This is a genomic window from Nocardia sp. NPDC004415 (assembly GCF_053602435.1).
Genome location: NZ_JBSGDP010000005.1, coordinates 112836 through 158011, shown reverse-complemented (window position 1 = coordinate 158011; position 45176 = coordinate 112836). Strand labels below are relative to the sequence as shown.

The 45176-nt window shown below is 71.9% G+C and carries 42 protein-coding genes; 20 read left to right on the top strand and 22 right to left on the bottom strand.

Annotated elements, in window-relative coordinates:
* Positions 1-2: 2 nt before the first annotated feature.
* On the bottom strand, positions 3-1040 hold the full coding sequence (locus ACWEMY_RS04320; protein ID WP_452388832.1) for an LLM class F420-dependent oxidoreductase: 1038 nt from the start codon (positions 1038-1040) through the stop codon (positions 3-5).
* 151 nt (positions 1041-1191) lie between these two features.
* On the opposite strand from ACWEMY_RS04320, the gene ACWEMY_RS04315 reads away from it, so the two are divergent.
* Positions 1192-1851: a cyclodeaminase/cyclohydrolase family protein gene (locus ACWEMY_RS04315; RefSeq protein WP_452388831.1), complete on the top strand. Its 660-nt coding sequence runs from the start codon at positions 1192-1194 to the stop codon at positions 1849-1851.
* 2 nt (positions 1852-1853) lie between these two features.
* Here ACWEMY_RS04315 and ACWEMY_RS04310 read toward each other — a convergent pair whose 3' ends face one another.
* Positions 1854-2735, bottom strand: a complete 882-nt coding sequence (locus ACWEMY_RS04310) for an NADP-dependent oxidoreductase (RefSeq protein ID WP_452388830.1) — start codon at positions 2733-2735, stop codon at positions 1854-1856.
* 75 nt (positions 2736-2810) lie between these two features.
* On the opposite strand from ACWEMY_RS04310, the gene ACWEMY_RS04305 reads away from it, so the two are divergent.
* From ACWEMY_RS04305 to ACWEMY_RS04295, 3 genes are all read left to right on the top strand, one after another.
* Complete coding sequence (locus ACWEMY_RS04305) at positions 2811-3236, top strand: winged helix-turn-helix transcriptional regulator (protein ID WP_452388829.1); 426 nt, start codon at positions 2811-2813, stop codon at positions 3234-3236.
* 162 nt (positions 3237-3398) lie between these two features.
* On the top strand, positions 3399-4151 hold the full coding sequence (locus ACWEMY_RS04300; RefSeq protein ID WP_452388828.1) for a L,D-transpeptidase: 753 nt from the start codon (positions 3399-3401) through the stop codon (positions 4149-4151).
* Between the two features lie 200 nt (positions 4152-4351).
* Positions 4352-5203, top strand: a complete 852-nt coding sequence (locus ACWEMY_RS04295) for a hypothetical protein (protein ID WP_452388827.1) — start codon at positions 4352-4354, stop codon at positions 5201-5203.
* Positions 5204-5213: 10 nt separating this feature from the next.
* Here ACWEMY_RS04295 and ACWEMY_RS04290 read toward each other — a convergent pair whose 3' ends face one another.
* Complete coding sequence (locus tag ACWEMY_RS04290) at positions 5214-6065, bottom strand: bifunctional 5,10-methylenetetrahydrofolate dehydrogenase/5,10-methenyltetrahydrofolate cyclohydrolase (protein WP_452388826.1); 852 nt, start codon at positions 6063-6065, stop codon at positions 5214-5216.
* A gap of 169 nt (positions 6066-6234) precedes the next feature.
* Here ACWEMY_RS04290 and ACWEMY_RS04285 point away from each other — a divergent pair, with 169 nt between their 5' ends.
* The gene (locus tag ACWEMY_RS04285) at positions 6235-7107 is read left to right on the top strand and encodes an ElyC/SanA/YdcF family protein (RefSeq protein ID WP_452388825.1); all 873 of its coding nucleotides are present in this window, start codon (positions 6235-6237) and stop codon (positions 7105-7107) included.
* A gap of 41 nt (positions 7108-7148) precedes the next feature.
* Complete coding sequence (locus ACWEMY_RS04280; protein WP_452388824.1) at positions 7149-7952, top strand: putative protein N(5)-glutamine methyltransferase; 804 nt, start codon at positions 7149-7151, stop codon at positions 7950-7952.
* A gap of 120 nt (positions 7953-8072) precedes the next feature.
* Here ACWEMY_RS04280 and ACWEMY_RS04275 read toward each other — a convergent pair whose 3' ends face one another.
* Together ACWEMY_RS04275 and ACWEMY_RS04270 are read right to left on the bottom strand one after the other, a co-directional pair.
* Positions 8073-8900 (bottom strand): SDR family NAD(P)-dependent oxidoreductase, encoded by an 828-nt coding sequence (locus ACWEMY_RS04275; protein WP_375928381.1) that lies wholly within the window; start codon positions 8898-8900, stop codon positions 8073-8075.
* A gap of 32 nt (positions 8901-8932) precedes the next feature.
* Entirely contained in the window at positions 8933-10507 is a 1575-nt protein-coding gene (locus ACWEMY_RS04270; RefSeq protein WP_452388823.1) for a succinic semialdehyde dehydrogenase, read from the bottom strand.
* A 145-nt stretch (positions 10508-10652) separates the two neighbouring features.
* On the opposite strand from ACWEMY_RS04270, the gene ACWEMY_RS04265 reads away from it, so the two are divergent.
* The 4 genes from ACWEMY_RS04265 to ACWEMY_RS04250 all read left to right on the top strand — a co-directional run bounded on the left by ACWEMY_RS04265 (position 10653) and on the right by ACWEMY_RS04250 (position 15416).
* Entirely contained in the window at positions 10653-11333 is a 681-nt protein-coding gene (locus ACWEMY_RS04265; protein WP_452388822.1) for a TetR/AcrR family transcriptional regulator, read from the top strand.
* A gap of 74 nt (positions 11334-11407) precedes the next feature.
* Complete coding sequence (locus ACWEMY_RS04260; RefSeq protein ID WP_375928387.1) at positions 11408-12109, top strand: response regulator; 702 nt, start codon at positions 11408-11410, stop codon at positions 12107-12109.
* Positions 12106-13125, top strand: a complete 1020-nt coding sequence (locus tag ACWEMY_RS04255) for a HAMP domain-containing sensor histidine kinase (protein WP_452388821.1) — start codon at positions 12106-12108, stop codon at positions 13123-13125. Before ACWEMY_RS04260 ends, ACWEMY_RS04255 begins: the two co-directional genes overlap by 4 nt.
* 392 nt (positions 13126-13517) lie before the next feature.
* Positions 13518-15416, top strand: a complete 1899-nt coding sequence (locus ACWEMY_RS04250; RefSeq protein WP_452388820.1) for a DUF4153 domain-containing protein — start codon at positions 13518-13520, stop codon at positions 15414-15416.
* Here the strand turns inward: ACWEMY_RS04250 and ACWEMY_RS04245 are convergent, their stop codons facing one another.
* Genes ACWEMY_RS04245 through recC form a run of 3 tightly spaced genes read right to left on the bottom strand, consistent with a single transcriptional unit; the run spans position 15417 to position 24120 of the window.
* Entirely contained in the window at positions 15417-17405 is a 1989-nt protein-coding gene (locus ACWEMY_RS04245) for an AAA family ATPase (protein ID WP_452388819.1), read from the bottom strand.
* A complete protein-coding gene (locus tag ACWEMY_RS04240) occupies positions 17402-20770 on the bottom strand; it encodes a UvrD-helicase domain-containing protein (protein WP_452388818.1) in 3369 nt (1122 codons plus the stop codon). The genes ACWEMY_RS04245 and ACWEMY_RS04240 overlap by 4 nt, the downstream gene beginning before the upstream one ends.
* The gene (recC, locus tag ACWEMY_RS04235) at positions 20767-24120 is read right to left on the bottom strand and encodes an exodeoxyribonuclease V subunit gamma (RefSeq protein ID WP_452388817.1); all 3354 of its coding nucleotides are present in this window, start codon (positions 24118-24120) and stop codon (positions 20767-20769) included. The genes ACWEMY_RS04240 and recC overlap by 4 nt, the downstream gene beginning before the upstream one ends.
* A gap of 187 nt (positions 24121-24307) precedes the next feature.
* On the opposite strand from recC, the gene ACWEMY_RS04230 reads away from it, so the two are divergent.
* From ACWEMY_RS04230 to ACWEMY_RS04215, 4 genes are all read left to right on the top strand, one after another.
* A complete protein-coding gene (locus tag ACWEMY_RS04230) occupies positions 24308-24514 on the top strand; it encodes a hypothetical protein (protein ID WP_452388816.1) in 207 nt (68 codons plus the stop codon).
* 253 nt (positions 24515-24767) lie between these two features.
* Positions 24768-25484, top strand: coding sequence for a serine hydrolase (locus ACWEMY_RS04225; RefSeq protein WP_375935228.1), 717 nt, complete (start codon positions 24768-24770; stop codon positions 25482-25484).
* 71 nt (positions 25485-25555) lie between these two features.
* The gene (locus tag ACWEMY_RS04220) at positions 25556-26980 is read left to right on the top strand and encodes an NAD(P)/FAD-dependent oxidoreductase (protein ID WP_375928400.1); all 1425 of its coding nucleotides are present in this window, start codon (positions 25556-25558) and stop codon (positions 26978-26980) included.
* A gap of 180 nt (positions 26981-27160) precedes the next feature.
* Positions 27161-27925, top strand: a complete 765-nt coding sequence (locus tag ACWEMY_RS04215; protein WP_452388815.1) for a hypothetical protein — start codon at positions 27161-27163, stop codon at positions 27923-27925.
* A gap of 60 nt (positions 27926-27985) precedes the next feature.
* Here ACWEMY_RS04215 and ACWEMY_RS04210 read toward each other — a convergent pair whose 3' ends face one another.
* The 4 genes from ACWEMY_RS04210 to ACWEMY_RS04195 all read right to left on the bottom strand — a co-directional run bounded on the left by ACWEMY_RS04210 (position 27986) and on the right by ACWEMY_RS04195 (position 31619).
* Positions 27986-28687 (bottom strand): urease accessory protein UreD, encoded by a 702-nt coding sequence (locus tag ACWEMY_RS04210; protein WP_452388814.1) that lies wholly within the window; start codon positions 28685-28687, stop codon positions 27986-27988.
* Positions 28677-29384 (bottom strand): urease accessory protein UreG, encoded by a 708-nt coding sequence (ureG, locus tag ACWEMY_RS04205; RefSeq protein ID WP_452388813.1) that lies wholly within the window; start codon positions 29382-29384, stop codon positions 28677-28679. The genes ACWEMY_RS04210 and ureG overlap by 11 nt, the downstream gene beginning before the upstream one ends.
* A gap of 27 nt (positions 29385-29411) precedes the next feature.
* Positions 29412-30062, bottom strand: coding sequence for an urease accessory protein UreF (locus ACWEMY_RS04200; RefSeq protein ID WP_375928407.1), 651 nt, complete (start codon positions 30060-30062; stop codon positions 29412-29414).
* 87 nt (positions 30063-30149) lie between these two features.
* Positions 30150-31619: an MFS transporter gene (locus tag ACWEMY_RS04195; protein WP_452388812.1), complete on the bottom strand. Its 1470-nt coding sequence runs from the start codon at positions 31617-31619 to the stop codon at positions 30150-30152.
* A 91-nt stretch (positions 31620-31710) separates the two neighbouring features.
* On the opposite strand from ACWEMY_RS04195, the gene ACWEMY_RS04190 reads away from it, so the two are divergent.
* The gene (locus ACWEMY_RS04190; RefSeq protein WP_452388811.1) at positions 31711-32388 is read left to right on the top strand and encodes a TetR/AcrR family transcriptional regulator; all 678 of its coding nucleotides are present in this window, start codon (positions 31711-31713) and stop codon (positions 32386-32388) included.
* Here the strand turns inward: ACWEMY_RS04190 and ACWEMY_RS04185 are convergent.
* On the bottom strand, positions 32385-33587 hold the full coding sequence (locus ACWEMY_RS04185; protein ID WP_452388810.1) for a DUF418 domain-containing protein: 1203 nt from the start codon (positions 33585-33587) through the stop codon (positions 32385-32387). The two genes, ACWEMY_RS04190 and ACWEMY_RS04185, sit on opposite strands and share 4 nt — an antisense overlap.
* A 173-nt stretch (positions 33588-33760) precedes the next feature.
* Here ACWEMY_RS04185 and ACWEMY_RS04180 point away from each other — a divergent pair, with 173 nt between their 5' ends.
* Complete coding sequence (locus tag ACWEMY_RS04180; protein WP_452388809.1) at positions 33761-34426, top strand: class I SAM-dependent methyltransferase; 666 nt, start codon at positions 33761-33763, stop codon at positions 34424-34426.
* Positions 34427-34448: 22 nt separating this feature from the next.
* Here the strand turns inward: ACWEMY_RS04180 and ACWEMY_RS04175 are convergent, their stop codons facing one another.
* On the bottom strand, positions 34449-34769 hold the full coding sequence (locus tag ACWEMY_RS04175) for a hypothetical protein (protein ID WP_375928417.1): 321 nt from the start codon (positions 34767-34769) through the stop codon (positions 34449-34451).
* 160 nt (positions 34770-34929) lie between these two features.
* Between ACWEMY_RS04175 and ACWEMY_RS04170 the strand changes: the two genes are divergently transcribed.
* Both ACWEMY_RS04170 and ACWEMY_RS04165 read left to right on the top strand, forming a co-directional pair.
* Positions 34930-35916, top strand: coding sequence for a zinc-binding dehydrogenase (locus ACWEMY_RS04170; protein ID WP_452388808.1), 987 nt, complete (start codon positions 34930-34932; stop codon positions 35914-35916).
* 91 nt (positions 35917-36007) lie between these two features.
* Positions 36008-37231 (top strand): cytochrome P450 family protein, encoded by a 1224-nt coding sequence (locus tag ACWEMY_RS04165; protein ID WP_452388807.1) that lies wholly within the window; start codon positions 36008-36010, stop codon positions 37229-37231.
* A gap of 12 nt (positions 37232-37243) precedes the next feature.
* On the opposite strand, the gene ACWEMY_RS04160 is transcribed toward ACWEMY_RS04165, so the two are convergent.
* The 4 genes from ACWEMY_RS04160 to ACWEMY_RS04145 all read right to left on the bottom strand — a co-directional run bounded on the left by ACWEMY_RS04160 (position 37244) and on the right by ACWEMY_RS04145 (position 39932).
* Positions 37244-37915, bottom strand: coding sequence for an O-methyltransferase (locus ACWEMY_RS04160; RefSeq protein ID WP_452388806.1), 672 nt, complete (start codon positions 37913-37915; stop codon positions 37244-37246).
* 19 nt (positions 37916-37934) lie between these two features.
* Positions 37935-38939, bottom strand: coding sequence for a hypothetical protein (locus ACWEMY_RS04155; protein ID WP_452388805.1), 1005 nt, complete (start codon positions 38937-38939; stop codon positions 37935-37937).
* A 2-nt stretch (positions 38940-38941) separates the two neighbouring features.
* Positions 38942-39259 (bottom strand): type VII secretion target, encoded by a 318-nt coding sequence (locus ACWEMY_RS04150; RefSeq protein WP_452388838.1) that lies wholly within the window; start codon positions 39257-39259, stop codon positions 38942-38944.
* 121 nt (positions 39260-39380) lie between these two features.
* The gene (locus ACWEMY_RS04145; RefSeq protein WP_452388804.1) at positions 39381-39932 is read right to left on the bottom strand and encodes a YbaB/EbfC family nucleoid-associated protein; all 552 of its coding nucleotides are present in this window, start codon (positions 39930-39932) and stop codon (positions 39381-39383) included.
* Positions 39933-40194: 262 nt separating this feature from the next.
* Here ACWEMY_RS04145 and ACWEMY_RS04140 point away from each other — a divergent pair, with 262 nt between their 5' ends.
* The gene (locus ACWEMY_RS04140) at positions 40195-41505 is read left to right on the top strand and encodes a lipase family protein (protein ID WP_452388803.1); all 1311 of its coding nucleotides are present in this window, start codon (positions 40195-40197) and stop codon (positions 41503-41505) included.
* 51 nt (positions 41506-41556) lie between these two features.
* Here the strand turns inward: ACWEMY_RS04140 and ACWEMY_RS04135 are convergent, their stop codons facing one another.
* From ACWEMY_RS04135 to ACWEMY_RS04125, 3 genes are read right to left on the bottom strand one after another with little or no spacing between them, the layout of a single operon-like run.
* Positions 41557-43278 (bottom strand): urease subunit alpha, encoded by a 1722-nt coding sequence (locus ACWEMY_RS04135; RefSeq protein WP_375928431.1) that lies wholly within the window; start codon positions 43276-43278, stop codon positions 41557-41559.
* The gene (locus tag ACWEMY_RS04130) at positions 43275-43607 is read right to left on the bottom strand and encodes an urease subunit beta (RefSeq protein ID WP_452388802.1); all 333 of its coding nucleotides are present in this window, start codon (positions 43605-43607) and stop codon (positions 43275-43277) included. The genes ACWEMY_RS04135 and ACWEMY_RS04130 overlap by 4 nt, the downstream gene beginning before the upstream one ends.
* 9 nt (positions 43608-43616) lie before the next feature.
* A complete protein-coding gene (locus tag ACWEMY_RS04125) occupies positions 43617-43919 on the bottom strand; it encodes an urease subunit gamma (protein ID WP_452388801.1) in 303 nt (100 codons plus the stop codon).
* Between the two features lie 157 nt (positions 43920-44076).
* Here ACWEMY_RS04125 and ACWEMY_RS04120 point away from each other — a divergent pair, with 157 nt between their 5' ends.
* On the top strand, positions 44077-44649 hold the full coding sequence (locus tag ACWEMY_RS04120) for an exonuclease domain-containing protein (protein WP_452388800.1): 573 nt from the start codon (positions 44077-44079) through the stop codon (positions 44647-44649).
* 13 nt (positions 44650-44662) lie between these two features.
* Here ACWEMY_RS04120 and ACWEMY_RS04115 read toward each other — a convergent pair whose 3' ends face one another.
* Positions 44663-45046, bottom strand: a complete 384-nt coding sequence (locus ACWEMY_RS04115; RefSeq protein WP_452388837.1) for a PaaI family thioesterase — start codon at positions 45044-45046, stop codon at positions 44663-44665.
* Positions 45047-45176 lie beyond the last annotated feature (130 nt).

Here is a 45176-nt window from a genome sequence, read left to right as displayed (position 1 = left end):
GGTCAGCAGAGGCCGCGCAGCTGCTCGATCAGCTTGATCCGGCCCGGGGCGTCCTCGGCCAGCGGCACGACGTTGAGCGTGGTGACGCCCGCCTCGGCCATGGCCGCGACGCGCTCCTTGACGAAGCTCTCGGTACCGATCAGCGACACGTCGCGGACCAGGTCGTCGGGCACGGCCTGCGCGGCGGCCTGCTTGTCGCCGGCCAGGTACAGCTCCTGGATGCGGTCGGCGGCGGCGCCGTAGCCGTACTTGGTGGCCAGGGTGTGGTAGAAGTTCTTGCCCTTGGCACCCATGCCGCCGATGTAGAGGGCCAGGTGCGGCTTGACGAATTCCAGCAGCGGCGTGACGTTCTCGCCGATCGCCAGCGGCGGGCCGGCGAAGATGTCCAGCGCGCCGAGCGCCGGATCACGCTTGGCCTTACCCGCGGCCAGCGCGTCGCCCCAGACGTCGTTCGCCTTCTCCGGCAGGAAGAAGATGGGCTGCCACCCGTTGGCGACCTCGGCGGCCAGTTCCACGTTCTTCGGGCCGAGTGCGGCCAGCAGCACCGGGATGTCCTCGCGCACCGGGCGATTGATCAGCTTGAGCTCTTTGCCCAGGCCGGTGCCACGCTCGGCGGGCAGCGGGATCTGGTAGTACTTGCCCTGGTAGTTGAGCTTCTCGCGCCGCCAGACCTTGCGGCAGATCTCCACCAGCTCGCGGGTGCGCCCGATCGGGGCGTCGTAGGGCACACCGTGGAAACCCTCGATCACCTGCGGGCCGGAGGCGCCGATGCCGAGGATGAAGCGGCCGTCGGAGACGAAGTCCAGGCCCGCGGCGGTCATCGCGGTCAGGCTCGGGGTGCGGGTGTAGAGCTGCAGGATGCCCGAGGCCAGCTGCACGCGTTCGGTGCGAGCGGCCAGGTAACCCAGGGCGCTCACCGCGTCGAACGAGTACGCCTCGGGCACGAAGACGATGTCGAGACCGGCGCGTTCCAGGTCGGCGACCTCGGCCGCCACCTCCTTGAAACCGCCCGAGTAGTTGATGCTCAATCCGATGCGCATGACACCCAACATAGCCTCGGGCACCCGACGGACCCCGACCGGTCGGTCTGTCGGCACAGGTGCTGGTCGGGCGGGGTTCCCGGGCGGGCACCCGGTAGCGTTGACAACGATCACCGTCGCAGTTCTCGCCGCATCGAAAGGCCACCCCGTCGTGTCGCAGCCCACCGTCTCGCCGCAGCAGCTCGCCCCCTCCTTCGGTGCGGTGACCCTCGAGCAGTATCTGTCGGATCTGGCCGCGAAGGTGCCCGCCCCCGGCGGTGGCGCGGTGGCCGCGCTGCACGCCGCCCAGGCCGCGGCGCTGGTGGCGATGGTGGCGCGCTACACCACTCGCGCCAAGGACGCCGAGCACAAGCCGGTCGTGGAGCGGATCATCGAGGCCGCCGACGCCGCCCGCGCCCGCGCGCTGGCCCTGGCCGAAGCCGACGCCGCCGCGTTCACCGCGGTCGGTGCCGCCTACAAGCTGCCCAAGGACTCCGAGGCCGAGCAGGCCGCGCGCACCGCCGCGATCGAGGCCGCGCTGGTGGAGGCCGCCCGGGTGCCCGCCGCGGTCGTGGACGAGGCCGACGAGATCCTGTCGCTGGCCGCCGAACTGCTCCCGATCGGCAACCCGAACGTGGTCACCGACATCGGTGCCGCCGCCGACGCCGCCCGCTCCGCCGCGCTGAGCTCGCAGCTCAATATCGAGATCAATGTCGCCTCGCTGCCCGCCGCCCTCGGCGACCCCTTCGCCGCCACCCTGCTGCGCGTGGACACCATCGCCGCGCGCGCCGACGCCCTGCACGGCGACGTGCTGCGTGCCGTGCGCGGCTGAGTTCAGCCCGCGGTGAGCACGATCTTGCCGCGGACCCCACCGAGTTCGCCGCGCCGATGCGCCGCGGCGAGCTCGGTGATCGGCAGGATCTCGGCGATGTGCACCGACAGCTCACCCCCGCCCACTGCGGCGGCGAGGTCGTCCAGCGCGACGGTCGACGGCTCGACGAAGAATCGCTCGACGCGGGAATCCCGGTGTGCCGCCGGGCCTTCCAGGGCGATCACGCGGCCGTCCGGGCCGAGTACCCGCAGTGACCGCTCGGTGTGGTCGTCACCGATGGTCTCCAGCACCAGGTCGACCTCACCCACCGCGGTGGTGAAATCCACGGCGCGGTAATCGATCACGTCCTCGGCACCGAGATCGCGCAGGTACCCGTGGTGTTCGGGTCGCGCGGTACCGATGACCCGCGCGCCCCGGCGCACGGCGATCTGCACGGCCAGGTGCCCCACTCCCCCGGCGGCGGCGTGCACCAGCACCCGCGTACCGGGCTGCACCGCGGCCAGCGCCTGCCATGCGGTGAGCCCGGCCACCGGGAGCGCCGCGGCCGTCACCGGGTCGAGCCCGGCGGGGACCGCGGCCAGCCGATCCTGGTGTGCCACCACGTATTCGGCATTGGCGCCACCGAAGACCATCCCGAACACCGTCTCCCCGACCGCGAACCGGGCCGCGCCCGCGCCGCGTGCGACGACCACCCCGGACACATCGAGCCCGAGGACCAGCGGTGGCGCGCCGAGCTTGTCGTTGCGGCCGCAGCGCACCTTACGGTCCGCCGCGTTCACACTCGTGGCCACCACACGCAGCAACACCTCCCCCGGACCCGGCTCCGGTCGCGGCGCCTCCTCCCGCTCGAACACCTCGGGACCGCCGAACACTGTCTGCACCATCTGCCACATGTGATCGAGTCTGCGGGGTGCGGTCTCTTCCGGGAAGTAGGCACCTTTCGGATAGTGTGGTACCTCATGGATACCACCGAGCGCGCGAGTTCCGTCGAGGCGTTCCTGCGTGACTGCCCCGCGCGACAACTGCTCGGCGTGCTCGCCGACAAATGGGTGCTGCTGGTACTGGGCACCCTGCGCGCGGCCGACGGGCCGGTGCGGTTCAACGAGCTGCGCAGGCGCCTGGACGGGATCACCCAGAAGATGCTCACCAAGACGCTGCGCGATCTCGAACGCGACGGACTGGTGCGCCGCGCGGTGTATCCCACCGTGCCGCCCCGGGTCGAGTACTCGATCACCCCGCTGGGCGCGGATCTGGGCGGGATCAGCGCGCAGATGGGCGCCTGGGTGGTGCGCCACCACGACGAGATCGCCGCCGCCAGAGCCGAATTCGACGCCGCGCTGGCCGTCGAGCCCACGCCGCTGCCCCGGCCGGGTCGCGCGCACTGAGCTCCGGTCTCGAACCGGGAACGATTTTTCGAGTGCCTCACCAGCACGAACACAAGACGACACTCCGGCGGGCCGGGCGGCCGTTATCACTTCGATAGGTCGAGTTGATCATGGCGGCCTAGACTTGGTGTCCGCCTACGAGTGAGTGAAGGGGTGGCGTTTATGAGGAGCGCACTTCGTTTCCTGTTCGTCCCGATCATGGCGGCACTACTGGCCGTGTTCTGGTCCGGAGCCGCGTCCGCGGCGGTCGTCGCCGACACACCGGACGCCCGGCTCACCGGGATATCCCCCGCCGCCGGGCAGGTCGTCGGCATCGCCGCCCCGGTGACGTTCACCTTCGCCGCCCCCGTCACCGATCGGGCGGGTGCCGAGCGCGCCGCCTCGGTCCGCGCGGGCGAGGCACTGCCGGGCACCTTCGCCTGGCTCGACGACACCCACCTGCAGTGGACCGCCGCGGGCACGCTGCCCGCGAGCTCACCGATCTCGGTCGGATTCGGTACCCAGCGCACCGAATTCCAGACCAACGGCGGGGTCTACGCCGAAGCGAACATGTCGGCGCACACCTTCACCGTGAGCATCGGCGGCCAGGTGGTGCGGACGATGCCCGCCTCGATGGGCAAGCCCGGCTTCGAGACGCCGACCGGCACCTTCCCGGTGCTGGAGAAGTTCCGCTCGCTGGTCTTCGACTCGCGCACCATCGGCATCCCGCTGGACTCGCCCGAGGGCTACATCATCGACGGCGAATGGGCCGTGCGGCTCACCTGGGGCGGGGTGTTCGTACACTCGGCGCCGTGGTCGGTGGACTCGCAGGGCAATGCCAATGTCAGCCACGGCTGCATCAATCTCGCCCCCGACGACGCCGCCTGGTACTACGAGAACGTCGGCATCGGCGATCAGGTCTACATCCACTGGTGACGCGAATCGCTCGTGGCATTCGGCGATCCCACCGTCAGCGCAGTATCGTGCCTCGTAACGAAATCGTTGCGAGACAGACCTGACGGCGACAGCCTGATGAAGGTGGGGCGATGGATCGACCGGATGCACACAGACCGACCGGGGCTCGGCGGCCCCGACACCGGGTCGAAGGCGGGCCGACCACCCCCGCCGGGATTCCGGTGATCCCGGTCTCGGCCGTGCTCACCGAGGACAGCTTCCCCACCGATCGGCTCCCGGTGGTCGGTGGACGCTTCGATCCCGTCGCGCGCCACGCGCTCGCCGACACCGCGTTCGCCATCGAGGAGCCCGACAACGGCCCCGACACCGACGAACTGCCGATCATCACCCCCGACACCCGCGCCCCCGAGCCCGTCCGCGTTCCCGCACCGCTGCCCGCCCGCGCACCGTGGGAGCCGCAGGACGAGCCGGAACCCGAAACCGACCGTCCCGCACCGGATTACCTCGGCGACGACGAGGTCTTCGCCCGGATGATCGACCGCTCGCGCCGCCGCCGCATGCCGCGCTGGGCGGCCCCGCTGGCGGCCTCGGTCGCCGGCGCGGTGCTGATCGGCGGGGGCTGGTTCCAGTTCAGCGGTCCCGCACCGGAATCCACCGCGTCGAGCACGCCCATCGAGAGTGTGGCCGCACCCGCGGCGGGTGCCTGCCCGCCCCAGCAGATCGGCAGCCAGGTGCAGGGCAACGGGCCCGGCGGCACCGAGAACGGGATCGCGGCCATCCTCGCCTTCCAGCACGCCTACTACGTGGCGCGCTCCGGTGACCAGGCACGCACCCTGGTGGCCGCGAACGCCGCGCTGCCCACCGGCTCCGAGATCCAGGCGGGCATCGACACCATCCCGATCGGCACCACGCACTGCCTGGCGATCTCGCCCGCGGGCTCCGACGGCCGCTACCAGGTGACGATCACCGAATACCGGCCCGACGAGGTGCCGATCCGCTACAACCCGCAGCTGGTCGGCACCGCCGAGATCGGCGGCAAGACTCTGATCACCTCGATCGGGCCCGCGCGCTAGACCGAGCCGTTCAGGCGCGGGCCTTCTCGGCCGCGACGACCACATGGCGCATGAGCAGCGCGGTGGTCACCGGGCCGACCCCGCCGGGGACCGGGCTCAGCGCGGCGGCCTTGCCGAGGACCGCGGCGGCGTCCACGTCACCGACGATGCCACCGTCGGCGGCCTCGTTGGTGCCCACGTCGATCACGACGGCGCCCTCGGCGATGTGCTCGCCGGTGACCAGCCCGATCCGGCCCGCGGCGGCGACCACGATCTCGGCGGGCGCGGTGACGGCGGCCAGATCCGCGGTGCGCGAATGCGCCACGGTGACCGTCGCGTGCTCGGCCAGCAGCAGCTGCGCGAGCGGCTTGCCGACGATGTTGGAACGCCCGACCACGGTGACCGGCCTGCCCCGCAACGCGATGCCGTGATGCTTCAGCAGCTCCACCACCGCCTCGGAGGTGGCGGGCACGAAGCCGTCGAGGCCGGAGGCCAGCAGGCCCAGCGACAGCGGGCTCACGCCGTCGACGTCCTTGCTCGCGGCGATGGCCGAACTCACGTCGTCGAGGGCGACACCGGCGGGCAGCGGGGTCTGCAACATGATCGCGTCGGTGGCCGGGTCGGCGCTGCGCGCGCTCAGCTCGGCGCGGATCGTCTCGGCGCTCGCGTCGGCGCCGAGATCGATGCGCTCGCAGGCGATGCCGAGGCGTTCGGCGGCCTTGCGCAGCGAGTTCACGTACCAGGCGCTGGCCGGGTCGTCGTTGGCGACGATCAGCGCCAGCGTCGGGGCGGTGCCCGCGGTCGTGAGCGCGGCGGCGCGCTCCTTCGTGTCGGCGTTGATGGCGGCGGCGAGTTCCTTGCCGGTCAGCGAAGCGGTATCCACGGTGGGTCAGCTTATCCGCCGCCGGGCGGGCACCGGACCGCCGGGCCGCGACGCGCGGAACGGCCGAGCCTCCCCGGCACCGCGCGGGACCGCCCGTACTGTGTCGGCAGCTCTGCCGTCAGCTCTGCCAGCACGTACCGATCCGTTCGCGGGAAGGGTGTCGACTGTTGTGAAGATCTCCAGGCATTGGAAGCAGGTGGCCGCGGCCGCCGCCGTGGTGGCCGCACTCACCACCGCCGGGGTCGGCCCGGCCGGCGCCGAAGGCGAGGCGACCGCGCTCTACAACTCGGCCCAGCAGCATTTCCTCGACGGTGACGACGCCGCGGGCCGCGCCGATCTGCGCGCCCTGATCGCCGCCGACCCGCACGACACCGAAGCGCTGGCACTGCAGGCGATCTGGTCGCACTACGCGGGTGATCCGGCCGCGGTGGGCGAGGCGCTGGGCCGCCTGGGCGCCGTCGACGCGGGCATGGCCGCGGGCACCGACCGGGTGCTGCGCGCGGTGACCGCCGCGGTCTCCACGCTGCCCAATCCGCTGCCCGCGCTGGTGGGTCCGCAGACCGGCATCGTGGTGCTGGGCTACGGCCTGCTGCCCGACGGCGCGCTGCGCCCCGAACTGGAGAACCGGCTCACCGCGGCCTGGATCCAGGCGGTCGCCGCGCCGTTCTCGCCGGTCGTGGTCACCGGCGGCAATCCGCAGAACGGCATCTCCGAGGCCGAGGCGATGCGGCGCTGGCTGATCGGGCGCGGCCTGCCCGCCGATCGCATCCACGTGGAGGACCGGGCCGGGTCGACGGTGCAGAACGCGCTGTTCAGCACCCGGCTGCTGCGCGATCTGGGCGCGACCAGCGCCGTGGTGGTGACCTCGCCGAACCACATCCGCCGCGCGGTCGCCGATTTCATCGTCGCGGGCACGAATGTGGTGGGCGCGATGACCTCGCTCGAACAGCTGGTCTCGCAGCTGCCGCCGCCAGCGCGCAGTGCCCAGCGCGGGATCTATCTCGACGCCACCCGCACCTTCGAACTCGACAGCTCCCGCTGAGCCACCGGTAGTTCACTTGCCCGGCACGGGACAATCTCCGCATGGGTGATTCCACGACCGGTCCGGTGATCGCGGCGCTGCGCCGTGCGGGCTGTGTGTTCGCCGAGAACGAGGCGGCCTTGCTGATCGAGGCCGCCGCCGGTGACCCGGCCCGGCTGGACGACCTGGTCGGGCAGCGGGTCGCGGGGACGCCGCTCGAGTATCTGCTGGGCTGGGTCGAGTTCCGCGGGTTGCGGGTCGGGGTGCGGCCGGGGGTGTTCGTACCGCGGCAGCGCACGGCGTTCCTGGTGGAGCAGGCCGTGCTGGGGGTCGCGGACGGGTCCGAGCAGGTCTGTGTCGTCGACCTGTGCTGCGGGTGCGGCGCGCTCGGGCTCAGTGCCACCGGTGAGCTGGCCGCGCGCGGGCACAGCGTGGAACTCGTCGCCGCCGATATCGATCCGGTCGCCGTCGAGTGCGCCCGCGCCAATCTCGCGCCGGTGAGCGCCCCGGTGTTCACCGGCGACCTTTTCGACGCGCTGCCCGCCGATCTGCGCGGGCGCGTCGATGTGCTGCTGGCGAATACGCCGTATGTCCCCAGTTCCCGGGTCGCGGATCTGCCGCCCGAGGCGCGCGAGCACGAGCCGCTGGTCGCCCTCGACGGCGGGGCCGACGGGCTCGACGTGTTCCGCCGGGTGGTCGCGGGAGCCGCCCGCTGGCTGGGACCGGGTGGATCGGTGTTGATCGAGATCGGGAACGGGCAGATCGATGCCGCCGACGCCGCGCTGGTCGCGCACGGGCTGGTGCCCCGGATCGAGCAGTCCGAGCAGTACTACGCGACGGTCGCGATCGGCACCCGGCCGAGGTGATCGCGCGCCACCTCGCGCGTGGCCGGTGGTGGCGGCAGTCGATGCAACCCGGCGCCCGGTGCCGGAAACGGCGCTGCCCCCGCCGATTCCCGGGTCGGCGGGGGCAGTGGCACCGGATGTCTACTTGCGGCCGGTGAACTGGTCCATCGAGTGGTACACGCCCACCGCGTTGAGGTAGAGGTCGCGGATCTTGATCGGCAGCAGGCCGGTCAGCGCGCGGTTCATCCGCGAGGTCCACGGCAGCACCACCAGGGCGCCACCCTTCTTCATCTCCGACCACGAGGTGTCGACCACCTCGTTCTGCTCGAGCATCGGGGTGAACAGGATGCCCTTGGCGCCGTCGAACATGCCGGTGTTGATGTAGGTCGGACAGACCGTGGTCACCTTGACGTGCGCGTGGCCCGCCTGCTCGAGCTCCAGGCGCACCGAGTCCGACCAGCCCAGCGCCGCCCACTTCGAGGCCGCGTAGACGGCCATGCGCGGGTTGGCCACCAGACCGGCCGAGGACGCGATGTTGAGGATGCGCGCCTCCCCGGCACCGGCGACCATGCCGGGCAGGAACTCCAGGGCGATGTACATCGGGGCCAGCGAGTTGATCGCCATGGTCTTGTCGATGTCGGTGCGGTTCTCGGTTTCCCAGAAGTAGGTGTTGCCGCGCACGATGCCCGCGTTGTTCACCAGGATGTCGATGCCGCCGACGGCCTTGCGGACCTCTTCGGCGGTCTCGCGGATGGAGTCCTGCGAGGACACGTCCACCACGAACGGGTGCACCTTGCCGCCCTGGGCGGTGAGCTGGGCGGCGGTCTCGCGCAGGGCGATCTCGTTGACGTCCCACAGCACCACCGCGTCGGCGCCTTCGCGCACCGCGTGCTCGGCGAACAGCTTGCCCAGGCCCATGGCGGCACCGGTGACCAGCACCCGCTTGCCCGCGACCGTTTCCAACTTCATCTGGCTACCTACCCCTGCTTCTGTTCTCGCTGCTACTTCTGGCGCAGCGTCTTCATGACGCCGAAGACCAGCGTCATCGTCTTGGCCCACATCTGCTCGGACATGCCGGGCAGCGGCGCGATCGGCAGCACCCGCTGCACCGCGACGGTCTGGGTGTCGATGTACTTGAGCAGGCCCTCGGGACCGTGGCGACGGCCCTGACCCGAGATGCCGAGACCACCGGACGGCGCGTCGACGCTGCCCCACGCGGCGATGAAGCCCTCGTTGACATTGACCGAGCCCGCGTTGATCTGCGCGGCGACGCGCTTGCCGCGCTCGATGTCCTTGCTCCACACGCTGGCGTTGAGGCCGTAGGCGGTGTCGTTGGCGGCCTCGACGGCGGCCTCGTCGGAGTCGACCTTGTAGATCGAGACGACCGGACCGAAGGTCTCCTCGCGGTACACGGTCATCCCGGGCTCGACGCCGGTCAGGACGGTCGGCTCGTAGAAGTACGGGCCCAGGTCGGGGCGGGCACGGCCGCCGGCGAGCACCTTGGCGCCCTTGGCGACGGCATCGTCGACGTGGGCGGTGACGGTGTCGAGCTGACGCTGGAAGGTCAGCGAGCCCATGTCGCGGCTGTAGTCGAGCTCGCCACCCAGCGACATGTTCTTGACGTTGCCGACGAATTCGGCGACGAACTGGTCGTAGACCGAGGCGTCGACGTAGATGCGCTCCATCGACTCGCACAGCTGACCGGCCGAGGCGAAGCTGGCGCGCACGGCCAGCTTGGCCGCCTTGGACACGTCGGCGTCGGCGAGCACCAACAGCGGGTTCTTGCCGCCGAGCTCGAGCGAGTAGCCGATCAGGCGCTCGCCCGCCTGCTGGGCGATGGTGCGGCCGGTGGCCGAGGAGCCGGTGTAGTCGACGTAGTCGGCGCGGGCGATCACCTCGCCGCCGATCTCGCGGCCGCGGCCGAGGACCGCCTGCCACAGCCCGCGCGGCAGGCCCGCGCGCTCGGCAGCATCGATGGCCCACAGCGCCGAGAGGGCGGTCTGGTTGTCCGGGCGGGCCACGACGGCGTTGCCCGCGATGAGGGCGGGCAGGGCGTCGGAGGCCGACAGGGCCAGCGGGTAGTTCCACGGCGAGATGACCGCGACGACACCCTTGGGCCGGTGGTGCACCTCGACCGAGGTGAGGACCGGCAGCACGCCGCGCGGCTTGCGGTCGGCCAGCAGCTTGGGCGCGACGGCGGCGTAGTAGCGCGAGTTCAGCGCGACGTCGGCGACCTCGTCGAAGGCGTGCGGGCGGGACTTGCCGGTCTCGGTCTGCACGATGTCGAGGATGGTGTCCTGCTCGGCGAGCACGAGGTCGTGGAAGCGGCGCACGATCTCCACGCGCTCCTTGACCGGCACCTTGGCCCAGTCGCGCTGCGCGTGCCGGGCCACGGCGAAGGCGCGCTCGATATCGGCGATCGAGGACTGCGGCAGGTCGCCGATCTTGTGTCCGGTGGCGGGCGCGAAGACCGCCACCGAGGGCGCGCCACCGGCCACACCGCGATCGAACAGGGGCTTGACCAGGCTGGTCGGCAAGGCGGTGGGTTCGGCGGTCAGCTCGGGGGCTGTCGTCATTGTCGGCCCTTCTCCTCAACAGATGGGTCGCGCGGAGCGGTCGCGCTCGTTCGGCTATTTGCTGAACACTAGTGTTAGATTAATAGCCGGGGCCGGTCCCGTGTCAAGCTTTCCGTCGAGGTTCGACGGCTGTGAGGGAGGTGCGATGACCGCAGATCCGACCGCCGCGCGTCGTGGGCGGCCACCGCAGACCGAGGAGCAGGCCGAGGAGGTCCGCGCCCGGATCATCCTGGCGACCGCCGAGGTGTTCACCCGCAACGGTTCGCGCGGACTCAGCGTCGCCCAGATCATCGAGCAGGCGGGCCTGGCCCGGCCGACCTTCTACCGCTACTTCGGCAATGCCTCCGAGCCGCTGCGCGCGGTGCTCGACGCCTCCAACGACGGCCTGGTCGGCGGGATCAGGGCGGCGCTCACCGGCACCGACGAGCCCGTTCAGCTGGGCATCCGGCTCATCGACGCCTACGTCGACTGGGCGCGCGGGCACGGGCCGATGCTGCGGCCGCTGTTCGCCGAGCTGCACGATCCGGGCTCGCCGGTCTCGGCCTATCGCGAACGCGCCCTCGACGACATCCGCGATCTGGTGCGCAAGACCTTCGGCGAGCTCGGCCGCCCCGCGCCCAGCCCCCTGGACCTGGACGCGGCCCTGCACGTGTGCGAGTACGTCGTCTACCGGCTCACCGTGGGCACCGAACCCGGCAGCGATCCCGATCCCGCGCTGGCCTCGGAGGCCCGCGTCACCATGATCCGGCTGCTGCTGGTCACCCTGGGCACCCGCGACGACCTCGCCTACGCGATGGAACTGCCCGGGCTGTTCCCGAACCTCTGACCGCGGCTCGGTCCACACAGAATCTCCACAACTGCGGACAGCCCTCTCCACACCCGCTCGCTAGGGTCTCAGCCATGGAACTCAGTGGGGGCACGACAGGGCAGGCGGTGCGCCGGGTCCTGGTCGTGGACGACGAGGTGACGATCGCCGAGTCGGTGGCGGCGCGGCTACGCGCCGAGGGCTTCGCCGTCGATCTGGCGCACGACGGACCGGGTGCGGTGGCCGCGGCCGCCGCGGGGGAACCCGATCTGGTCGTGCTGGATGTGATGCTGCCCGGTTTCGACGGGCTCGAGGTGTGCCGCCGGATCCAGGCCGAGCGGCCGGTGCCGGTGCTGATGCTCACCGCGCGCACCGACGAGACCGATCAGCTCGTCGGCCTCGGTGTCGGCGCCGACGACTACCTGACCAAACCGTTCTCGATGCGGGTGCTGGCCGCCCGGGTGCACGCGCTGCTGCGCCGGGTGGAGCGGGCCGCCGAGCGCGGCGACACCAGCATCGTCGTCGGCGACCTGCGCATCGACCTGGATCAGCGCCGGGTCTGGCGGGGTGAGGCCGAGGCGCGGCTCACCCCGCTGGAGTTCGACCTGCTGGCCCGGCTGGCCCAGCGGCCGCGGGCGGTGCTGGCGCGCGAGCGGCTGCTCGAGGACATCTGGGACTGGTCCGACGCGGCGGGCACCCGCGCGGTGGACAGTCACGTGAAGGCGTTGCGCCGCAAGCTCGGCGCCGATCTCATCCGCACCGTGCACGGTGTCGGGTACGCGCTGGACGCGCGATGACCGCGCTGCTGGACCTGGTCGCCGAGCGGCTGCCGCGTCCGCTGGACCGGTTGCGGTCGATCAAGCTCAAACTCGCGGTGCTGATGGTGAGTTCGGGGGCGCTCGCCTTCGCCTACTTCTGGGTCCGGATCGGCTGGCTGCCCACCTTCACCACGCTCACCGCCATGATCATCGCGCTGGTCACCTCGCAGTTCCTGGCCCACGGCATCACCCGTCCGCTGCGCGAGATGACCGCGGCCGCGCGGCGGATGGCCCACGGCGACTACAGCTTCCGGGTGCGCGCGACCTCGCGCGACGAGGTGGGTCAGCTGGCGACCGCGTTCAACCAGATGGCCGCCGATCTGGCCGCCGCCGACCGGCAGCGCCGCGACCTCATCGCCAATGTGTCGCACGAGCTGCGCACGCCGGTGACCGCGCTGCACGCCGTGCTGGAGAACCTGGTCGACGGGGTGAGCGAGCCCGATCCGGCGACCCTGCGGACCGCGCTGGCCCAGACCGAACGGCTCGGGCTGCTGGTCTCGGAACTGCTCGACCTGTCCAGTATCGAGGCGGGCGCGTTCACCCTCGACCGCGAAACCCTGCCGCTGGCACCGCTGCTGGCCGAGGTGATCGCCGAGGCCGAGGTGATGACGGCGGCGCTGGGTCGCGGGGTGCGCTTCACCACCTCGATCCGGCCCGCGGCGGCCACCGTGTACGCCGACCGGGCCCGGCTGCACCAGGTGCTGTTCAACCTGCTCGACAACGCGGCCCGGCACGGCCCGTCCGGCGGTGAGGTACGCGTGTCGGCCACCGCGCAGGCCGGGGCGACCGTGCTCGAGATCCAGGACGACGGGCCCGGTATCCCGGAATCCGACCGCGCCACCGTCTTCGACCGTTTCACCCGCGGTGGCCGCACCGACGGCGGCGGCACCGGCCTCGGCCTGGCCATCGCCCGCTGGGTGGTCGACCTGCACGGCGGCACCATCGCCGTCGCCGACCCCGGATCCCGCATCCGCGTCGTCCTGCCCACCACCTGACCTTTTCCCGATCACCCTCCCTGACCACCCGGTCCAGGGACGATCCCGCACATCCACCGGAGGGGACCATGAGCACCACACCCGACCACACCGACCGACAACCGTCCGATCCCGTACCCCCTGCCGCCGCGCCGACATCGGCTGACGCGGCCACCTCTGCCGTCTCGGCGACTTCGGGCACTGCCGCGTCCACGGCCGACCCGACACATCCGGGCGACAGCGCACCTCCGGCCGATCCGACGCGGACGGACGGCGCCACGACACCGGGCGGACCGACGGCGCCACCCGGCACCGCCACCCCAGCCGTGCCGACATCGCCCAGCGGCACTGCGACTTCGGGCGGCCCGACAGCGCCGGAGGGCGGCTCGGCGGAGGCTGCGAGCGCGGGTTCGGTGGGGACGGCCACCGCGGTGCTCGACGCCCCGGACTCCTCCACCGCGGGCTGGTCGACGGCGGCGGCGGAGGTGCGGACCAGTGGGGTGGCCCAATTGCGGGCGGCGCAATGGCAATCGAGCACGTCCATGCCGCCGATGCCGCCTCCACCGCCGCCGATGCCGCGGGTTCCGGCACGGTGGCAGCGGGTGGCGCGGCCCGCGGGTGTCCTCCCCGCCGCCGCCCTCGCCGGGATCGTCGGCGCCTCCGTCCTCCCGATGGACCGCCCCGGCATCGGCTGGCTCGTCACCGGCGCCGCCGTCACCGCGGCCCTGTGCGCGGTCGACCACCGGGCCAGGACCCGCCCCGCGACCGACAGCGCGCCGTCGACGCCCGCCCCGTCGGACCCGAAACCCACCGCACCCCAGCCGACCGGCGCGTCGGTCACCCCGACCGGCACATCAGCCGCGACGAAGCCCGACCGCGCGGTCGCCGACACCACGGGCACCTCGCTCCCGACGAAAGCCGTCGACGCCTCCGCCGGTCCGGTCCCGGACAAGGATTCGGCCGTCGAAGGCGATCCCGCCGGTGGCACCGGCCCCGACGAGAAACGACCGGCGACCGATCCGGCACTCCCCCTGACGGCGGTGGCGCCCGGCATGCCGGGGTCGCTGACGGGCGGGCCGGTGAGTGGAGCGGTTCGGCCCGGGTGGCGGGATCGGGTGTGGTGGGCCGCGGCGGCGTTGGTGTTGCTGGGGGTCGGGGCGGTGCGGGCCGCCGGGTGGTTGTTCGTGTTGTGCGTGTTGGGGGCGGTGGTCGCCGGGTCGCTGGCCGTGTTGGGGCGGCGGAGTGCGCGGGGAACGGTGTACGACATGCTCGCGGTGCCGTTGGCCGTGTTCGGGGCCGTGCCGTGGGCGTTCTCCGGGGTCCGGGCGGCGCAGGCGAGGCCGGCGAAGGCCGGTTGGCAGCGCTACGGGGTGTCGGTGGCGGCGACGGCGGCGTTGCTCGTGGTGTTCGTGCCGCTGCTCGGTGGGGCCGACGCCACCTTCGCGGGGCTGTTGAGCGGGCTGGTGCCCGAGGTGGACGGTGCGTCGGCGTGGCAGTGGATCCTGCTGTTCGGGGCGGTCGGTGCGGGGGCGCTGGGTGCGCTGTATCTGCTGGCCGGTCCGCCCGAGGCGGCCACGGCGGCGGCGCGGCCGCGGCGGTTGTGGTCGCGCGGGGAGTGGGTGCTGCCGGTGGGTGCGCTGGTGGTGTTGTTCGGTGCGTTCGTCGGCGCGCAGTTCGTGGCGCTGTTCGGCGGTGACGACTATGTGCAGCGGACCGCCGGGCTCACCTATGCCCAGTACGCGCGCAGCGGCTTCTGGCAGCTGTCGGCGGTGAGCATCCTGACCCTGGGCGTGATCTTCGCGGTGCTGCACTGGTCGGCGCAGGACTCCGCGGCCGATCGGCGCTGGCTGCGGGTGCTGCTGAGCGCGTTGAGCGTGCTGACCCTGGTCATCGTGGGGTCGGCGCTGGGCCGGATGTGGACCTATCAGCAGGCCTACGGGTTCACCGTGCTGCGGCTGCTGGTGCAGTTGTGCGAGCTGTGGGTGGGTCTGGTCTATGTGCTCGTGCTGGTGGCGATCGCGCGGCTGCGCTGGAGCTGGGTCTCGCGCGCGGCGGTGGGGACCGCGCTCGGCACGCTCATCGCGCTGGCCGTGGTGAACCCGGAAGGGTTCGTCGCCGACCGCAATATCGCCCGCTGGCAGGACGGCGAACGGCTCGACACGGTCTACCTGCGTCAGCTCTCCCCCGATGTGCTGCCAGCGCTGCGCGAGCTTCCCGACCCGCTGCGCACCGACATCGAGACCCCGATCCTGGCCGATCTGGACAGCGAGCCGTGGTGGGCGTGGAACTTCTCGCGCAGTACGGCGCGCTGATCAGCCGCCGGTGCTCCGGGACAGGCCACTGGCCCGGAGCACCCGGCGCCCGATCGCGGCGCGAATGGATTCCTCGGTGCCGATGATGCGCACGTGGCTGCGCGCCCTGGTGATGGCGGTGTAGAGCAGTTCCCTGGTGAGCAGGGTGGATTCGGGTTCGGGCAGCACCACCGAGACGGTGTCGTACTGGCTGCCCTGGCTGCGGTGGATGGTCATCGCGAAAACGGTGACCACCGCCGGGAACTGGGTGGGGTGCACCAGGTACGGTTCGCTGCCGCGCTGGAGGGCGGCGCGCAGCGAACCGTCGGGACGCCGGATGATCACGCCGGTGTCGCCGTTGTAGATGCGGGCCTCGTGATCGTTGGCGGTGACCAGCAGCGGCTGTCCGGGATACCAGACCGCCTGTGCCCCTTCGGGTCCCGCGCCCCCGGCGGCGGCCCAGTCGGCGGCCAGCCGGTCCCAGCGTTCCACGCCGAACGGGCCCTGCCGGTGCGCGCAGAGCAGCCGGTGCGATTCCAGTGCGGTGAGCGCGCCCACCGCGTCGCCCGCTTCCGCCGCCGCGGTGACGGCGAGGGCCGCCGCGGTGACGTCGGCGCGCACCGCCGCGGTGTCGTCGGGGGCGCAGAACGACACGTCGGCGCCGCCCGCGCGCAGAATGGCCAGCGCCGCGTCCGCGTCGCCCGCGCGCACCGCGACCGCCAGGTCGGCGATCGCTCCTCCGAAGCGCCGTCCCCTGGTCAGCCGCACGATCCCGCCCCGCAACCGGCGCTGTTCGAGCGCGCTCAGCGATTCCGGATCACCGTGTGGCCCAGCGGTATCCACCACCGCACCACCTCGCTCCACGGCATCGACCGGCCTGTCACCGGACGCGGAGCCGCCCGCGGACGATCGCCCGTCGCCGGACCCGGTCACCCCCGGCCCGAGCAGTTCGGCCAGCGCCGGATTCGGCGTGCTGCCGACCGGCCCGGCGACCAGGTCGGCCAGCACCGCGCCCGCGTCGACGGAGGCGAGCTGGTCGGGGTCGCCGACCAGGACCAGCCGGGTGTCGGGGCGCAGCGCGGAGAACAGGTGACTCATCATGGTCAGCGACACCATCGAGGTCTCGTCGACCACCACCACGTCGTAGGGCAGCCGATTGTGTTCGTGGTGGCGGAATCTCGTGGTGCGGCCGCGCTGCCAGCCGAGCAGCCGGTGCAGGGTCGACGCGGTGAGCTCGGGCAGGCCCAGCTCCGCGGCCTGTTCACGGACCGCCTCCTGCAAGCGCGCCGCCGCCTTGCCGGTGGGCGCGGCCAGCGCGACGCGCAGCGCGGGCAGTTTCGGCGTGGCGCGCCGGTGCGCGGTGAGCAGGGCGAGAATGCGCGCGATGGTGTGGGTCTTGCCGGTGCCCGGCCCACCGGCGACCACGGTGGTCCAGTGGGTGGCGGCCAGGGCCGCGGCCAGCCGCTGCCGGTCGGGACCCACGCCGAGCGGGTCGGCGAAGAGCCGGTCGAGTTCGGCGCGGACGAGGGCGGTGTCGATCACCGGATGGTCGGCGCCGCGTTCGACCAGCACTCGCCGCAGGGTCTGTTCCTGCTGGTAGTACCGGTCGAGATAGAGCAGCGCGCCACCCTCGGCGTCGGCTTCCACCAGCCGCAGCGGACGCAGCGGCCCGGCTTGTCCGCCGGTCAGCAGCGGACTCCCGCGCAGGGCGGTCAACACTCGCTCCTCGTCGGGCCAGGGCAGCGTGGCCAGGTCGATTCCCGGTGCGGTGTCGCGGGTTTCGTCGGCGTCGACGCCGATCTCCCGCATCCGCGCCAGCTCCAGGCACACCGACCCGGACCGCACCGCGCGCACCGCCAGCGCCGCCGCGAACAGCGCGTCCTCGCTGTCCTCGCGGCCCATCCGGCCCAGCCGCACGGCGACGTGGACATCCGCCGCGGACAGGATGCCTGCCTCGTTGAACACCCGCAGCAGCCCGGTTCCGCGCTGCGCCACCTGGATCGAGGTCATCGGCCTTCCCCGCCCGCCAGCAGATCCGACAGCGCCACCACCAGGGACGCGGGCGGATACCAGTCGAAGACGCCGTGTCCCGGCGGGGTCGCCGCGCCGATCATGCCGCGCACGAACAGGTAGCGTGCCCCGCCGAGGTGGCGGGCCGGGTCGTAGCCGGGCAGCCGCCAGCGCAGGTAGCGGTGCAGCGCCACGGCGTAGAGCAGCGCCTGCAGCGGGTACTGGGAGCGGATCATCTCGGCCAGCATGTGCTCGCGGCGGTAGTGCTCGACGGTGAGATCGCCGGTGCCGAGGCGGTTGGTCTTGTAGTCGACGATCAGGTAGCGGTGTTCGCCCGCGTCGTCGGGCACGCGCAGGACGGCGTCGATGCTGCCGGTGAGATAGCCGCGCAGCACCGTGTCGGGCAGGGCGGCGAGGTGGTCGGCGTAGCCGTGCAGGTCGTCGCCTTCGGGCAGGTGGGCGCGCAGCAGGGCCGCGATCGCGTGCATCGTGGCCGCGCCCGCGCCGGGGGTGTCGCCGCCGCCGAGCGGGAGCTCGAATTCCAGTTCGCACAGGCGGTCGCGGGTGGCGACGGCGGCCAGCGAGCCGAAATCGGCCGGGGTGCGCAGGACTTCGAGCAGGGCGGTGGCCAGCACGTCGACCTCGAGTTCGGCCATCGTGTGCTCGACGGCCGCCACGCACTGCGCGTGGACCTCGGCGGCGAGGTCGGGGGCGGAGGTGTCGACCAGTTCGAGCACGCCGTGCACCAGGGTGCCGAATTCGGCGCCGTAGGGCAGCGCGTTCATCAGCGACGGCGCGGCGGTGCTGTCGGTGAGCGTGTCCAGGGGGGCGTCGGTGGGTTCGTCGTCGGGGCCGGGACCGTCCTCCGGTTCACTCGCGCCCACGCCGGCCAGGTCGTGCGCGCCCGCGGTGAGCGCGGAGTAGGAGGTGCGGCGCCACTGCTGGTCGAGGGTGCGGGTGAACGCGGCGGCGGCGAGTTCCCCGGTCGGCAGTTCGGTGCGGACGCGGCGCGGTGCCACGTCCTCGGGCCGGTCGACGGCGGTGACCGAGATGGCCTCGCCCGCCGGGGCCGCCCACTCGGTGAGGCGCTCGATCGCGGCGGCGTCGGCGGGGATGTCGGCGCGGCGCGGCACCTGCGCCGATCCGGGGCGCCTGCCCAGGATCATCCGGTGCAGCGGGGCCGCCGCGGTGGTGACCGCCGGTGCCCACCAGGCCACGACCTGGCACATGGCCCGGGTCAGCGCGACATACAGCAGCCGCAGTTCCTCCCCGGATTCCTCGGCCTCACAGCGCAATTGACGCTCACCGTAGCCGGGTGCCTCCTTGCCGCCGATATCGAGGACGCGGGTGCCGTTGTCGTCGTGGAACAGCAGCGTCGCCGGATACGGGTTCTTGGCGCTGTCCCACGCGAACGGCAGATAGACGATGGGGAATTCGAGTCCCTTGCTCGCGTGCACGGTGGCGATCTGGACCGCCGCCGCGTCGCGATCGAGCCTGCGGCTGCGTCCGCTGACACTGCCCGCCTCCGGGTCGCGGACGCGGTCGGCCAGCCAGCGGGTGAGCGCGGTGAGCCCGAGTCCCTCGGCGACGGCCACCTCGTCGAGCAGTTGCGCGAGGTGGCGCAGGTCGGTGAGCTCGCGCTCGCCGTTGAGCACGGCCAGCAGCCGGGGCGCGAGATCGGTGTCGGTGGCCAGTTTGTCGAACACGGCCGCGAATCCGGCGCGCGCGAACAGCCGGGCGGCCTCGCGCAGCTGGGTGGACACCCGACCGACCAGATCCGCGCCCCCGGCATCGATCTCGGCGGCGGTGCATCCCAGGATCGGCGTGCACGCGGCCAGTCGGACGCGGTCGCCGCGGTGCGGCTGTTCCAGCGCCCGCAGCACCCACAGCCAGTCGGTGGCGGCCGCGGTCGCGAACACGCTGGTGCCACCGGCCAGCACCGAGGCCACGCCGACGCGGTCGAGCGCGGCGCGCACCACGTCGATCTGGGTCCGGGTGCGCACCAGCACGGCGATGTCACCGGGACCGACCGGTCTGCGCACCCGGCCGTCGCCGACCTCGGTGAGCGGATGATCCACGCCGCGTTCGGGTTTGGCCTCGATCATGGCGCCCGATTCGAGCAGTGTCACCAGGTCGGCGGCCAGATCGTCGGCCACCTTCGCCCGCTGCCTGCCGACCGAGGGGAACCCCGACCGGTTGCGCGGGCCCGCGCCGGTGCGCGGCAGCACCCGCAGGCGCAGCGGGGTGATGACCTCGGCCTCGCCGTGCAGCCGGGTGGCGGGCCGGGTGGGGGTCACCGGGTAGACACTGATCTCCGGGTGGCCGAGTTCGGCGCCGCCGCACAGGTGGTCGAGCGCGCGCAGCAGGCCCGCGTCGCTGCGCCAGTTGCGGGTGAGTTCGCTGCGATGCCCGGCCAAGGCGACGGCATCGAGGTAGCTGAGCACCTCCGCGCCGCGGAAGGCGTAGATGGCCTGTTTCGGATCGCCGACCAGGACCAGCGTAGCGTGTTCGTGAAAGGCCAGCCGCAGGATGTCCCATTGCAGCGGATCGGTGTCCTGGAACTCGTCGACGAGGGCGACCCGGTACCGCTGCCGGATGCGGGCCCTGGCCCGTGGCCCGTGCTCGGGATCGGCGAGCACCTCGTGCAGCAATACCAGCAGATCGTCGAAATCGCGCAGGCCCGCCCGGCGTTTGCGGCGCTCGGTCTCCGCGCGCACGGCCGTGGCGAAGGCGACCCGCTCCCCCGCCGCGCCGTCGGTGCGCGGAGCCAGCTCGGCGTGCCGGTCGTGCACCGCGGCCAGCGCCAGGGTGCGGGCCTCGCGCAGTGTGAAGGGTGCGCGGTCGCGGGCGTAGCGGGCCAGGTACAGGTCGTCGGCGACGGTGGCGACGAGTTCGTCGACCGATTCCACCAGGCGCGCGCCGGGATCGTGTTCGCCCGCCAGGCCGAGTTCGTCGAGCATCCGCTGACAGAACGAGTGCGTGGTGGCGATGGTGCCCGCGTCGAAATCGGCCAGGGCGGTGAGCAATCGGTGCCTGCGCAGGCGCAGGGTGGCCGGGTCGGTGGCGGCCAGGGCGCGGACGAGGTCGTCGGGGTGGGCGCGGGCGCCGTCCGGGTCGGCCAGGGCGGCGGCCACGGTGACGAACCGTTCCCTGGTGCGTTCGCGCAGCTCCTGGGTGGCGGCGCGGCTGAAGGTCACCAGCAGCAGTTCGGTGATCGCGGTCCCGGTCTCGGCGACGTAGCGCACGGCCAGCCCGACGATGGCGTGGGTCTTGCCGGTGCCCGCGCTGGCCTCGAGCACGGTGGTGCCCTCGGGCAGCGGGCCGGTGGCGTCGAAAGCGGCGGGGGCGGACAGGGTTCCGGTCATGGCTGCCCCAGGGTCTCGGCGGTCAGCAGCGGCGCCCACCAGCGGCGGGCCAGCGCGCCGAACCGGGTGCTCTCCGGCTCGCCGGGCCGCGCGGCGTCGGCGGCGAAGCGGTCGAAGCGGGGTGCGCGGCCCCAGACGTAGCGCAGGTAGCGGTCGGTGTGGTCGCCGAATTTGTCGGGGCCGTTGGGGCCGCCGTCGAAGGCGTGTTCGGCGGCGAGCAGGGCGTCGGCGATGCTGTCACCGCGCACCCGCCGTTCGGCGTAGGCGGCGGTGGCGGCCGGGGCCACCGGCAGCGGTTCGCACAGTCCCTCCTCGCGCAGCCGCACCAGATCGCGCAGGATCGCCAGCGCCGCGGGCGGTTCCGGAGCGACGAGCACCGACCGGGTGACCGGCCTGCTGCGGAACTGCCCGCGCCCGGTGCTGATCGCCCGCCAGGACCGGTCCTCGGTGGCGGCCAGAGCCAGCAGCGAGACCCACGCCGCCAGCCGGTGTTTCGGCGCCAGCCGGGAGAAGGTGGTGCGCACCAGGGTCTCGCCGCGCACCTCGGGCACGGTGCCGGACAGGGTGCGGCCGTTGCCGAGGTCCACGGCGATGTCGACCGCGCGCGGGGCGGCCTCGTAGTCGGGCAGCGCGGTGCGGACCAGGGTGTCGACCGTGCCCTCCACCTCGTCGAGCACCTTCGCGCCGAAGGCGAAGGGCGGCAGGGTGCCGCGGCGCCATTCGGCCGCGCGCAGGGCCGCCGGGTCGGCGCCGGTGAGGCGGGCGGTGAGCATGCGTTCGCCCAGATCCCACTTGGCCAGGCCGTCGAGTTCGATCGGCAGCTGGTCGGCGATGTCCTCGGATTCCTCCGGGACGCGCAGGCCCAGCCGCTGCCACAGGAACGCGCGGATCGGGTGCTCGGCGAAGGCGATCAGTTCGGTGAGTGCCACGTCGGCGGGTGGCAGTGGCGGCAGGGGTTCGGTGAGCAGCGGGGGTCGCGGCCGCGGCGGCCGGGCGGCGGCGCGGGCACCGGCCAGGGCGACGGTGTCGAAGCTGCGCGGATGCTCCGGTGCGAAGTTGCGCCGGTCGAAGGATTGCAGCGGGTGCCGGATATGGACGGCGGACATGGCGTCCGGGCCCACATGGGCGGCGAGCACGTCGAGGAGTTCGGCGACCGGGACCGCGGGCGGGCGCGGCGCACCGGTGACGGGGTCGGCGCCGGTGTGCAGCACCAGCAGTCGCTCGCCGGCGGCCAGCACGGCGTCGAGCAGCAGCTGGCGGTCCTCGCTGCGGGCGTCGCGTTCGCCGAGCAGTGGGTCGCGGGCGAGCAGGTCGTCGCCGTCGACGGTGCCGGGGCGCGGGAAGACGTCGTCGTCGAGGCCGAGCAGCACCACCACGCGGTGCGGGACCGAGCGCATCGGGACCAGCGTGCACACGGTGAGTTCGCCGGTGCGGAAGTTGGCGCGCCCGGGTCCGCCCGCCAGGCGACCGGTGAGCAGGACCGCCACGTCGGCCAGTCGCAGCGGTGTGGCGCCCGCGTGTTCGGTGGCGGCGACGATCTCGCGGCGTGCCTCGGTGCGGATCCAGGACTGCGCGTCGGGCACATCGGTGAGCAGTTCGACCGCGCGCAGCAGCACCGCGGTCCACTCGGTGGCGGGCCGGGGTCCGCGCAGATCGCGCAGGCACACCGCGAGCCGGTCGACGAATTCGGCGAAGCGCCCGGCCAGGTCGACGTCGTTGGAGTCGACATCGTCGAGCGGCAGCGCCAGATCCAGCCAGTCGTCGCCGGATTCGTCGGCGGTGACGCCGAGCAGGATGCGGTCCACCGCGGCGTTGAGGGTGTTCTGCGCGAAGTCGGCCAGGCCGAACGCCTCGCGCTGACGCTGGCCCACGCCCCACCGCGCGCCCGACTCGGCGGCCCATTCGCGCAGGCGCTCGATGTCGTCGTCGTCGAAACCGCAGCGGCGGCGCACGGTTTCGCTCGCCGCCAGGTCCAGCACCTGCGTCACAGTGACGCGACCGTCGGCGAGGTCGAGCAGCTCGAGCACCACGGCCAGCATCGGGTTCGTCACCGCGCGGCCGCGATCGGCCAGCCGCACCCGCAACTGGTGGGCGGGATGCTCGCCTTCGCTCGGCACATCCACGGCCCCGGCGCCGCGCTGGCCGAACGCGGCCCGCACCAGCGGCGCGAACGCCTCGACATCCGGGCACATGATCAGCACATCGCGCGGCTCCAGCGCCGGATCGGCCGCGAACGCCGCCAGCAGCAGGTCGCGCAGCACCTCCACCTGCCGGGCCGGTCCGTGGCAGGCGTGCACCTCGACGCTGCCGTCGGCCCCGGCACCGGACACCGGTGCCCGGTCCTGCCGGAGCGCGGTCTGCACCGCGCCGAGCAGGCCCGGGGCCGAGTCGGCACCCGGCAGGTGAACATCGCTGTGCAGCACCGGATGCAAGCGCTGCTGGAGTTCCCGCACGTCCCTGGCCAGTCCCGCGAGCAGGGGGTGGGCGACGGCGTCGGCGGAATCGTCCAGCGCGCGGGGCGGCGCCACGGCGCAGGGCAGCTCGGACGGGGTATCCGCACGGGCGGACCCGGACAGTGCCGTCCACAGGGCGGGGCTGGGATGGGCCAGCCACAGGTGGACCTCGCGGTGTTCGGCCAGCGCGGTCAACACCGCGAGCTGGTCGGCGGGCAGGCGGGTCAGGCCGAAGACCGACAGGCGGTCGGGCAGGTCGACCGCGCCGGGTTCGGCGCGCAGCCGGGCGCAGGCGTCGGCGAGTCGTTCGGCGGGACCCGGCGCCCCGACCGCGGTGCGCAGGGCCCGCCACAGCGGCGGCTGCCAGGACAGGTCGGCGGGGACCGGATTGCCCGCGCCGTCGGTGTCGCGACCGGCCGCCCAGTCCAGCAGCAGCGACGGGCGCTGCGCGGCATACGAGTCGAACAGGGTCGCCAGGTGCGCGGCCGTGGCATAGCGGCGGCCGATCCGGTAGCCGGCCCCGGGCAACCCGAGATGACGCGCCACCACCGCCGCCCACGGCTGCTCGACGACCTCGTCCAGGACCCCGAGCAGCGTCCACACCAGCCGCTGGCCTGCCCACGGATCGTCCTCCGGCGCCACCCCGCTCGCCGCCGCGAGCACTTCGGCCACCAGCGCGGCCGGGGCCGGGAAGGCGATATTGGCGGCGATGCCGTCACCGGTGCCCGCCACACCGAGCACGCCGGACAGCCGCTGTGCGAGCCAGCGCTCCACGCCTTTGGCCGGGACCGCGACCACCTCGGGGGTGAACGGGTCGGCGGGCGCGCGGGTCAGGATCCGCCCCAGTCCGTCGGCCAGCGCGTCGGCGCGTTCGGCGCGATGGAGGTGCAGCGGCATCCGTTGTTTATACGCCCAGCGACCGACGCGCAATCGTGCGGGCCCGGGCCACCACCGCAAGGGGTCAGTGAAATGCGCCACACCACAACGCGTTCGCGTCGTGCCTGCGCGGCGGCACCGGACGGGCGTGGGATCGTGGCGGTTCGGGTGGGACAGTTCGGCCGCGGGCGAAAGGCTGGTTCGGTTCATGATCGCGCAGGTAATCCCCTTGGTACCCCGCGCCGGGTTCGTCGTCCGGCGGGCAGGCGACCGCTGGGAACTGATCAACTCCCGCAGTTTCGGGGCCGATCAGGTGCTGCATTCCTGGCCGTCGAACCGGCACAGCGAGGCTTTCGAACACTGCCACCGGCTCAACGGCTGCACCATCGCCACCCCGCACGCCGCGCATCACTGAGCCGCACTCACGCGACGCAACGGGACTGTCACACATCGGATTTCGTCGCGGGTAGTGCTTTCGGGCGCCGGGTGTGCCAGGGTGGTCTCTCGTGCGTGACCGTTCCCCCGCCACCCGCGTCGTTTCCCGGGTCGCAGCTACCGCCTGTCTTCTCGCCGCCGCGGCCGTCCTCACCCCGGGCGTGCCCGTCCTGACCTCCCCGGCCCAGGCCGCGCCTCCCGCGCTGACCCAGGTCTCCGGCTTCGACGCCGACATGAGCGCGCGGATCGCCCGCGTCGACGCCTACCTGGCGGGTCGTCCCGGCGTGGTCGGCTACGTGCTGCGCGACCGGCGCACCGGCGGCCTCTACGCCAACGAGCACGCCGAGAACCAGGTGTGGACCGCGTCCACCATCAAGCTGGCCATCGCCGCCGACCTGCTCAACCGGGCCCGCGTCGGCGCCATCGGCCTGTCCCCCGAGGACCGCACCAACCTGGAATCGATGCTGGCCACCTCCAACGACCAGGCCGCCGACATCCTCTGGAACAAGTACATCGGCTTCGACCGGATGGCCTACAACAACGCCTTCCGCTCCTACGGCATGGTCTCGCTGATCCCGCAGCCCACCAATTCGGCGCTGTTCCCGGACTGGTCGTTCCAGAAGTGCACCGCCGCCGACCTGGACCGGCTGATGAACACCATCCTCGACACCATGCACCCCGACGACCTGGCCTACCTGCTGGACCGCATGCGCTCGGTGGACTCCAACCAGCACTGGGGCGTGTGGGGCGCGGGTTCGCGGATGCGGCCGGGCCTGAAGAACGGCTGGTCGGCCGAGGCCGACGGCTGGGTGGTCAACTCCGTGGGCGTCGCCGGCGACGGCGAACGCTACACCCTGGCCATCATGAACTCGCTCGGCTCCGAGGGCGGGTACACCGAGGGCGCCGAGACCGACACCAAGGTGGCCGAACTCCTGCTTGCCGGTCGCTGATCGGGCCGGTCCCGTATTGTCGATCTTGCGAACGCAGTGAACGCCGCCCCAGTCTGTCGAGGAGCAGGACGATGAGCACTCAGTCTGTCGGGAAGCGCCGCCACCACGTGGTGGTGATCGGGTCCGGGTTCGGCGGCCTGTTCGGCACCAGGCACCTGCGCCGGGCCGACGTGGACGTCACTCTCATTTCCAAGACCTCCACGCACCTGTTCCAGCCGCTGCTCTACCAGGTCGCCACCGGCATCCTGTCCACCGGCGAGATCGCCCCGGCCACCCGGCTGGTGCTGCGCAAGCAGAAGAACGCGCAGGTGCTGCTGGGCGATGTCATCGACGTCGACCTGGCGAACAAGCAGGTCACCTCGCGGCTGCTCAACCGCGACACCGTCACGCCCTACGACAGCCTGATCGTCGCCACCGGCGCCCAGCAGTCGTACTTCGGCAACGACCAGTTCGCCACCTACGCGCCCGGCATGAAGACCATCGACGACGCGCTCGAGCTGCGCGCGCGCATCCTCGGCTCGTTCGAGCAGGCCGAACTGGCGACCACGCAGGAGGAACGCGACCGGCTGCTCACCTTCATCGTGGTCGGCGCGGGCCCGACCGGTGTCGAACTGGCCGGACAGATCGCCGAACTCGCCGATCGCACGCTCGACGGCACCTTCCGCACCATCGATCCCCGCGACGCGCGCGTCATCCTGCTCGAGGGCGCGGGCGCGGTGCTCGGCCCGATGGGGCCCAAGCTGGGCGCCAAGGCCGCCAAGCGGCTGGAGAAGATGGGCGTGGAGATCCAGCTCAACGCCATGGTCACCGATGTCGACGCGCACGGCGTGGTGGTCAAGGACGCCGACGGCAGCACCCGCCGGATCGAGGCCACCTGCAAGGTGTGGTCGGCCGGTGTGCAGGCCAGCCCGCTGGGCAAGATGATCGCCGAGCGCTCCGAGGGCACCGAGGTGGACCGGGCGGGCCGGGTCGTCGTGGAGCCCGACCTCACGGTCAAGGGGCATCCGAACGTCTTCGTGGTCGGTGACCTCATGTCGGTGCCGGGCGTCCCCGGGCAGGCGCAGGGCGCCATCCAGGGGTCCACCTACGCGGCCAAGGCCATCAAGGCCGGGCTCAAGGGCGAGGCGCCCGCCGATCGCAAGCCGTTCAAGTACTTCAACAAGGGCTCGATGGCGACGATCTCGCGCTTCGACGCCGTCTGCCAGATCGGCAAGCTCGAGTTCAGCGGGTTCCTCGCGTGGCTGGCCTGGCTCGCGCTGCACCTGTACTACCTGGTCGGCTACCGCAGCCGCATCGTCACCGTGATCGGCTGGTTCGTCTCGTTCCTGGGCCGCAACCGCGGTCAGATGGCGGCCACCGAGCAGTGGGTGTTCGCGCGGCTGGCGATCGAAGAGGTCAATGCCGACCGGGCGGAGGCCAGACAATTGGCCGCCGACCTCGGTGAACCGACCGCGGGCGTCGGTGGCAAGGGGCCGGGCCGGCGCGAGGTCGGCTAGCTCCCACTCCCTTCCGGTTACCTTTCAGCACACCAGGATTGCGGCACGCCGGTGTTTCGGACCCATCCGGGTCCGGCACCGGTCCGAATGCCGGACGTCATATGTGTGACCAATCCCCAGGATGAAAGGTGATCTATGGCGACGGGGAAACACAGGGCGCCGAGCGCGCAGCGACAGCGAGTGGGTTCGGTTGTCGCGGCCGGAGCGGTCCCCCTGGTCATGGCCCTGATCGGCACGGGCACCGCGAACGCCGATCCCGCGCAGGCGGCGGTGACCCAGCCCGAGCATCCGGCCGCGCCGGAGTTCGACGCGGTGGCGCCCAATGCCACCCCGTTCGTGGGACAGCAGATGCCGGAGAACACACGCAGCTCGCTGCAGTGGTCGCGGTCCGGCCCGGAGACCGATTACCTGTCCCCGGTGGGCACGCTGCACGCGCCCACCGCGGTCGCGCCGGTGCCGCCGATCCTGCCGCCGCCCGGCCAGTTCCGCTTCGGTGACCAACTGGTCCCGGTGCCGGACTTCGTGCCGGTCGACACCTCGATCCAGATCAACGACGCCGCCGCCACCACCGAGGCCAACCTGGCGACGTTCCTCGACTCGGTCGGGCTCGAGCGCAGCCGCTCGGACCGGATCGCCTCGGAAACCCTCGGTTCCGCGGCCCGGGGTGCGGCGGTCGGCTCGACGGTGGCCATCCCGTTCGCGATGATGGCGAGCACGGGCGGCGCGGTGGCCGGGCTGGTCGCCGGCATCCCGTTCCTGCCGATCGGCCTGGTCGCGGGCCCGATCCTGGGTGGTATGGCCGCCTACATGGCGGTCTCGGTGCCGATCACCGTGGTCGGTGCCGGTGTCGGTGCCGCGGTGGGCGCGGCGAACGGGTTCCTCGCTCCGCCCCGGGCCGCCGCGCCCGACGCGGTGGACAGCGACGCGGAACTCGTCAGCGCCTAGAACGAGCTACGGCGGTGGGAACCGGGGTGTGCGAGCCGGTTCCCACCGCCGTTGCCGTTCTCACGCCGAGGTGACACTCGGATGTGCGACGGACACCGCGCCGCCGGGTGCGTCCGCGTGCAGGCGGGCACTCGTGCGGGTGGCCAGCGAGCCGCCGGCGGCCAGTGGGAGGCGCACCGCGTCGATGCTGCCCGCCCAGGCGGGCCGGTCGTCGGGGTAGAGCAGTTCGCTGTCCAGGGCGCGCGGCGCGCTGAGCCGGTCGTCGGTGCCCGTGTCCGCGCCCAGTTCCAGGCGGTGCCGCAGCAGCGGGATGTCGCCGAGATCGGCGCACAGGTCGCCGCGCCAGGCGCCGCCGTCCTCGCCGCTGCGGCCGAGCTGGACTCGCTCGCGCAACCGCAGGCGCGCCTCCGGTGCCAGCCGCACGGTGGTCATCGCGTGATGCCGGGCGCCACCGGCCACGATGGTCGGTTCCGGATCGAAATCCAGTTCGGCACCGGCCCCGACCTCGAAGTACCAGTGCGCCACCGATTCCGGGGTGCGGATGCTCGGCAGGGCGATGGTGGCGGCCACCGAGCGGACCACCAGGCGCGCACCGGGCAGCACCACGATCCGGATGTCGAGTTCGTCCCCGCCCAGCGGGGTGGCGGCGGTGCCGATCAGATGCACCGTGTCGGTGCCGGTGTGCCGCCCGGCCAGACCGCCGCCCGCGTCGATGCGCGGCAGTCTGCCCGGTGCGGCGACGATGCTCAGTTCAGTGCGCAACGCCGGCGGCCGCGTCCTGCTCGGCGGCGGCGCGCAGCTGCTCGCGCACCCAGGCCAGCACCGGGGTGGCGGCCGGGTCGTCGGTCAGCGAGATCAGCGCGGTCGGGCGGCCTTCGCGCACCTTGGCGGCGTCGCGTTCCATCACACCCAGGTCCGCGCCGACCAGCGGGGCGAGGTCGGTCTTGTTGACCACCAGCAGGTCCGAGAAGGTGACGCCGGGGCCGCCCTTGCGCGGCACCTTGTCCCCGCCCGCCACGTCGACGACGAAGATCTGCGCGTCGATCAGGCCGGAGGAGAAGGTGGCGGTGAGGTTGTCGCCACCGGATTCGACCAGGATCAGGTCCAGCGGCGGGTTGGCCGCGACCAGGTCGTCGATGGCGTCGAGGTTGGCGGTGATGTCGTCGCGGATGGCGGTGTGCGGGCAGCCGCCGGTCTGCACGGCGGTGATGCGCTCGTCGGGCAGCACCGCGTGACGGCGCAGGAAGTCGGCGTCCTCGGTGGTGTAGATGTCGTTGGTCAGCACCGCGAGGGACAGTTCGTCGCGCAGCTGCCTGCACAGCGCGGCGACCAGCGCGGTCTTGCCGGAGCCGACCGGGCCGCCGATGCCGATACGCAGCGCCTCACCGGTGGCGCGGTCGCGCTTGGGCCGGTCATGGCTGTGGTCGTGCGGTTCGCCGTCGATCAGATGGGGCGGCATGGGTGGTTCTCCGTTCTGGATGGGTGGTTACGAGGCGAACAGGGGCATGTCGCGCAGCAGATGACGTTCGGCCAGCGCGTCCTGCAGTGGATCCGACAGCGCGGCGAGTTCCGCGGCGGCCTCGGCGGCGATCCGGTCGCACAGCGGCGCCAGCCGCATCGTGCCCGCCGCGACGGCGGCCGGATCGAGGGCGAGCAGCCGCTGGGCGGCGGTCGCGGCGCCGGTGAGGGTGGTGTAGACGACCACGCCCGCCAGCTCGCGCGGGTCGGCCCCGCAGGCGGCGCCGACCATGCCGAACACCGTCGACAGATGTGGCCGCACCCCCGCGGGCAGCCAATCATGCTGCGGCCAGAGCTGTTTGGCCAGCCGCAGCAGACCGCGCCCCTGCGCGCGGGAGGCCGCGCGGGCAGCGGGTGACGGGGTCCGCGCGTCGGCTTCGAGTTCGGCCCGTTCCGGGGCGAGCGTGCCCGCGCAGACCGCGGCGGCGAGCGAGGCGCTCACCAGACCGGAGGTCGCGATCCGGCGCCGCAGGTACACCTCGACACTCGCCGCGTCACGCAGCAACCCCGCCGACACCGCCTCCTCGACCCCACCGGAGTGCACGTGCCCGCCGATGGGCAGGCGCGAGTCGGCCAGGGCGAGCAGTGTCGCCAGGCCCGCCGCACCCTCGTTTCGCATTCGTCGATCCTAGGCAACCGGACCGGACATCCGCCCGCCGAGGGCGATCGGGCGCGGTGGCGAGGGCCACCACGCCCGGCCCTCGCCTCAGCGGCCGGTGCGCGCCGAGCGCCAGGCCACCACGGCCATGCCGAGCAGCAGCAGCGCACCGCCGGTGGTGGCCACGTGCATGCCGCTGACGAAGGATTCGCGCGCGGCCGCGATCAGCCCGGCGTCGTCGCCGGAGTGCGCGACGGTCTCCCCCAGGGTCTCCCCGAAGTCGCCGCCGGAGCGGAAGACCAGCGCGGCCAGCGAACCGAGCAGCGCCAGACCCAGCGAGTTGCCGAGTTCGAAGCTGGTCTCGGAGATACCGACGGCCGAGCCCGCGCGTTCGGCGGGCACCGCCGACACCGCGACGTCGGAGACGAGCGTGAACGAGATGCCGTAGCCGACACCGGCGATCACCGAGCCGGCGACGTACCACATCAGCCCGCCGTCGACCCCGACGCCGAGCAGCATCAGGTTGCCGATCGCCGAGAGCGTCAGGGCCAGGGTGAACGCCGCCCGCACACCCCAGCGCAGGCCCACCCTGGCGCCGCTCATCGAGAAGACGAACACCGCGACCGCCATCGGGATGCCCAGCAGCGCCGCCTGCAGCGCGTCACGCCCGGTGACCGACTGCAGGTAGATGCTGGTCAGGTAGCTCATCGCCGCCAGCGACATCATGCCCACGGTGCTCGCGCCGATCGCCACCCGGAACAGCGGCCTGCCGAACAGCGACAGGTCCAGCAGCGGTTCGGCCAGCCTGCGCTGCCTGCGCACGAACAGCACCAGCAGCGCCAGGCCGATCGCGCCGATCAGCACCGAGACCAGGTCAAGGCCCTCCGCGGCGATGTGCTTGATCCCGTACACCAGCGGCAGGATGCCGCCGATGGACAGCGCGACGCTGGGCAGGTCGATCGGGCCCAGCGCGGCCGAGCGGTGTTCGGGCAGCAGGAACGGGCCGAACACCAGCAGCACGGCCAGCACCGGGATGTTGATCAGGAACACCGAGCCCCACCAGAAGTGGTGCAGCAGCAGCCCGCCGATGATCGGCCCGACCGCCGATCCACCGGCGAAGAACGCGGTCCAGATGCCGATGGCCGTGGCGCGGCGCCGGGCGTCGGGGAACAGGTTGGAGATCAGCGCCAGGCTCGACGGCAGCAGCGTCGCGCCGCCGATGCCCATCAGCACCCGCGCGGCGATGAGCACCGCGGCGCTGGGTGCGAAGGCGGCCAGCACCGAGGCCAGGCCGAAGACGGCGGCGCCGGCGAGCAGGATGTTGCGCCTGCCGATCCGGTCGCCGAGATTGCCCATGGTGATGAGCAGGCCCGCCAGCATGAATCCGTAGATGTCGAGGATCCAGAGTTGCTGGGAGGCACTGGGATCCAGGTCGACGGTCAGCGTCGGCATGGCGAGGAACAGCACCGAGATGTCCATCGACACCAGCAGCACCGGCAGCAGCAGCACGCCCAGACCGAGCCATGCGCGGCGTCCACCGACGGCCGCGGTGGGCAGCGCCGGTTCCAGCTTCGTCATTCCGACATCCTTCCAGGGGTTTGCGTACACCGTACGCGGAGAACGGGTACAGTGTACGCACAGAAGTGGAAAACGGAAAGTGAGTCATGGGATGACTTATGCGAAGCTCACCCGCACCGCGATCGTCGACGCCGCGATCGCCCTGGCCGACGCCGACGGCCTGGACGCGGTGTCGATGCGCCGCATCGCCGACCGGCTCGATGTGGGCACCATGTCGCTGTACCGGCACGTGGCGGGCAAGGACGAGCTCATCGCGGAGATGACCGACGAGATCGCCGCCCGTCACCCCTACCCCGATCCGGCGGGCAAGGAATGGACCTGGCGCGACCGGGTCCGCATCGCCGCCGAGATCGACTGGCAGCTCTACCAGCAGCATCCGTGGGTGCTGCTCACCTTCGCGGTGCCCCGCTACAGCTTCGGCCCACAGGGGCTGGCGAGCCTGGCCTGGCTGGTCGAGGGGCTGCGCGCGCTCGACGTGTCCACCCGCGAGGCGACGACCATGGCGTTCACCGTGTGGAACTACATCTCCGGCGCGAGCCTGCCGGTGGTCGGCGGTTCGCTGCTGGCCCGCAAGCGCACCGCCACCGACGACACCAACGGCCTGCGCGACCTCCTCGACGGCAAGCCCACCTTCCCGGTGCCGCCCGCCCTGATGGACCTGCACGGCGCGGGGGTCAGCGAGCTCACCTCCGAGGACCTGCTGTTCCTCGGCCTCGATGCCCTGTGCGACGGTTTCGCCGCCAGGGCCGCCGCCACGCAGGCACGCTAGGTCGTCGCGGACTTGCGCCAGGGCGGGACGCGCAGATAGGTGGCCGCCCGCAGCACCCACTCCACCGGGCCGTACGGGTGCCCGCGCAACCACCAGGAACTCAGCGCGAGCTGTGCCGCGAAGGTCACCAGGGCGACGGCGACGACGCCGAGCGGCGGGATGTCGTCGGCCAGGGCGAGCCCGTAGCCGGTGTAGACGAGCATGAGCACGACCGACTGCCCGATGTAGTTGGTGGCCGCCATCCGTCCCGCGGGCGCGAGCAGCGCGGTGACGCGGCCGGCGCGGGCCGAGCGCGCGAACCGCAAAACCAGGGCCACGTAGGCGAAGGTCATGGCGGGTGCGACGAGGTACTGCAGGCCGTGCACCAGGTCGGGACCGTCCCACCAGTGCATGGCGTCGGCGAAGGTCGCGGCCGAGATGGGCAGGCCGAGGCCGAAGCCGAGCAGCAGCACGCGCGGCGACCAGCGACGCAGCGTCTCGGTGTCCTCGAAGAGCATGCGTTTGCCCGCGGCCGTTCCGAGCAGGAACATCGCCAGGCTCGGCACGCCCTGCCCGATCCAGATCAGCAGCACGAATGCCGGGGCGAGACCGGTCTGCACGGCGAAGGTCTGGCCGAAGGTGCCGGTGTAGTCGGCCGCGATGGCGGGCAGGTTCATGAACTCGCTCAGCCCGAGAATGCTGCCCTGCCCGGGCAGGAAGCTGAACACCGACGACAGCAGATACAGCACCGCGCCGGTGATCACCGCGGTGCGCGGGCGCAGCTTGCGCAGCGAGATCAGGATCAGGCACAGCACGGCGTAGAGGGTGAGGATGTCGCCGACCCACAGGAAGTACACGTGCAGTAGCCCGATGACCAGCAGCGCGGCGCACCGGCGCAGCAACCGACCGGCCGGGGCGGCACCGGCGCGTTCGGCCGCGGCGATCTGCAAGGTGAACGAGTAGCCGAACAGGAAGGCGAACAGCAGATAGAACCGACCGGTGAACAGCGCGTCGACGGTGGCGCGCACCAGCTGGTCGGCGGTGCCGTCGAACAGCGACACCGGCTTGTCGCGGGGACCGACCGCCGTCCACAGGGTGGTCGCCACGATGACATTGGTGATCAGGATGCCGAACAGCGCGAAGCCGCGCAGGATGTCGATCTCGGCGATGCGCCGCCCGGACGATGCCGTGGGTGTCCGGGTCCCGAGTGCCTCTGCCATGGATCGAGCCTAGGAAGTCCCGCGGTCCCGGTCGTCGCCCACACGAGCGATCTCCGGTCGCAGAGCGGCGAGATCCGGGTCCGCCCTGCGGCGTATTGACTTCTCCCCCATCGTCATCCCGGCCCGGTCCGCCCGGCGGTGTCGGGGCCGCGGCGGTGCGGGACAGTGGAGGGATGACTTCCGAGCCGCTGCCCGCCGACCGCCGTCTCGCCGCCGAAGCCCTCGCCGCCGACGATCCGACGGGGTGGTTCGAACCGTTGTATGTCGAAGCCGCGGCGGGAACCTCGGTGGTGCCGTGGGACCGCGACGAACCCAATCCGCTGCTGGCCGACTGGTTCGCCGAGCGCACCGGCCCGACCGGCGGTACCGCGCTGGTGGTCGGGTGCGGGTACGGCACCGACGCCGAACACGTGGCCGCGCAAGGGTTCCGCACCACCGCCTTCGACGTGGCCGCCACCGCGATCCGCGAGGCGCGGGCGCGTTTTCCGCAGTCGCCGGTCACCTACACGGTCGCCGACCTGCTGAATCCGCCCGCCGACTGGCGTGGTGGCTTCGATCTGGTGGTCGAGTCGATCACCGTCCAGTCCTTGCCCCCGGAGGTCCACGCGACGGCGATCGCCGGAATCCGCGCGGCACTGGCGCCGGGTGCGACGCTGCTGGTCGTCGCCGATGTCAGCACCACCGCGCCGACCGTGGGCCCGCCCTGGCCGCTGACCCGCGCCGAGATCGATTCCTTCGCCGACGGCGACATCACGCCCGTCCGGGTCGATCTGCTCCCCCGCCCCGATATCCCCGGCCTGCGCCGCTGGCGTGCCGAATTCCGCCGCGCCGCGGCCTAGAGCCTCGCGACACTCGGCCGCCTCACCCGGCGACGGCAGACCTGTGCACCCGCACCCCGCAGGCCGCGGCGAGGCACCCGGCGACGAGCCCGATCACGGCGGGCACCGCCACCAGACCGACCCGCAGCGGGAGGTCGGCGACCCCGGCGCTCCCGCTCTCGGCGGGGTGGTCGAGCGGGGCTTCCGGTAGTGGTTCGTAGCTCGCGTCGTAGACGACGAAACCGTCGATGTCGCTGGCCCACCACTCGAACAGCAGCCAGGCGGCCAGCCCGCACAGCAGGCCCAGGGTCGTCGTTGCCAGAACGGTCCGGCGCCCGGCGCCGCGCGCGTGCTGCGATGTCACGCCCAGCAGTCAAGCAGCCCGACCGCCCGGCACGCGGGACCGACGCGGCCGATTCCGCGCCGCGCCGGTGCGGCGGCGCCCGGCGTGGCGCCCGCCGCCGGTGCCAGAATGGACGGTGATCGTGCTCGTGCGGAACTCGCTACCCACCATGGAGGCGGACATGCAGGCAGTGGTCATCGACCGGTTCGGCGATCCGAAGGACGTCCTCACCGCCACGACGGTGCCTACCCCGGAGCCGGGCCCGGGCGAGGTCCGCGTCGCCATGACGCTCTCGCCGATCCACAATCACGACCTCGCGATCATCCGCGGCGTCTACGGTTACCGGCCGCCGCTGCCCGCCGTTCCCGGCACCGAGGCGGTCGGCGTCGTCGACGCGCTCGGCCCCGGCGCCGAAGGGCTCGCCGTCGGGCAGCGGGTCGCGCTGGCCGGAATCCAGCACGCCTGGGCGGATTTCTTCCTCGCCCGCGCCGACCGCGCCGTCCCCCTGCCCGCCTCGGTGCCCGACGAGACCGCCTGTCAACTGCTGGCCATGCCGTTGAGCGCGCTCATGCTGCTCGACGACCTGCGGGTGCGGCCCGGCCAGTGGATCGCGGTGAACGCCGCCAACGGCGCGGTCGGACGGCAGCTGAACCTGTTCGCCCGGCAGCGCGGCGTCCACGTTCTGAGCCTGGTGCGCGGCCCCGCGTCGGTCGAGGCGCTCGGGCGGCTGGGCTTCGGCCCGGTGGTCGACACCGACACCGAGGGCTGGGCCGAGCGCGCCACCGAGCTCACCGGTGGCGAGCCGATCGTCCGGGGTGTCGACCAGGTCAGCGGGCCCGCCGCGGGCGCGTTGCTGTCGCTGCTGGCCCCGCGCGGCGAACTCGTCTCCTTCGGCGCGCTCTCGGGCCAGCCGCTGGTCGTCGACACCGGCGCGGTGATCTTCAAACAGGCCGTGATCAAGGGGTTCTGGGGTCAGCAGCGCAGCGCCGAGATCGACCCGGCCGACTATCTGCGCCTGATCACCGAACTGGTCGGCCTGGCCGCCGAGGGCACCCTGCGACTGGACGTGCAGGCCGAGTTCGGGCTGGATCGGGCCGCCGAGGCCGCGGCGCTGTCGGAGACCCCCGGCCGCGACGGCAAGATCGTGCTCCGCGCCGGTGCTCGCTGAACACTCGAATACCCTTCCGCACCACGGTGTTCCGCGCTCACGCCGCACGATAGACGTCGACATGCCCGGTACCGGCCGGTAGCGTCGATACATGGCCGACCTCACCGCTCCGAGCCGCATCGAGTCCCTCGGCACCGAATTCTTCGACGATCCGCACGCGTACTACCGCCGCTGGCGCGCGGCCGGCCCCGTCCACCGGGTCCGCTTCCCCGACGAGGTGGTGCGCTGGGTGATCGTCGGCTATCCGGAGGCGCGTGCCGCCCTGGCCGACCCGCGCCTGCGCAAGGACATGGCCCGCGCCGCCGCCATTCTCGACGGCAAACGCGACGCCGACCCGATCGACCCCGAGTCCCTGGTGCTGCTCACCCACATGCTCAGCACCGATCCGCCCGGCCACACCCGCCTGCGCAAACTGGTGAACAAGGCGTTCACCACCCGCCGGGTCGCGGGCCTGCGGCCACGCATCGAGCAGATCACCGAGGACCTGTTGGACACGATGGCCACCGCGGCCGAGGTCGACCTGATGGACGTCTTCGCCAATCCCCTTCCGGTGACGGTGATCTGCGAACTGCTCGGTGTGCCCTTCGCCGACCGCGCCGACTTCCAGTCCTGGACGCGTTCCCTGGTCGGCGTGCCGGGCGAGGCCGACGAGGAGCGCTCGGCGGCCGCCAAGGCGATGACCCGCTATCTGTCGGAACTGGTGCGCGCCAAACAGTCCCACCCCGCCGACGACCTGCTCTCCCACCTGGTGCTCGCCGACGACGAGGGCGACCGCCTCACCGATCACGAACTGGTGGCCATGGCGTTCCTGCTGCTGGTCGCCGGGCACGAGACCACCGTCAACCTCATCGGCAACGGCGTCTACGCGCTGCTGCGCCACCCCGACCAGTGGCGGGCGCTGGTGGCCGATCCGGCGGGGGTGCCCGCGGCGGTGGAGGAGTTCCTGCGTTTCGACGGCCCCGTCGACATGGCGACCGTGCGGTTCACCGCGGAGCCGGTCACGGTGGGCGACACCGAGATTCCCGAAGGCGAGCTCGTCTACGTCGCACTCTCGGCCGCCAATCGCGACCCGGCCCGTTTCGGTGATCCCGACGCGCTCACCGTCGACGGCCCGGCGAGCGGACACCTCGCCTTCGGCCACGGCATCCACTTCTGCGTCGGCGCACCGCTGGCCCGCCTGGAGGCCGAGATCGCCTTCACCGCCCTGCAGCGCCGCTATCCCGGACTACGCCTCGCCGACCCCGCGTCGAATCCGCACTGGCAGACCAGCACGCTCATCCGCGGCCTGCGCGAACTACCGGTCCGCCTGCGCTGAACCGGGGCCGATTCAGGCGGCCGGACCGTTGACCACCGCGTAGGCGAAACCGTCCCACCCCTTCGATCCGACCGTCTGGATCACGGTCGCGTCGAGGCTGGGTTCGGCGGCGAGCAGGTCGATCAGCTCGCGGCTGGCGCGCGCGTTGGGGTCCTCGGTCCGCTCGTCGGCCACCGCCCCACCGCGCACCACATTGTCGACGATGATCACCGAACCCGGCCGGGTCAGCCGCAGCGCCCACTGCACATAGTTCGAGTTGTTCACCTTGTCGGCGTCGATGAACACCAGGTCGAACGGCTGGGTCAGGTCTTCGGCGACACCGGGCAACGTGTCCAGCGCCGGGCCGACGACGATCTCGACCCGGTCCCCGATCCCCGCCCGGTCCAGATTCTCCCGCGCCACCTTCGCGTGCCGCGGTTCGAACTCCAGGGTCACCACGGTGCCCTCCGGCCCGACCGCCCTGGCCAGCCACTCGGTGCTGTACCCGCCGAGCGTGCCGATCTCGAGCACGCGGCGCGCGTTCGCCGTCCGGGCCAGCAGATGCAGGAACTTGCCCTGTGGTGGCGAGACGTCGATCGGCGGCAGGCCCGCGTCGGCATTGGCGCTCAGCGCGGGCGCGCCCTCCTCGCCGACCAACGAGTCCACGAGATACCGGTCGACGCCTGCCCAGTCGTTGTCCGTCATGGAGGCCAGTGTGCCACTTCTAGGCCTTCGCGGTCTCGACCTCGACGATACCGCGGACGACCTGTACGGCGGCCTGGACCAGCGATTTCACCGACACCATCGCATTCGCCATGGCGAAGAGCAGCGTCGAGATCTTCGTCGCCGACGCCGAGATCTGGAACAGCGCACGGGAGATGAGTGCGGGTGTAGCGGTACCCCCGGAGGCGATCATGATCGCGGTGAACTCGGCCAACATCCCCGCGAGTGCACTGAGGACCTCCACGACGACGCCCTTGACCGCCTCGACGATGCGCTTCATTCCCTCGTTCGCGTCAGCGAGTGTTTGTGCCAGCGCGGACTGCTCGGCGATCTTGCCGGTCAACTCGGTGGCAGTGGCGCGATACGCCTCGGCCGCTGCGCCGGTCCACGCACCGATGCCCGAATCGAGGGCAGTTCCCCAGGCTTTCGCGGTCTTCTCGAGGTGTGTGGCGATCTTCCCCCATGAATCGGAGTACCCCTGGACCATGTCGGGGCTGCCGGTGAGCGACTCCAGCGTCTTGCGCAACGGTTCGACATGCTCGAGCATCCAGCTCATCAGTTGCGATCCGAGGAAATTGAACGGATCGAATTTCGCGAGCGTCGAGGTGCCCTTGATCGCCTTCATGAACATCGTCACGACGTCCGAGACCGCCTGGCCAGTGCTGGCGGCCTTCGTGATGGCATCGGCCTTGTCCAGAACCGATGCGCCGCCGGTCATGGCGTCGTAGAGCCCGTATCCGTTCTCCCACACATCACCCGCGATCGTGCCCTTGAGGATGCCGGCGTCGGCCTCGGTCTCCCCTTTGCTGTTCTCCTTCAGTCCTGGCTTGCCCACATTGTTCAGGAGCGGATTGCCCTCCTGGTAGTAGACGTTGCGGTAGTCGACGGAATCGGTCAGCAGATCGGATTCGGTCTTCGGGGCGGGCCCGTCGTCGAAGTTGTTCGCCAGGCCGGGCAGCGTGTGCTCGTTGAGGAATGTCCCCACCGCATTGGGTCCGTCGGCCATCGTCAGACATTCCTCTCGATCTCGGCGGTCTTTCCGGCGATGTCGCCGGCGCGAGTGGTGTCACACTGGTCGAAAGTGTCGGCGGCCGTGGTCAGTTTGCCGGGCATCTCCCCGGTCAGCGTGTTGAGCCGGCTCAGCGTGCTGGTGATCTCGTCGTGCAGATCATTGAGGGTCACCGCGGCATAGATCTGCACCAGCGGACCGTATCCGTCGTCCGCGTGCGCGAGATAGTTCGCTGCCGCCATCGCCTCTGCCACCCCCGCCGCTACGCCGTCCACCGCTCGAGCATGGGTCCTGATCGCCTCGGTACTGACATTCACCGCACAAGTCACGCTGGTCCTCCTGGTCGTGGTGAGCTTCCTGGATTCCGCACTCTGTCGAAAAGGTTGGACGCGGCAGACCACGATTCGGTTCCCTCGCCGCCCGGGAATTCGCGCGTGACTACTGCAACCAGGACCTGCGCTGGAAGAACATGTCCTCCTCGGACGGTTCCTCCGGCGCGACGACCCGGTCCCGGTCGGGCTTGCGACCGGCCGGGGTCTCCGGCGCGGAGGCGGCGGGCCACGGCGCGGCCGGGGCAGCGGGCGGTGCGGGCGGGGCAGGTGGCGTGGGGGGTGCGGTGGGCTCGGCGTCCACATCGGGGAAGCGCTCGGCGTACTGGCCGACGATGGCCTCGCCCGCTTCGTCGGTGCCGACCATGTCGTGCACCAGCCCGGTGACCTGGTCGCGCAGCCGCGCCTGGGCGCGGTGGGTGCAGGCCATGAGCTCGGCCGCCACGGCGGTGGGGTCCATGCCGCGCACGGCGGCGGCCAGGGTGATGGCGGTGGTGGAGCCGTTGGCGTCGACGGTGACGCTGATCCGGCCGTCGGCCGAGGTGTCGGTGACGCTGACCTCGGTCATCTTGCCGTGCAGTTCCTGGTATCGCTGTGCTTTGCGTTCCAGATCCTCGGCCCAGCGCGAGAGTTCGTCGGCGGCGTTGTTCAGGTCGTCCATGGCTGCGGTCCCCTCCTGCCGGGGCTCCCCGGCGCTACACGGCAGGGCGCGCTGTCCACCCGCCCCGTTCGGATCGCGCCGAGCCTAGCCGCGCGATCCCCACCCACCCTGACCGGGGCCGCACCGCACCGTTTCGTACCGAACAGTAACCGTGTTACTGTCGCATCGGTTTCAGATTCCGGTGACGTACATCATGCACGACCCGGTTCTGCGGCCCAGGACACACCCGTGACAGGGCGGGGTAACGGTGATGGAGAGTGGAATGCAGCAATCACGCTCAGCGGTGAGTCGTGTGGCGATGACGGCACTGGTGTGCCTGGCCACGGCGGCCGGGCATCTGGTCGGCGCGGGACCGGCGGTGGCCGAGCCGGTCAGCGCGTTCTACGTGCCGCCCGCGCAGCTGCCCGAGGCGCCCGGCGCGATCGTGAAGACGCAGCCGATGACCATTCTGGCGACGCCGCCGACGGCGACGGGCTGGCCGACGCAGGCCCAGCACGTCATGTACACCTCGCGGCTGCAGGACGGGTCGCCGGTCGCGGTGTCGGGCACCTACATCGAGCCCACCAATCCCTGGCAGGGCCCCGGCGCGCGCCCGACCGTGGTGATCGGCCCCGGCACCTCCGGGCAGGGTGACCGCTGCGCGATGTCGGTGGCGTTCTCCACCGGCGTCTCGGTGACCGCCGACCCGGCGCTGGGCCTGTCGGCCAATCAGGAACTGCCGTCCTCGGCGGTGTGGAGCGCGCTCGGCGCCCGGGTGCTGATCACCGACTACATCGGCCTGGGCACCCCCGGAATCCACACCTACGCCAACCGTTTCGAGAGCGGGCACGCGATTCTCGACGGTGCCAGGGCGGCCAACGCGCTCGGCGGTGTCGGCCCGGACACCCCGCTGGTGCTGTGGGGCTACTCCCAGGGCGGCGGCGCCACGGCGGCCGCGGCGGAACTGGCCCCGGAGTACGCGCCGGAGCTGAATCTCAAGGGCACCTGGGCGGGTGGCCCGGTGGCCGATCTCGGTGAGATCCTGAAGCAGATCGACGGCGCGCTGATCGGTGGCGCCATCGGCTTCGCGGTCAACGGCATGCTCGCGCGCTATCCGGAACTCCAGCGCGCGGTCGACCGGGTGACCTCGCCCGAGGGCCGCGCCATGCTGGCGACGCTCAGCGATTCCTGCGTGGCCGACCTGATCGTCTACCACCCGTTCCTGCGCACGAATTCGCTGACGGTGGACGGCCGTTCGCTCACCGAGCACCTCGCGGGCATCCCCGAGGCCGGGCCGGTCCTGGCCGAACTGCGCCTGGGCAGCCGCAAGCCCACCACGCCGGTGTTCGTCACCAGCGGCCGCAACGACGACACCGTCCCCTACGGCCAGGCCCGCCGTCTCGCCGAGGACTGGTGCGGCCAGGGCGCCACGGTCACCTTCCGCACCAACGAACTGCCGCCGATCCTGCCGGGCTTCACCATCCCGAACCACTTCGGCCCGGAGATCATCGACGGTTTCGGCCCCGACAACGCGGTGACCTACCTGCTCGACCGGCTGGCGGACAAGCCGGTCACCGGCTGCTCGTTCGACTGAGCGAGGCAGTGCGCCGGACGCCGCCGACAGCGTGGTCGGCGGCGTTCGCCGTCAGAACAGGAAGTACCGCTGGGCCATGGGTAGTTCGGTGGCCGGCGCCTCGGTCCAGACTTCGCCGTCGACGCGGACGGTGAAGGTGTCGGGGTCCACCTCGATGCGTGGCATGGCGTCGTTGCGCGGCATGTCGGCCTTGGTGACCCGGCGGACGTTCTTGACCGGCACCAGTTTCCGCCGCACGTCGAGGCGGTTCGCCAGCCCGTCGTCGATCGCGTGCTCGGAGACGAAATGCAGCGAGGTGGCCGCGGCGGCGGGGGCGGCGGCCCCGAACATCGGGCGCGGCAGCACCGGCTGCGGGGTGGGGATCGAGGCGTTGGCGTCGCCCATGGCGGCCCAGGCGATCATCCCGCCCTTGAGCACCGCGTGCGGACGCACCCCGAAGAACGCGGGCTCCCACAGCACCAGATCGGCCAGCTTGCCGACCTCCACCGATCCGATCTCGTCGTCGAGGCCGTGCGCGACCGCCGGGCAGATGGTGTATTTCGCGATGTAGCGCTGCACGCGCGCGTTGTCGGCGGCGCCGTCGCCGGGCAGGGCGCCGCGGCGGCGTTTCATCACGTGCGCGGTCTGCCAGGTGCGCATCACCACCTCGCCGATGCGGCCCATGGCCTGGGAATCCGAGCCGATCATCGAGATGGCGCCCAGGTCGTGCAGCAGGTCCTCGGCGGCGATGGTCGAGGGACGGATGCGGGATTCGGCGAAGGCCAGGTCCTCGGGGATCGACGGGCTCAGGTGGTGGCAGACCATGAGCATGTCGAGATGCTCGTCGAGGGTGTTGACGGTGTGCGGCCGGGTCGGGTTGGTGGAGCTGGGCAGCACATTGAGATGCGAAGCGACGGTGATGATGTCGGGCGCGTGCCCGCCGCCGGCACCCTCGGTGTGGTAGGCGTGGATGCCGCGCCCGGCGATGGCCGCGAGGGTGTCCTCGACGAATCCGGCCTCGTTGAGGGTGTCGGAGTGCAGCGCCACCTGCACGCCCGAGGCGTCGGCGACCTTCAGGCAGGCGTCGATCGCGGCCGGGGTGGAGCCCCAGTCCTCGTGCAGCTTGAATCCCGAAGCGCCGCCGCGCAACTGCTCCCACATGGATTCGCTGCTGACGGTGTTGCCCTTGCCGAGCAGCACGATGTTCATCGGCCAGTGGTCGAGCGCTTCCATCATCCGCGCCAGGTGCCAGGACCCGGGGGTGACGGTGGTGGCCTTGGAGCCCTCGGCGGGGCCGGTGCCGCCGCCGATGAGGGTGGTGATGCCGCCGCCGAGCGCCTCGTCGAGCAGCTGGGGGCAGATGAAGTGCACGTGACAGTCGATGGCGCCCGCGGTGAGGATGCGCCCGTTGCCCGCGATGATCTCGGTGGACGGACCGACCACCAGATCCGGATGCACACCCGACATGGTGTCGGGGTTGCCCGCCTTGCCGAGGGCGCAGATGCGACCGTCGCGGATGCCGACGTCGGCCTTGATGACGCCCCAGTGGTCGATGACGATCACCCCGGTGATCACGGTGTCGGGCGCGCCGTCGGCGCGGGTGGCGCGCGACTGGCCCATCGACTCGCGCAGCACCTTGCCGCCGCCGAAGACGGCTTCCTCGCCCGCCAGCCCGGGTCCGCCGCTGCGGTCCTCGGTGATCTCGACGAACAGGTCGGTGTCGGCCAGGCGGACCCGGTCGCCGGTGGTCGGCCCGAAGAGCTCGGCGTAGCGGGCGCGGCTGAGTTCGCTCATCGGTTCTCTTCCTGACTGGTCGCGTCCAGGCGGCCCGGCGCGTCCGCGCTGATGCCGTACACCTCGCGGGTGCCGCCCAGCGGGACCAGCGAGACCCGTTGCGGCAGACCGGGTTCGAAGCGCACCGCGGTGCCCGCCGGGATGTCGAGGCGGTGGCCGTACGCGGCGGCGCGGTCGAAGTCCAGGGCGGCGTTGGCCTGCGGGAAGTGCACGTGGCTGCCCACCTGCACCGGCCGGTCGCCGGTGTTGACGACCTCGAGCTGCACGCGCACCGCGCCCGCGTTCAGCTCGATCATGCCCTCGGCACAGAGATACTCACCGGGAATCACGGCCCTCGCCTATCCGATCGGGTGGTGCACGGTGACGAGCTTGGTGCCGTCGGGAAAGGTGGCCTCGACCTGCACGTCGTGGATCATCTCCGGGACGCCGTCCATCACGTCGTCGCGGCTGAGCACCGAACGGCCCGAGGACATCAGCTCGGCCACGGTCCGCCCGTCGCGGGCGCCTTCGAGGACGTGATCGGTGATCAGCGCGACGGCTTCGGGATGGTTGAGCTTGAGCCCCCTGGCCTGTCGGCGGCGCGCCAGTTCGGCCGCGTAACTCAGCAGCAGCCGTTCCTGCTCGTGCGGCGACAGGCGCATCGGGTCTCTCCTCGGCAATGGACTAGGCGGGTGACCAGATATTCTGGCATGCCCGTCCCGAACCCGCCGCCCAGCGGACCACCACCGCGCGGCCGCGTCGCGCACCGACCGGGAAAACCGGTGAAGCCCAAGCGAACCCGCCCGTACGGTAGCGGACATGCGGACGGATTCCGGATTGTTGAACGTGGTCGACATCGAGGCCACCTGCTGGACGGGTTCTCCCCCGCCCGGCCAGACCAGCGAGATCATCGAGATCGGCCTCACCGTGGTCGACCTCGCGACCCACACGCGGGTGAGCAAGCACGGCATCCTCGTGCGCCCCACCCGTTCCACCGTCGGCGAGTTCTGCACCGAGCTCACCGGCCTGACCCGGCAGCAGGTCGACACCGGTGTCGAGTTCGCCGAGGCGTGCCGCGTCCTGACGACGGACTTCGCGGCCGGGACACGGCCGTGGGCGAGCTGGGGCGATTACGACCGCAAGCAGTTCTTCGTCCAGTGCGCCGAGACCGGGGTGCCCTATCCGTTCGGCCCGCGACACACCAATGCCAAGCAGGTCTTCGCCGAGTCCTACGGCCTGCGCAGACGCCAGGGCATGGCGGGCGCGCTGGGCATCGCCGAGCTGCCGCTCGAGGGCAGGCACCACCGCGGCGAGGACGACGCGTGGAACATCGGCGCCCTGATCACCCACGTGCTCGACCGCGGCGGCTGGCGCGTTACCACCGAGGGGTGACGCGCCGGGCCGGTCAGGCCGACAGGTTCTGCAACCGGACCTGACCGCGCGCGACCGTGCGCCCCTCGGCATCGGTGATCACCACCACCCACAGCTGCTGGGTGCGGCCGCGATGGATCGGGGTGGCCTCCCCGGTGAGCACGCCCTTGCTGACCGCGCGCAGGAAGTCGGTGTTGTTGTTGACCCCGACCACCGACCCGCGGTCCCCGAACCACACCCCGCCACCGACGCTGGCCAGCGTCTCGATGACCGTGCAGTACACGCCACCGTTCTGGATGCCCGCGGGCTGGAACAGCTGCGGACGCACCTCCCACTCCCCGCGCACCCGATCGGCGGAGATCTCGGTGTAGCGCAATCCGATCAGATCGGTGAAGGTGCCTTTGCTCGCCTCGTTCATCAGTTCGGGCGAGAGATCGGCCAGCGACAGTTCACTCATGGACTCCGGTCTACACCATGACCTATCAGCCGCGCCCGCCTGTCACCACAAAACGATGCGGCGGACCCCGTCACGAAGACGGAGCCCGCCG

Coding starts and splice junctions, on each gene's coding strand:
- ACWEMY_RS04320 (WP_452388832.1), bottom strand. CDS start 1,040: ATGCGCATCGGATTGAGCATCAACTACTCGGGCGGTTTCAAGGAGGTG.
- ACWEMY_RS04310 (WP_452388830.1), bottom strand. CDS start 2,735: ATGGTGCAGACAGTGTTCGGCGGTCCCGAGGTGTTCGAGCGGGAGGAG.
- ACWEMY_RS04305 (WP_452388829.1), top strand. CDS start 2,811: ATGGATACCACCGAGCGCGCGAGTTCCGTCGAGGCGTTCCTGCGTGAC.
- ACWEMY_RS04300 (WP_452388828.1), top strand. CDS start 3,399: ATGAGGAGCGCACTTCGTTTCCTGTTCGTCCCGATCATGGCGGCACTA.
- ACWEMY_RS04280 (WP_452388824.1), top strand. CDS start 7,149: ATGGGTGATTCCACGACCGGTCCGGTGATCGCGGCGCTGCGCCGTGCG.
- ACWEMY_RS04275 (WP_375928381.1), bottom strand. CDS start 8,900: ATGAAGTTGGAAACGGTCGCGGGCAAGCGGGTGCTGGTCACCGGTGCC.
- ACWEMY_RS04270 (WP_452388823.1), bottom strand. CDS start 10,507: ATGACGACAGCCCCCGAGCTGACCGCCGAACCCACCGCCTTGCCGACC.
- ACWEMY_RS04265 (WP_452388822.1), top strand. CDS start 10,653: ATGACCGCAGATCCGACCGCCGCGCGTCGTGGGCGGCCACCGCAGACC.
- ACWEMY_RS04260 (WP_375928387.1), top strand. CDS start 11,408: ATGGAACTCAGTGGGGGCACGACAGGGCAGGCGGTGCGCCGGGTCCTG.
- ACWEMY_RS04255 (WP_452388821.1), top strand. CDS start 12,106: ATGACCGCGCTGCTGGACCTGGTCGCCGAGCGGCTGCCGCGTCCGCTG.
- ACWEMY_RS04245 (WP_452388819.1), bottom strand. CDS start 17,405: ATGACCTCGATCCAGGTGGCGCAGCGCGGAACCGGGCTGCTGCGGGTG.
- ACWEMY_RS04240 (WP_452388818.1), bottom strand. CDS start 20,770: ATGACCGGAACCCTGTCCGCCCCCGCCGCTTTCGACGCCACCGGCCCG.
- recC (WP_452388817.1), bottom strand. CDS start 24,120: ATGCCGCTGCACCTCCATCGCGCCGAACGCGCCGACGCGCTGGCCGAC.
- ACWEMY_RS04230 (WP_452388816.1), top strand. CDS start 24,308: ATGATCGCGCAGGTAATCCCCTTGGTACCCCGCGCCGGGTTCGTCGTC.
- ACWEMY_RS04225 (WP_375935228.1), top strand. CDS start 24,768: ATGAGCGCGCGGATCGCCCGCGTCGACGCCTACCTGGCGGGTCGTCCC.
- ACWEMY_RS04220 (WP_375928400.1), top strand. CDS start 25,556: ATGAGCACTCAGTCTGTCGGGAAGCGCCGCCACCACGTGGTGGTGATC.
- ureG (WP_452388813.1), bottom strand. CDS start 29,384: ATGCCGCCCCATCTGATCGACGGCGAACCGCACGACCACAGCCATGAC.
- ACWEMY_RS04200 (WP_375928407.1), bottom strand. CDS start 30,062: ATGCGAAACGAGGGTGCGGCGGGCCTGGCGACACTGCTCGCCCTGGCC.
- ACWEMY_RS04195 (WP_452388812.1), bottom strand. CDS start 31,619: ATGACGAAGCTGGAACCGGCGCTGCCCACCGCGGCCGTCGGTGGACGC.
- ACWEMY_RS04190 (WP_452388811.1), top strand. CDS start 31,711: ATGACTTATGCGAAGCTCACCCGCACCGCGATCGTCGACGCCGCGATC.
- ACWEMY_RS04185 (WP_452388810.1), bottom strand. CDS start 33,587: ATGGCAGAGGCACTCGGGACCCGGACACCCACGGCATCGTCCGGGCGG.
- ACWEMY_RS04180 (WP_452388809.1), top strand. CDS start 33,761: ATGACTTCCGAGCCGCTGCCCGCCGACCGCCGTCTCGCCGCCGAAGCC.
- ACWEMY_RS04170 (WP_452388808.1), top strand. CDS start 34,930: ATGCAGGCAGTGGTCATCGACCGGTTCGGCGATCCGAAGGACGTCCTC.
- ACWEMY_RS04165 (WP_452388807.1), top strand. CDS start 36,008: ATGGCCGACCTCACCGCTCCGAGCCGCATCGAGTCCCTCGGCACCGAA.
- ACWEMY_RS04160 (WP_452388806.1), bottom strand. CDS start 37,915: ATGACGGACAACGACTGGGCAGGCGTCGACCGGTATCTCGTGGACTCG.
- ACWEMY_RS04155 (WP_452388805.1), bottom strand. CDS start 38,939: ATGGCCGACGGACCCAATGCGGTGGGGACATTCCTCAACGAGCACACG.
- ACWEMY_RS04145 (WP_452388804.1), bottom strand. CDS start 39,932: ATGGACGACCTGAACAACGCCGCCGACGAACTCTCGCGCTGGGCCGAG.
- ACWEMY_RS04140 (WP_452388803.1), top strand. CDS start 40,195: ATGCAGCAATCACGCTCAGCGGTGAGTCGTGTGGCGATGACGGCACTG.
- ACWEMY_RS04135 (WP_375928431.1), bottom strand. CDS start 43,278: ATGAGCGAACTCAGCCGCGCCCGCTACGCCGAGCTCTTCGGGCCGACC.
- ACWEMY_RS04125 (WP_452388801.1), bottom strand. CDS start 43,919: ATGCGCCTGTCGCCGCACGAGCAGGAACGGCTGCTGCTGAGTTACGCG.
- ACWEMY_RS04120 (WP_452388800.1), top strand. CDS start 44,077: ATGCGGACGGATTCCGGATTGTTGAACGTGGTCGACATCGAGGCCACC.
- ACWEMY_RS04115 (WP_452388837.1), bottom strand. CDS start 45,046: ATGAACGAGGCGAGCAAAGGCACCTTCACCGATCTGATCGGATTGCGC.